The sequence below is a fragment of the Flavobacterium flavigenum genome (assembly GCF_027111255.2).
Taxonomy (GTDB): domain Bacteria; phylum Bacteroidota; class Bacteroidia; order Flavobacteriales; family Flavobacteriaceae; genus Flavobacterium; species Flavobacterium flavigenum.
The window spans coordinates 1,845,487-1,903,157 of sequence record NZ_CP114285.2; the positions used below are offsets into that span (position 1 = coordinate 1,845,487).

The window sequence follows — 57,671 nt, forward strand, 5'->3', positions numbered from 1 at the left end:
ATGAAAAAACATGGGCACACAGTTTATGTTCAGTCCACTGCAGGTTTAGGAAGTGGTTTCAGCGATGAAGAATATGCAAATGCGGGCGCAGTTGTTTTACCAACAATCGAAGACGTTTATGCTATTGCGGAAATGATTATAAAAGTTAAAGAACCAATTGCTTCTGAATATCCCTTAATTAAAAAAGATCAATTGCTTTTCACTTACTTTCACTTTGCTTCATCAGAAGAGTTAACTCACGCCATGCTCGAAAAAGGAGCTGTATGTTTAGCTTATGAAACCGTTGAAAAAGCAGACAGAAGTTTGCCTTTATTAGTACCAATGTCAGAAGTTGCGGGTCGTATGGCGATTCAGCAAGGTGCTAAATACCTTGAAAAACCGTTAAAAGGAAGAGGAATTCTTTTAGGAGGTGTTCCGGGTGTGCCACCTGCAAAAGTATTAGTTTTAGGAGGTGGAATCGTTGGAACACAGGCTGCAAAAATGGCTGCAGGCTTAGGAGCCCAGGTAACTATTATGGATTTAAGCTTACCACGTTTGCGCCAACTTGATGACATCATGCCTGCAAATGTAAATACAGAAATGTCAAATCATTACAATATTACAAAAGCAATTAAAGATGCCGATTTAATTGTGGGAGCAGTTTTAATTCCGGGAGCAAAAGCACCACACTTAATTACAAGAGACATGCTTAAATTAATGCGTCCTGGAACTGTTGTAGTTGACGTTGCTGTAGATCAAGGAGGATGTATTGAGACTTGTACTCCAACAACACATGAAAATCCAACTTTCATTATTGATGATATTGTTCACTATTGTGTCGCCAATATGCCTGGTGCAGTTCCTTATACATCTACTTTAGCTTTAACTAATGCTACTTTACCTTATGCAGTACAATTAGCGAACAAAGGATGGGAAAAAGCTTGTAATGAAAACGAAGAATTAAAAAAAGGATTGAATATTGCCAACGGAAAAATTCTTTACAAAGGAGTTGCCGAAGCATGGAATCTTCCTTACAATGAAGAATTAGCAACAACAAACGCATAGTTGTTAACATTAAATAAGTGCTTACTAAATCACTAAATGTAAAAAAGACCTTTCTATTAAAAAGGTCTTTTTTATTTCTAAAAACCTGTCTAAGTAAAACAGGTTTTTAAAATTTATATTGATTATTTATCATTTAAGACTTCTTGCAAAACTTTAGCCTCGGTACCGTTAGGAAAAGAAACTTTTATTTTTTGAGCAATGGTTGGAGCAATCTCAGTAATCGCCTTTTTATCATAAGATTCTCCTTTTTTAATATGCCACCCATAAAAAATTGCTGGTACATGAGTATCATAGGTATAAGCTGTTCCATGCGAAGTTCCAGTTGGTAAATATTCAATAATGCCCGGTTTACCAATTACAACCATATCACCATTCTGAGTTACATCATATCCTTTTGCAACAAAATTCAAATAGTAATCATTTCCTGAATTACTTAAAATTTCTTCTTCAGTATATACTTTTTTAACCTGCGGAAGCGAAATTAAAAACGCTTTAAACTCATGTTTTACTTTTACCAAGTCAAAGCCTTTTTCTTTAATGATTTGTTTATTAAAAAATATATTAAAATTAGAATAATTCAAAAGTAAATCTACACCAAATGTTTTCACTGAGAAATCCTGTAAATTCTTTTTAAAATCCTTTGAAGGATAATTATCTACATCATATTTACGGTCTTTCAAGTAAATAACATTTTCAGCGCCAGCATGATCAGCAGTTAAAAAAAGTAAATAATTATTTTTTCCTACTGTTTTATCCAGATAAGTTAAAAAATCGGCTATTGTCTGGTCCAATCTCAAATAAGTATCCTGGAGCTCCATGGAACGTGGTCCTAATAAGTGACCAACATAATCTGTAGAGGAGAAACTCACCGTAAGAAAGTCCGAAATATTATCTTTACCTAACTCTTCTTTTTCAATAGCCTTTTTGGCAAAATCTGCTAGCAAATCATTTCCAAAAGGAGTAGATCTCAATATTCCGGCATCATTTTTTTCATACATTGTTTTTAAATCATATGGAAAAACAGGTGCTGAACTGCCATATAATTTTCCTTCATAAGGATTATCGTCAGGAAGACTTTCATTATACGTTGAAGCTGGCTTATACAAATCCCAACCTTTATTAATGTATTTCAGGTAGTTTTTTTCATTGTTAAATTCTGATACCCAATCCGGTAGTTTATTTCCATAAAAAGTACTTGAAATAAAAGATCCTGTTTTACTATACCAAAAAGCCCAATTAGCAAAATGCCCTGCTGGCAAAATTGCGCCACGGTCTTTAAGGCTAATTCCAATCACTTTTCCTTCAAAATTTGTCGCCATTCTAACTTCATCTGTAATGGTAGTACTTTGTAGGTTTTTTGGAGACATTTCCCCTTCATCCACAGTTCCGTCACCAACTGTTTTTACAGAAGTGTCATCCGTACAATACATTTGCTTTCCTGAGCTTCTGTTAAACCACTCATTTCCTACAATTCCATGCGTTGCTGGCGTAGTTCCTGTATAAATTGATGCATGTCCCGGAGCTGTATAAGTCGGTACATAATTATAATGCATATTTTGAAAAACATATCCATTATTCATTAATCTTTTAAATCCGTTTGGAGAAAAATCCTCTGAAAATCGATATAAATATTCCATTTTCATTTGATCAATTACAATTCCTACAACTAGCTTGGGACGCTCTTGAGCTGCCAGGTTTGAAATAACAAACAGCATTAACAATACGAAACTTTTTTTCATGACATATAAAATTAAAAAACAAAAATACAGATTCGAGAGTAAAAAGGGTGACCAAACTCATATTTAAAATCAAAGTTGACCTTAATTTAACAGAAGTGTAAAAAGAATTATGGCGTTTCCCTATGGGCCGGACTGTACGCTGTATCTTTTGCTTTTTAAAGAAAAAAGCAAAAGGATGCCGTTCCATCCCTAACGCGGTATGGGATAAGCGAGAAGCTTTTAGTTTTTAAGACTGCAATTTCATAAAAAAACTCCAATGAGCCAGTTAGCCGATTGAAGTCTAGTTTGTACTCAGAGCGGGACTTGAACCCGCACGGACATTTCTGTCCACTGGATTTTAAGTCCAGCGTGTCTACCAATTTCACCATCCGAGCATTTTGTGGTACCTCCAGGGATCGAACCAGGGACACATGGATTTTCAGTCCATTGCTCTACCATCTGAGCTAAGGTACCTCATTTTAAACAAAAAACCCTATTCATTTTCAGAATAGGGTTCTTAAAGAAAGGCGACGACATACTCTCCCACAAAACTGCAGTACCATCTGCGCAGGCGGGCTTAACTTCTCTGTTCGGGATGGGAAGAGGTGAGCCCCGCCGCAATAACCACCTTAAGGTTTTTGGTTTGTAGTTTATTGTTTTTAGTTTTCACTTATAACACCTGACTTATAACCGCTCGCGTCGAGCAAATATCTTAACATACTGAGATAAAAAATATAAATAGTTTAGAAAGTTTCTCCCTCCCGTCTTTTGGACGGGAGGAAAAGGGTGTACATAAGCTTACGGATTATTAGTACTACTCGACTATGACATTACTGCCTTTACATCTATAGCCTATCAACGTGGTCATCTTCCACGATCCTTAAAAGAAATCTCATCTTGTGGTGGGTTTCGCGCTTATATGCTTTCAGCGCTTATCCCTTCCCAACGTAGCTACTCTGCGGTGCCCCTGGCGGGACAACAGATACACTAGAGGTTAGTCCAATTCGGTCCTCTCGTACTAGAATCAGATCCACTCAAATTTCTAACGCCCACAGTAGATAGAGACCGAACTGTCTCACGACGTTCTGAACCCAGCTCGCGTGCCACTTTAATGGGCGAACAGCCCAACCCTTGGGACCTTCTCCAGCCCCAGGATGTGACGAGCCGACATCGAGGTGCCAAACCCCCCCGTCGATATGAGCTCTTGGGGGAGATCAGCCTGTTATCCCCGGCGTACCTTTTATCCTTTGAGCGATGGCCCTTCCATGCGGAACCACCGGATCACTATGCTCTACTTTCGTACCTGATCGACCTGTATGTCTCTCAGTCAAGCTCCCTTATGCCATTGCACTCTACGCACGGTTACCAAGCGTACTGAGGGAACCTTTAGAAGCCTCCGTTACTCTTTTGGAGGCGACCACCCCAGTCAAACTACCCACCAAGCACTGTCCCCCGCAACACGGGGTTAGGCCTCAGATAAACAAAGGGTTGTATTTCAACAATGACTCCACAACGCCTGGCGACGCCGCTTCATAGTCTCCAACCTATCCTACACATCATTTATCCAAGGTCAATACTAAGCTATAGTAAAGGTGCACAGGGTCTTTTCGTCCCACTGCGGGTAAACGGCATCTTCACCGTTACTACAATTTCACCGAGCTCATGGCTGAGACAGTGTCCAGATCGTTACACCATTCGTGCAGGTCGGAACTTACCCGACAAGGAATTTCGCTACCTTAGGACCGTTATAGTTACGGCCGCCGTTTACTGGGGCTTCAATTCAATGCTTCTCCGAAGATAACATCTCCTCTTAACCTTCCAGCACCGGGCAGGTGTCAGGCCCTATACTTCATCTTACGATTTTGCAGAGCCCTGTGTTTTTGATAAACAGTCGCCTGGACCTCTTCACTGCGGCCCCGATTGCTCGGGGCGACCCTTCTCCCGAAGTTACGGGTCTATTTTGCCTAATTCCTTAGCCATGAATCTCTCGAGCACCTTAGGATTCTCTCCTCAACTACCTGTGTCGGTTTACGGTACTGGTACTAATTACCTGAAGTTTAGAGGTTTTTCTTGGAAGCCCTTAGGCGCACTATCTCTTTGTCCGAAGACTCCGAGTACTATCGTATTTCACCAAAATCTACGGATTTGCCTATAGATCTTATAGCTAGGTACTTTAACGAACTATTCCGTCAGTTCGCGGCGCTTTCATCACTCCGTCACCCCATCACAGTAATTAGTAGTACGGGAATATTAACCCGTTGGCCATCGACTGTCCCTTTCGGGTTCGCCTTAGGACCAGACTAACCCACAGCTGATTAGCATAGCTGTGGAAACCTTAGTTTTTCGGTGTGCGGGTTTCTCGCCCGCATTATCGTTACTTATGCCTACATTTTCTTTTCCAGCCAGTCCAGCATACCTTACGATACACCTTCAACCCTGCTGGAATGCTCCCCTACCACTTACAATTGCTTGTAAATCCATAGCTTCGGTAATATGCTTATGCCCGATTATTATCCATGCTCGTCCGCTCGACTAGTGAGCTGTTACGCACTCTTTAAATGAATGGCTGCTTCCAAGCCAACATCCTAGCTGTCTGGGCAGACAAACCTCGTTCTTTCAACTTAGCATATATTTGGGGACCTTAGCTGATGGTCTGGGTTCTTTCCCTCTCGGACTTGGACCTTAGCACCCAAGCCCTCACTGTTATCAATCATTATATAGCATTCGGAGTTTGTCAGGAATTGGTAGGCGGTGAAGCCCCCGCATCCAATCAGTAGCTCTACCTCTATATAACTAAAATAACGCTGCACCTAAATGCATTTCGGGGAGTACGAGCTATTTCCGAGTTTGATTGGCCTTTCACCCCTACCCACAGGTCATCCGAAGACTTTTCAACGTCAACCGGTTCGGTCCTCCACTGTGTGTTACCACAGCTTCAACCTGCCCATGGGTAGATCACACGGTTTCGCGTCTAACACTACTGACTAAAGCGCCCTATTCAGACTCGCTTTCGCTACGGATCCGTGGCTTAACCACTTAACCTTGCCAGCAACGTTAACTCGTAGGCTCATTATGCAAAAGGCACGCCGTCACCCCACGAAAGGGCTCCGACCGCTTGTAAGCGTATGGTTTCAGGATCTATTTCACTCCGTTATTCACGGTTCTTTTCACCTTTCCCTCACGGTACTGGTTCACTATCGGTCTCTCAGGAGTATTTAGCCTTAGCGGATGGTCCCGCCAAATTCAGACAGGGTTTCACGTGCCCCGCCCTACTCAGGATACCACTATCTATTATACTTGTTACCCATACGGGGCTATCACCCTCTATGGCCCGACTTTCCAGTCAGTTCCGGTTCCGTGTACATAAAATATCGTGGTCCTACAACCCCAATCATGCCGTAACAAAATTGGTTTGGGCTAATCCGCGTTCGCTCGCCACTACTTACGGAATCACTTTTGTTTTCTTCTCCTCCGCCTACTTAGATGTTTCAGTTCAGCGGGTTTGCCCACCTATCGGTGTACTATGTCTTCAACATAGTGGGTTGCCCCATTCGGGTATCTGCGGATCAAATGGTGTGTGCCCATACCCGCAGCTTTTCGCAGCTTATCACGCCCTTCATCGCCTCTGAGAGCCTAGGCATCCCCCATACGCCCTTATTTTGCTTATTGTACCAATCATTCAATTAAGAATGACCGTTTTTTTTTGTTTTTTGCTCTTTGTATTACTACAAAAACAAAAAACGCTTTCTACTTTTTAAATTTTTCTTATCTCAATATGTCAATGAACTTTAACTTACCATTTTCATGATAGTTTCGTGGAGAATAACGGAGTCGAACCGTTGACCTCCTGCGTGCAAGGCAGGCGCTCTAGCCAGCTGAGCTAATCCCCCATTTTCTTAGTGATGAGTTATTAGTTATGAGTTATGAATTATTGCTCATAAGGCCTCAACCTCTAAAATTTCCTTTTTTAAGTTAAAAGAGTAGTCCCGGGCAGACTCGAACTGCCGACCCCTACATTATCAGTGTAGTACTCTAACCAGCTGAGCTACGAGACTCTGTTTTTACTTAATTTTCATTATTTTTTTAAATTAACAGCAAGAGTAATCGAACCTTACGATTCAGAAACTTCAAAATATCCATCTTTTATCCCCAACGTGTGTTGCCACTAACATATGGGGCTCTAGAAAGGAGGTGTTCCAGCCGCACCTTCCGGTACGGCTACCTTGTTACGACTTAGCCCTAGTTACCAGTTTTACCCTAGGCAGCTCCTTGCGGTCACCGACTTCAGGCACCCCCAGCTTCCATGGCTTGACGGGCGGTGTGTACAAGGCCCGGGAACGTATTCACCGGATCATGGCTGATATCCGATTACTAGCGATTCCAGCTTCACGGAGTCGAGTTGCAGACTCCGATCCGAACTGTGACCGGCTTTGTAGATTCGCTCCTGGTCGCCCAGTGGCTGCTCTCTGTACCGGCCATTGTAGCACGTGTGTAGCCCAAGGCGTAAGGGCCGTGATGATTTGACGTCATCCCCACCTTCCTCACAGTTTGCACTGGCAGTCTTGTTAGAGTTCCCGACATGACTCGCTGGCAACTAACAACAGGGGTTGCGCTCGTTATAGGACTTAACCTGACACCTCACGGCACGAGCTGACGACAACCATGCAGCACCTTGTAATTTGTCTTGCGAAAGATCTGTTTCCAAACCGGTCAAACTACATTTAAGCCTTGGTAAGGTTCCTCGCGTATCATCGAATTAAACCACATGCTCCACCGCTTGTGCGGGCCCCCGTCAATTCCTTTGAGTTTCAAACTTGCGTTCGTACTCCCCAGGTGGGATACTTATCACTTTCGCTTAGCCACTGAAGTTGCCCCCAACAGCTAGTATCCATCGTTTACGGCGTGGACTACCAGGGTATCTAATCCTGTTCGCTACCCACGCTTTCGTCCATCAGCGTCAATCCATTAGTAGTAACCTGCCTTCGCAATTGGTATTCCATGTAATCTCTAAGCATTTCACCGCTACACTACATATTCTAGTTACTTCCTAATAATTCAAGTCCAGCAGTATCAATGGCCGTTCCACCGTTGAGCGATGGGCTTTCACCACTGACTTACTAGACCGCCTACGGACCCTTTAAACCCAATGATTCCGGATAACGCTTGGATCCTCCGTATTACCGCGGCTGCTGGCACGGAGTTAGCCGATCCTTATTCTTACGATACCGTCAAGCTGATTCACGAATCAGTGTTTCTTCTCGTATAAAAGCAGTTTACAATCCATAGGACCGTCATCCTGCACGCGGCATGGCTGGATCAGGCTTGCGCCCATTGTCCAATATTCCTCACTGCTGCCTCCCGTAGGAGTCTGGTCCGTGTCTCAGTACCAGTGTGGGGGATCTCCCTCTCAGGACCCCTACCCATCGTTGCCATGGTAAGCCGTTACCTTACCATCTAGCTAATGGGACGCATGCTCATCTTTTACCGTTGTGACTTTAATAGTAGGTTGATGCCAACTCACTATACCATGGGGTATTAATCCAAATTTCTCTGGGCTATCCCCCTGTAAAAGGTAGATTGCATACGCGTTACGCACCCGTGCGCCGGTCTCTAGCACCGAAGTGCTATACCCCTCGACTTGCATGTGTTAAGCCTGCCGCTAGCGTTCATCCTGAGCCAGGATCAAACTCTTCATCGTATATTTTAATATTATATCACGACGAATACCTATCGGTTCTTTTTCGAATCTCACGATTCCATTACTCTTATTCTTTTTGTCTTAACATTTCTGTTAAGACGGCTGTCAATTCAATATGTCTACGAACGTATCTTCTTTTTATTTTCACTTGTGTTTCAAAGCGGGTGCAAAAGTAGAAATTCTTTTTGTTTCCTGCAAGAAAAATTTAAAGTTTTTTTTGAAATTTTTTCAATCTCAATCTCTTCGTTTTTCCTACCAGTCTCTCAATGAACTTCCGTGTTTTGCGGGGTGCAAATGTAAAAAGCATTTTCAAATCTCACAAGCTTTTTTGAATCTTTTTTTTGTTTTATTTCTAAAACCTCGATTCCTTATTCTTGTCAGTATTTCGATGAACGCCTTCGCTGTTGCGGGTGCAAAAGTAGCACATCTATTTACATTTCCAACGCTTTTTTTTATATTTTTTCCATCTTTTTCAATCCTTTCTCTTAACTCACTGGGAACAGCTTCCTTACATTTTGAACTTTTTTATTGATCTGTAAGACTTTTCATTGTTTAAATATCGTTTTGACAATTTACATACGTTCTCAATTGTCGTTCTTATACATTTATTAACTTTTCAATCGCTTTTCTGAACTCTAATTATCTTTTGAAAACTGTTCCATAGCCCCGATAGAAGCGAAAATCCTTTTGTGAAGGCGTCCGGCTCGAAAAGATTGAAGCGGAGAGCGGGAAATAGCTACATATTATTATTCTACAGATTCAAAGGCTTCGACTCCTCTCATCCCGACAAACCCTACTTATATATTATAGTAAGCATACAAAACTAAAACCCAGCAGGCTTTAGTTAAGAAGACATTATACAATTATACATACTACAGCAAAAACTATACTTACAATAATAGAGTAAACTTGTACATATATATTGTATGTATTTTTGTAATCATGTATATTTGCATTCACAAAATTATAAACAATGATCAAGATTACTTTACCCGATGGGTCAATTAGAGAGTTCGCTTCGGGCGTAACTCCAATGGAGGTCGCTAAAAACATTAGCGAAGGTTTTGCTAGAAATGTGATTTCTGCATCTTTTAATGGTACAACTATTGAAACCGAGACTCCATTAACGACCGACGGTAATCTTATATTATATACCTGGAATGATGCCGAAGGTAAAAAAGCTTTCTGGCACTCGACTTCGCACGTAATGGCTCAAGCGCTTGATGAGCTTTATCCTGGAATCAAATTAACTCTTGGACCTGCAATCGCTAATGGATTTTATTATGATGTTGATTTTGAAGATCAGAAAATTACTGAAGCTGATTTTAAAAAGATCGAAGATCGCGTTTTAGAGATTTCGAGAGGCAAACATGAATTCAAAATGCGTCCTGTTAGTAAAGCAGATGCACTTGAAATGTACAAAGACAATGTTTACAAGACTGAATTGATTTCTAATCTTGAAGACGGCACTATTACTTTTTGCGATCACGCTACTTTTACTGATTTATGCCGTGGTGGACATATTCCGAATACTGGAATTATCAAAGCTGTGAAAATCATGAGCGTTGCGGGTGCTTACTGGAGAGGTGACGAGAAAAACAAACAGCTGACTCGTGTTTATGGAACTTCTTTCCCTAAACAAAAAGATTTAACTGAATATCTTGAACTTCTTGAAGAAGCAAAACGTCGTGATCACCGTAAATTAGGAAAAGAACTTGAATTGTTTGCGTTCTCTCAAAAAGTTGGTCAAGGTTTACCATTGTGGCTACCTAAAGGAGCCGCTTTGAGAGATCGTTTAGAACAATTCTTGAAAAGAGCTCAAAAGAAAGCCGGATATGAGCAGGTTGTAACTCCTCATATTGGTCAGAAAGAACTTTATGTTACTTCTGGTCACTATGCAAAATATGGAGCAGACAGCTTCCAGCCTATTCATACTCCTGCAGAAGGTGAAGAGTTTTTATTAAAACCAATGAACTGTCCTCACCACTGTGAAATTTACAATGTAAGACCTTGGTCTTATAAAGATTTACCAAAGCGTTATGCTGAATTTGGTACAGTATATAGATATGAGCAATCCGGGGAACTACATGGCTTAACTCGTGTTAGAGGCTTTACTCAGGATGATGCGCATATTTTCTGTACTCCGGAACAATTAGACGAAGAGTTCAAAAAAGTAATTGATCTTGTATTATATGTATTTGGTTCATTAGGTTTTGAAAACTTTACTGCTCAGATTTCATTAAGAGATCAGGAAGACAGAGAAAAGTATATTGGTACAGATGAAAATTGGGAGAAAGCAGAAAATGCAATCATTAATGCAGCCAGAGACAAAGGCCTTAATACAGTTGTAGAATACGGTGAAGCAGCTTTTTATGGTCCAAAACTTGATTTCATGGTTAAAGATGCATTAGGAAGACAATGGCAATTGGGTACAATTCAGGTTGATTATAACTTACCAGAACGTTTTGAATTAACTTACAAAGGTGCTGATAATGAATTGCATCGCCCTGTTATGATTCACAGAGCTCCTTTTGGATCTATGGAACGTTTTATAGCAATTTTACTAGAACATACAGCAGGAAATTTCCCACTTTGGCTTATGCCTGAGCAGGCTATTATCTTGTCTTTGAGCGAGAAATACGAAAATTATGCTAAAAAAGTTTTAGATTTGCTAGAAAATCACGAAATTCGCGCCCTAATTGATAACCGAAGCGAAACTATTGGTAAGAAAATTAGAGATGCAGAAATGCAGAAAATACCATTTATGCTGATTGTTGGTGAAGAAGAAGAGAAAAACGGAACGATTTCTATTCGCCGTCATGGACAGGAAGGAAAAGGGAACATTACAGTTACAATCGAGGAATTTGTCAGAATTGTAAACGAAGAAATAAATAAAACATTAAAAGTTTTTACAGTTTAACTTAAATTATAAAGTCATAGCAATAAGAAGCAACAGAGGTTTTCAACCTCGAGTAGAAAAAAAAGACGCACACAGAATAAATAACAACATTCGTGGGGTGCAAGAAGTGAGACTAGTGGGTGAAAACATCGAACCTGGTGTTTTTAAACTAGCAGAGGCTTTACGTTTAGCAGATCAATTTGAATTGGATTTAGTTGAGATTTCGCCAAACGCAGAACCGCCGGTTTGTAAAATCATGGATTACAAGAAATTTGTTTACGAGCAAAAGAAACGTGATAAGGTTTTAAAAGCTAAGTCGTCTCAGGTTGTCGTAAAAGAAATTAGATTTGGTCCTCAGACTGATGAGCATGATTACGAATTTAAAAGAAAGAATGCTGAAAAGTTCCTTAAAGAAGGTGCAAAATTAAAAGCTTTTGTATTCTTCAAAGGACGTTCCATCATCTATAAAGATCAAGGTCAAATTTTATTATTACGTTTGGCAACTGACTTAGAAGAGCATGGTAAAGTGGAAGCTATGCCTGTTTTAGAAGGAAAGAGAATGATTATGTTCATTGCTCCGAAGAAAAAGAAATAGTTTCGGTTTACAGTTTCAGTATTCAACTTTGAGCATGAAACATAAAACTTGAAACAAAAAGCATAAGTAAGTAAGAATAAATTAAAACACTAGGAAAAATGCCTAAAATGAAAACAAAATCTAGCGCCAAGAAACGTTTTAAAGTTACTGGTTCTGGAAAAATTAAAAGAAAGCATGCTTTTAAAAGTCACATCTTGACTAAAAAATCTAAAAAACGTAAATTAGCTTTGACTCACTCAGCGCTAGTTCACCAAACAGATATGAAAAGCATTAAACAACAATTAAGAATTATCTAATAATTCTTTAGGTTAAAAAATTATTTATATAACCTTGGAGTATGGCTTTTAAGTTCTCTTGATTTAATTCGGGACGCCTGCTACAAAAACACATTAAAATTATGCCAAGATCGGTAAATTCAGTTGCTAAAAGAGCAAGAAGAAAAAAGATAATGAAGCAAGCCAAAGGTTTCTTTGGAAGACGTAAAAACGTTTGGACAGTTGCTAAGAATGCAGTAGAGAAAGCAATGTGCTACGCTTACCGCGATAGAAAACAAAATAAAAGAAATTTCCGTGCTTTATGGATTCAACGTATCAACGCTGGTGCCAGATTAGAAGGAATGTCTTATTCTCAATTCATGGGTAAAGTTAAAGCTAACGGAATCGAATTGAACCGTAAAGTTCTTGCAGATTTAGCTATGAACCACCCAGAAGCTTTCAAAGCTATTCTTAATAAAGTAAAATAAACGTTTTATAAACTCAATTTAAGATTACTTACTTATCATAAAAAAGCCATTTGTTTTACAAATGGCTTTTTGCTTTAACAGCTTTTGTTTATAACAACCAAGCAAAACATATTTTTTTAATGAGAAGACTTTTTATATTTTTATTTTTGTTACAGTTATTTTATTCCAGATCACAAGAAAAAAAATCTGATAAAAATTCCATCAATACAATAATTGGCATACTTGACAAACGTGATTCTAAATGTCTTTCTGAAATTGAAAAAGCAAAAACAGATTTTAAAACTCAGGAAATCCTTTATGAAATCATTCCAGAAGGTTATCTGGATGCGAGCTATGGCAGGTATCATATAATTTTAGGGGAGCTACTCAAAAAAAAAGGGAATTCAATTTTTAAGATCAGAAGAACCCGAATCCGATTTATTCTGGACAGAAACTGATGAAGAAAATTATCAATCAAAAACCAATTGTTATTGTAAATCATTTAATGCGTTACTCAATTTAAAGTATGGTCACGACTTCACAGAAAACATTAAACATACAGCAGACAGTTTATATGTTATGAACAGAATAGACGTACCTTTCGAATATCCAAATGGCGTCGATAGCTATTGCATGATATATCCAAGTGCGAAAGAATTCTTAGATCAAAAAGTGCAAATCCAAAAAGACTTTTTTTCAAATTTTAAGTTTCCAAAGGAATTTATCTCCACAGAAGAAAAAAGAGATTTTATGGCAAAAACTAAATTTATAATTTCGAAGGAAAATACAGTTTCTGGGATTGATATTAAAATCGAATTTAAAAACCCTGCTAACCAAAAGTTTCAATATTATTTCATTAACAAAATTACCAATTTTATTGAAAATGCAAATTGGAGCGCAGCTGTCTCCTGTGGAATCAAAGTAAATAGCATCTTTAATATCAATTTCTACAATTAAACATATAACAGTTATCTATAAATAGCGAAGCTTAAATTTATGTACAAATCACTTTTTACTCATATTGAAAAATTTATCTCTTTAGAATCTTCAGACATTGATAAATTAGAATCTTATTTAAAACTTTCAAAATTAAAGAAGAAAGAGCATGTATTAAAGGAGGGAGAAATTTGCAGCACTTTTTATTTTGTTTCAAAAGGCTGTATGCGCCAATATATTATAAATCCTAAAGGAACTGAACAGACCCTGCAATTTGCAATTGAAAACTGGTGGATAACTGATTATTTAAGTTATCATAATAATAGTCCTTCACATTTTTATATACAAACTGTTGAAAACTGCGAAATTATAGCATTAGAAAAAAATATATTAGAATCCCTTATAATTCAAATTCCCAAACTGGAAAGATATTTTAGAATAGTTTCCCAAAAATCTTTTGGAGCCGCTCAAATGCGCATTAAATTTTTATTTACAATGTCGGCTGAAGAGAGATACAACCATTTCAAAAAACAACAACCAGATTTTGTACAGCGGGTTCCTCAATATATGCTTGCCTCGTATTTAGATTTTTCTGCAGAATTTATGAGTAAAATCAGATCCGGCAAAATCTGACCTGAATTTCTTGAAGCAGTTCAAGTTTTTTAAAGTATACATCACTGACCTTTGTAATGGAACTTTAAAACATATAAAATGAATTCAAGAATAGTTATTCCGCAAGTTGCCCCAGAGGCCTATCAAGCCTTAATGAATTTAGAAAAATACATTTCTACAACTTCACTAACACCAACTCATAAAGAGCTAATTAAAATTCGTGCTTCACAAATAAATGGATGTGCTTTTTGCATCAATATGCATACAGCTGATGCCCGAAAATTAGGCGAAACTGAACAGCGTATTTACCTTACCAGTGCTTGGCGAGAAGCTGATGTTTTTACAGAAGAAGAAAAAGCAATTCTAGCTTTAACAGAGCAAGTAACATTAATCAGTAATCATGTTTCTGATGAAGTTTATGAAAACGCAGCTCGCCTTTTTGACAAAAAATATCTGGCCGAAATCATTCTTACAATTATTACGATAAACTCATGGAACAGATTTGCCATCACGGCAGGATTAAGAGCTGTCTAGTTCTTAATTAAAACCAAAAAAAAGGCTTTTTCAAATTTCATGAAAAAGCCTTTATATTTTCTTAACTGCATATCCAGAGCATGATTACGTTTTTAACTTTTTCTTTTTTGCAGCAGGAAACAAAACGTTATTTAAAATCAATCGATAGCCCGGAGAATTTGGATGCAAATCCAAAACTGTTGGTGGATCACCTACCTGATGTTGATAATCTTCAGGATCATGTCCTCCGAAAAAAGTAAACATTCCTTTGCCTTTTTCTCCATGAATATAGCGTGCTTCGCCATTAAATTCACATGTTCCCATAATTAAAACATTAGATTTTATTAATGCTGAATCAAATGAAGTCGTCTGTCCCATGAATCCTTTCACCAATTGTGTATGATTTTGACACAACATGCTTGGTATCGGATCCCATTTTGCAGAGTATTCCATTAAAGTAAAATAATCTTTATCAGGTGTGATTCTACGTTTTGTGGTCATATCAATATCTGAGAACTCGTATTGTTCCGGTCTCCTTTCAAGTGTAAAACCTTTAAATGCAAAAGAATTTCCATAGTTCAGTTTTGACTGATAATTTGGTTCACTTGCATCTCCGTCAAACATTGCTTCGCAAATATCCACTCCATCTGCTGTCAAAGAAATATCAAAGCTATCCGTTGCAGAACACATAGCAAACATAAAACCTCCTCCAATAACAAAATCCCTTATTTTTTTAGCAACAGCTCCTTTTTCCTGTGAAACTTTAGAATAGCCGAGTTTGGTGGCCAATGCTTCTGAATCCTTTTTTTGTTCAATATACCAGGGTGTATTTTTGTATGCCGCATAAAATTTACCATATTGCCCGGTAAAATCCTCATGATGTAAATGAAGCCAGTCATAAAGCAATAACTGATCGCTTAAAACCTCTTCATCATAAATTGGCGTAAAAGGAATTTCGGCATATGTCAAAACCAGAGTTACAGCATCATCCCAGGGTTGTTTTCCTTTTGGTGTATAAACAGCAATTTTAGGAGCCTTTTCTAAAATGACTGATTCCATGTTTTGTGAAGGGCTTGAAATTTCATCCAAAATTGCAATTTGTTCGCTATCCGAAAGAACCTCAAAACTTACGCCACGAATTTTACATTCTTTACGAATTTCATCAGCATCAGGCAATAAAAATGATCCGCCTCGATAATTTAAAAGCCAGCTGGCTTTATAATCCTTATTCAGACACCAATAGGTTATCCCATACGCCTTCAGGTGATTTTGTTGTGTAGTTTCATCCATAGGGAGAAGTATAAAAGATGCTTTTGCCGATATAGACATTAAGAACACTACTATATATATTAAGCTTTGTTTCATTTGGGTAAACTATTTTCTGTAAAGGTATAAAGGAAGTATTAAAAACTATATTGGAAACGTTATTTATTGATATAAATCACCACATTTTTTTTGGATTAATTAAGTAAAAACAGGTATAAATACCTACAATCAAAAAAGATATTCTGATTAAATTTGAACATTCAATAAACAATAAAAAATTACGATAAATGAAAATTAATGAAACTGATAAGGACTCGAAACAATTAAATATACTACAAAAAATAGCACTTTGTATATTAGCAATAACTGTTATATCCTATTATGTTCTTTCTATTCAATTTTTAACCAGTTAACTTAAGGAGTTAAAACTGCAATTTCATTTTGAATCGCATATACAACCAATCCAGCAATATTTCTAGACTCCGTTTTAAGTAATAAATTATTTCTGTGGCCTTCTACCGTTCTGGGGCTCAAGAAAAGTTCTTCGGCAATTTCAGCCGTGGTTTTTTGATTGCAAATAAGCTGAAGTACTTCGATTTCCCTTGGTGATAAAAAACCGGATTCTAAATTGATTCTAGAATTTTTTGAAGTCAGCATAGTATCTTGTATGGTCTTTAAAATCTTTTCATTATAAAAAAATCCTTTTTTTGCAACTTCATTGATTGTATTTATTAAATCTGCCGGAGTTGTATTTTTTACCAAATAAGCGACTGCCCCTACCTGAATCATATTTATCACGAATGATTTAGTATCATAACTCGTCAATGCAATAATTTTAATATCTGGAAAAAATTTTCTAATAACTTTAGTAGCCTCAACACCATTTAGAACAGGCATTTTCAGATCCATAATAATAATATCAGGACTAGTATCGCTATTATTCAAATTTGAAATCAATTCTTCTCCATTTGATGCTTCAAAAAGAACTTCAATATTTTCTTCTCTTTGGAGTAAAAAAGATATTCCTTTACGAAATAAGATTTCATCATCAACTAAAGCTATTTTGATAGTAAAATTATTCATTTTTCCTGAGTTTAAATCTTCTTAGAATTTCCAAATTACAAATTATATCACATAAAAAAACCAATCAGTAACATTAATAGTAATTTAAGCAAAGCAACTAATTAAGTTAAAATGTAAAAAAAACTTCAATCCCCTTATTGATTTCAGATTTTATATCAATGCTTCCATTTAAGAAAGATATCCTGCTATCTATATTCTTCATTCCTAATCCTTTCTGATTTTCAGAATTTTTAGAATCAAAACCTATTCCGTTGTCCTTATAAAAACAGCTATTGCTACCATTAACTTTATCTAAATGTATAGAGATTTCTGAAGCCTTTCCATGTCGTAAAGAATTATTCATCAACTCCTGTAAAATCCTAAAAACGTGCAAATGTCTATTTTTTTCACTTTCATCAAACTCAATTTTGTTTTGATATGACACTTTAACAGATTTACTACTCTCAAATTCTTCACATAGTTCTTCAATTCCGGCATGGAGTCCGAATTTATCAAAAACAGGCGGCAATAAATTATGGGCAATTTTTCTTGAATTATCTAATGCCCTTGCCGTTATATTAATAATATTTGCAGTAATTTCTTTTGTTTCAGTTTCTGTTAAATTTGCTGAAGTTAGTAAATAACTATTCAATGAAACTACATTTAATTTTGAGCTAATGTCATCGTGCAAATCCTGTGCTATTCTTTTCCTTTCTTCCTCCTGTGTAATAATAACAGCATGCAATTGCTCTTTTTGATGTGCCAATACTAAATCTCTTTTTTCTAATTCTTTTTGAATAATCTTTTTTCTGGAAAAATAGAAAAAGACAATCAAAGCAACTGCTACAATCATAAAAAAAAGTGAGATGTACAAAATAATTGCGACAACTTCTTTTTCAGGAATGGAATTTACATTCATATAAATCGTGGTATTTTTTATTATCGAATATAATCGTATTCAAATATATTGATTTATTTTATCAATGAAGTGCCATCCGGTTAATTGTAAACAATAAAATCTCCGTCAAAAAAATTGATAGAGACTTTTTGTACTTTTTCTTATCTAAATACTATTGTATTGGATTTTCTTCTTCAATACAAGGTGGACAGGGGCGCGTACCATCGTATATATCTTCCGTTTCTTCAGATGTGACTGACATCTTTTTTACTTGATTATTTTTATCAAGCCCAATTAAAATTGTAGTGACTTTTCCTTTAGGATTAATGCCTAAAAACACCCCTATGTTTGAATTTTTCTTGTTTAGCATAGCTTTAACAACTTCGGCTTCTAAACTAAAATAACGAAAACGATTACCTTTATATGAAGTTACTTCCTCAAGTTCAGAAATATTGGTAAGCTTTTTTTGCCATTCATTTATCCAGATAAAAGCGTCACCAGGCGACAATAAATGTGAATTTAATAATTCTGTTCTCTTTTTAGTTGTGCTTACAGATAATTTTTTAAGATTCGCTAATTCATTTTTAAAAATGGATTCTTTTAATATTGATGATTTAACTATTCCTAACTCATGATCAGATTCATCAACACCAGCTACTTGCATCTGTATTTTATTGTCAATAAATCCTAATTTGAAATGCATCTGAGTTATCTTTGGTCTTTCCATTAATGACTTCATTTCGCTGATTGGAAATAAATAAGCTGCGACCTCTTTTTGCGAACTTGCAAATTTAGCATCCAGCTTAGCAGATAACCAATTCTCATTTTGTAAAACTAATGCCGGAGCGACATCTTCCTGATTATTTTCTTTTTGACATGAAAACACAAAAACAATCAATACATAAAAACCGATTTTTTTTATTTTTTTCATAACTAAAAACTTATTTAATTAAATAACACTATTCAACCTGAATAAAAGTTTTTTGGGAAAAGCTTACTTTCCATTCATATAAAATAAACAATTGATAAACCAGAAATAAAAAGGCATTTAATTTCCATGACAGATATTTTAAATCATCACTCAAACTTAAAGTCAGATTTCCTACTAAATACAAAATCGTAGAACCTAACATAAAAAAAATCACAGCTATAGTAATGTAATAGTATGATTTATGTTCAGTAAGCATATTATAAAAATGTAATAACGCAACTGCTACTATTAACAAAGAGGCAATAGTTATTGCAAACAAGTTAAATTTCAAGAATTGCCTGTAATCAATAAAAAACTGAATGCTCAAAATGAATAAAGCACCATACAAACTACGCTTTACTATTCGTTTTTGAGATTCTAATTTTACAATGGATGCATAAAATAAACTTAACAAAATCATCTGCCCAACAACAAATATATTGATTACGAACAAATTATCAAATCTAAAATGATACATAAATTCCATCGTAATCTGCATTATAAAAGAAAAAAGCAAATAACATACAAAAAAAACATTAGCTTTTTCCTTACAAAAAAAGCTATAAGTGTATAAAATCAGATTAATTAGTAATAAAAAATAACCTGAATATATTAAAAAATCTATCATTAATATTGAATTCTGTATTTTTAAAAAGGAGGAGAAGGGCGTGTTCCATCATAAACAACCTCTTCAGCAGCTTTAGCACTACCCTGGTTTTCAGGAGGTCCATATACATCTATATATTTACCTGTTTCTTTGTCCAAATTTGCCCCAACAAAAAGTAATGTTTTTTCATTTTGATCATTAATACCTATATAAGCACGAACAGCATCAGTATTAAGCTGCAATACAATTTCTAAACTTTCCCTCGGTATCAAATAAGATTTTATCTTGCTGTTACTATCTTCAAGTGTAGTATCATTCTCGTATCTCTTTTCCCATTCTTTCGCAACTGCTAATGGAATCTGAATTGTTCCCGGAAATTTTTCTTCTGCCATAATTAATTTGTTTTTTGGTTAAGAGTTAATAATTATTAGCTAAGCTAATGAATTATTTTAAAAAATTAACATTCAAAAATAAAAAAGCCAACATCTAAACAGCAAAAAAACACTGTATAACAAACACTTACACCTAAGAAACACAAAAAACAGGTATAAATACGCATCTCTATTTTTTTATTATAATTTAATTTTGTTAAGAAACCATTTATAAAAATAAATTAACAATAGCCATTTAGAGATCTATTGACTTACATTATTAAAGAATGAAAAATGCAAGAAGACACAAAAGCACCTTTTGTAACATAAAAAGTAGCTTTCATGACATTTAATTACAAAAAAAATCTCTAACAAAATATTTTTGAATAGTTGGAAGACTTAATTCCATCAATGACTTACATCAAAAGGTCAAGATAAAAAGGGCAAAATAGATGTAATTTATTTTTAACTATATAACTAAAAACTATGTCAACAGAACCATTTATCGGAGAAATTAAAATTTTCGGATTCAACTTTGCACCTCGAGGTTATGCAACCTGTCAAGGTCAACTATTATCAATTGCTCAAAACTCTGCTCTTTTTTCTTTACTCGGAACTTATTATGGCGGAAACGGGCAAACCACATTCGCTTTGCCTGATTTACAAGGGCGTGTACCTATTGGACAAGGACAGGGACCTGGTCTTCCTTTGTATGATATTGGCCAAAAAGCAGGTACACCTACTGTCACATTATTAACATCTAATATTCCTGCACATGTTCACACATTAAATGCAGCTGTAGTTAAACTACAAGCCTCTTCAGGCAATGCTGACGAATCTGTACCAGAAGGTAATTTCCCTGCAACGACCACAACTCCTTGTTATTCTGGTAATGGAGCTACTCCAAATGTTTTTACAGGAGGTACAACTGTTTCCGGAACTACAGATATTACAGGAGGAAATATCCCCATATCAATTATGAGCCCTTATCTAGTTATAAATTATTCAATAGCTCTTCAAGGAATTTTTCCAAGTAGAAATTAAATTAACCCTTAAATAAACATCATATGTCTTACGAACCATTTATCGGAGAAATAAAAATATTTGGATTTAATTTTTTCCCTGTAGGTCATCAAACATGTCAGGGACAAATTATGAGTATTTCCCAAAACACTGCATTATTTGCACTCCTTGGAACAATTTATGGAGGAAACGGTCAGAATACATTTGCACTACCTGACTTACGAGGACGTGTTCCTATTGGTCAGGGACAAGGTGGCGGCCTTCCAAATTATATAATTGGGGAAGCAGCAGGTACGCCTACTGCTACTTTAGTTTTATCAAATTTACCACAACATATCCATACATTAAGTAATGTTAATGTAAAAATAAAAGCTTCATCAGAAAACGGTGATGAAAGTGTGCCAGAAGGCAATTTTCCTGCAACGACAACGACACCGACTTATTCTGGTAATGGAGCAACCCCAAATGTTTTTACAGGAGGAACAATAGTTAGTGGTTCAACAGATGTAACGGGGTCTAATATTCCTTTTAGTATAATGAATCCTTATCTGACTATTAACTATTGCATCGCAACAGAAGGAATTTTTCCAAGCAGAAATTAATTAAATTCTTAAAAGGAAATTTTCAATATGAAAATTTCCTTTTTTATTATTCAAAACTATATGCAAACAATAGGAATTTTATTAGCCAGATCAACTTATTATCAAACTATTAGTTTTGATCTTTATGAAGGATTGCGCTCAGGTTTGGAACAATTAGGAAGAAATGACATTCGGATCATTACTGAAAACATAGGTTTTGGTGCAGACAAACAACAATGCTATCGCAGTGCCGAAAAACTTTTACTTGAAGAAAATGCTTCTGTAGTTATCGCTTACATTGGACATCGGATGGCTCAATTACTGCGTCCTCTTTTTCTTGCCGCAAATAAAATATTAATAGTTTTAGATGCTGGAGCAAATCTACCTCATGAATGGCCAGCTTGCCCTAATATTTTTTATCATTCACTTCATAATGCCTTGGGAGCTTCTCTTGCTGCAAAAAAAGCTATAAATGATGGTTACAAATCTGCAGGCATGATCACTGGATATTATGATGGCGGTTATTTACATACCTATAGTATATCAAAAAGTTTTGAAGAAAATGGCGGAAAAATTTTTTTCAATCATGCAACAGGCTATAAGACTGAAGATTTTACGATAGAGCCCCTTAAGTATCATTTGAAACAATTTCCCGATTGTGCATTATTGAGTTTATTCAGTGGAGATTATGTACAATGGTATTTTGAAGGCATAAAAAAATCATTCACCGAACAAAATCTTCCTGTTTATTTACCTCCATTCGGTTTTGAAGAAATGACGCTGGCAGATGCTGAATATCCTGGTGACAATATAAAGGGTATTGCAGCATGGTCAAAAAATATAAAATCTGAGGAAAACAAAATATTCACAGATGCTATTACTTCTGCAGGAAGAACACCTAATTTGTTTTCATTATTAAGCTGGGAAAGTGCTGTTATTGCAGTAAAAATTTCAGATTTAATACAAGAAAGAAATACTATACAAAAAATAGCTGCTGAATTACATTCATTTACATTCGAAAGTCCAAGAGGAAGGATTTATTTTGACTCAAAAACCAATACTTCTATTTCTCCTCTATATAATGCAGTCCTAATTTCTAATGATAAAGGAAAATGTGAAATAAAATTAGAAAGTGCTGCAAATGATATATTTGAACATTTTGAAAAATTAACCAATCAAGATCTTAATAATTCAACATCTGCATGGTATAATAGCTATGCCTGTATTTAATTATGGAAGCGCAAAAAAGAATATTGGTACTATGTGGCGGTAAATTTGCTTTTAAAGCCCTCCAATTATTAGCATATGAAAAATTTATATGTGCTATAGGTATTGGCAAAGGAAACCAAACAATTATAGATGCTCTCGAAAAAGAATCAGAAGAAAATAATTTTGGTTTTAAATCTTTCCCTAATAAGCATAGTATTTCTGAAATGAAAAACTGGCTTGACAGTATAAAACCTGACTACATCTTTTCTATTTCATTTCCATTTTTGCTTACAAAAAACATTTTATCCTACGGGCAAAATAAATTTATCAATTTTCATCCGGGTCCTTTACCACAATATCGTGGACCTATGCCAATTTTCGAGGTCCTTAAAAACCAGGAAACAGAGACTGCTATTTGTGCCCATTTTATGAATAATAAATTTGATGAAGGAAATATCATCTTTAATGATCCTATTACCATTGAAACAGGTGATACTTATGGAAAACTAACCGTAAAATTAAGTGAGCATATGGCTAGAGTTACAATGAATATGGCAAATATGCTACAATTTGCTAATGATATTCCCAACGAGCCACAAAATGAAACACAGTCGCATTATTATGAAAAACCGGTTTTGTCAGATACTTATATTAATTGGAAACGAATGACAGCACATGAAATAATTTCATTGATAAATGCCTGCAATCCCTGGAATAATGGTGCAGATGCAACAATTATGGGAGAACAGATTAAAATAATTTCTGCTTATTTATTAAATGAACCTCATGAAAATCAGCCAGGAACAATAGTTTCTTTTACTGATACTTTGAATATAGCTTGTGAAGACAACAAACAAATTGCGATTGAAATACTTAGAACAGATCATGGTATAATAACAGCTTCACAATTCATGACACTAAACCCTCTCATGACAGGAATTCTTAATTAATTTTTACAAATAATATCTAATTAAAACTATGTAATCATGAAAAAAAACTTTACTTTAATTTTTATATTTCTCCTCTCTCTCTTTTGGATAGAAGGAAGTGCTCAGACACAAATTTGGAGTGATACTTTTGAAGATACGGGAGCTCCAAGCTCAGGAGTTCGAACTTCATCATACAATACAGGAGGACCATCAAGCCCCTATTCTTATTATTTTTTAAGAACAGATGGTACTAATATACAATTACAAGCTGCATCGGCTCCTGAAACAACTAATTCATATCAAAATAAAGAAGGCACAAAGTTTTGGGCTGGAGAAGATATAGACAAAGTTGGTACCGGAGTTAATAATGCAGCTGATAAAGTTCAAAATATTACCTGGACTGGAATCAATATAGCTGGAAAAACAGGATTGTCATTTAAAGGTTTATTTGCTGCAAATAGTGGACATGACTGGCAAAATATAACAGATTTTCCTACTTCATATGACTTTTTAGAAATTGAATATAGGATTGATGGCGGTTCATGGACATTATTAGGAGGAATATATCCTGAACAAGCCCCTACTAACGGATTTACACAAAAACGACTAAGAGTAGACACAGATGGAAATAAATTAGGGGATGGTGCAGTTTTGTCAAGAACTTTTCAAGATATTGAATGGAACATTACTGGAGCTGGAGCTTTATTAGATCTTCGTTTCCGCGTAAGTGCTGATGCCACTGGAACTCAAGAATTTGCTATAGACAATTTTCGCATTATAGAAGCACCTACAGTCGTACTGCCAACAGTGACTACAACTGCAGCGATTGGAATAGGGGCTTTAAAAGCAACATTGGGAGGAAATGTTAGTGCTGATGGAGGTGCTCCTGTAACAGAAAGAGGAATTGTTTGGGCAACAACCAGCAATCCTACAACTTCAAATAACAAAATTATAAACGGAACTGGAACAGGAATTTTTAGTGCAGTTATTCCTTCATTGCCTCCAGGAACACTTGTACATTTTAGAGCATATGCCATTAATTCCGCAGGAACAAATTATGGTTCAGATTTAACATTTACTACGAATGGCGCTTTATCAGCGACTACAGCTCAAACAAATATTGCCTGTAATGGAGGGGCTACTGGAGTCGCAAGCGTAACAGCCTCTAGTGGAGTGGCACCTTATACCTATTCCTGGTCACCTTCAGGAGGAACAGCTGCTACAGCAACTGGTCTTATTGCAGGAAACTATACTATAACAATAACAGATGGCGAATTAACACAAATTACAAAGAACTTTACCATTACACAACCAACAGCAATAACCACATCAGGGTCACAAATCAATGTATCATGCAACGGAGGAACTAACGGAACTGCTTCTGTAATTGCTTCAGGTGGTGCTGGTGGATATACCTATTCATGGTCACCTTCAGGTGGAACAGCTGCTACAGCAACCGGACTTGCACCAGGAAACTATACCGTAACCATAACGGATGCTAATGCATGTACGGCAACACGCAACTTTACAATTACACAACCAACGGCAATCACTACAACTGGGTCTCAGACCAATGTATCATGCAACGGAGGAACTAACGGAACTGCTTCTGTAATTGCTTCAGGTGGAGCTGGTGCATATACCTATTCATGGTCACCTTCAGGTGGAACAGCTGCTACAGCAACCGGACTTGCACCAGGAAACTATACCGTAACCATAACGGATGCTAATGCATGTACGGCAACACGCAACTTTACAATTACACAACCAACGGCAATCACTACAACTGGGTCTCAGACCAATGTATCATGCAACGGAGGAACTAACGGAACTGCTTCTGTAATTGCTTCAGGTGGAGCTGGTGCATATACCTATTCATGGTCACCTTCAGGTGGAACAGCTGCTACAGCAACCGGACTTGCACCAGGAAACTATACCGTAACAATAACGGATGCTAATGCATGTACTGCAACACGCAACTTTACAATTACACAGCCAACGGCAATCACTACAACTGGGTCTCAGACCAATGTATCATGTAACGGAGGAACTAACGGAACTGCTTCTGTAACTGCTTCAGGTGGAGCTGGTGCATATACCTATTCATGGTCACCTTCAGGTGGAACAGCTTCTACAGCAACCGGACTTGCACCAGGAAACTATACCGTAACCATAACGGATGCTAATGCATGTACGGCAACACGCAACTTTACAATTACACAACCAACGGCAATCACTACAACTGGGTCTCAGACCAATGTATCATGTAACGGAGGAACTAACGGAACTGCTTCTGTAACTGCTTCAGGTGGAGCTGGTGCATATACCTATTCATGGTCACCTTCAGGAGGAACAGCTGCTACAGCAACCGGACTTGCACCAGGAAACTATACCGTAACAATAACGGATGCTAATGCATGTACGGCAACACGCAACTTTACAATTACACAACCAACGGCAATCACTACAACTGGGTCTCAGACCAATGTATCATGTAACGGAGGAACTAACGGAACTGCTTCTGTAATTGCTTCAGGTGGTGCTGGTGCATATACCTATTCATGGTCACCTTCAGGTGGAACAGCTGCTACAGCAACCGGACTTGCACCAGGAAACTATACCGTAACAATAACGGATGCTAATGCATGTACTGCAACACGCAACTTTACAATTACACAGCCAACGGCAATCACTACAACTGGGTCTCAGACCAATGTATCATGCAACGGAGGAACTAACGGAACTGCTTCTGTAATTGCTTCAGGTGGTGCTGGTGCATATACCTATTCCTGGTCACCTTCAGGTGGAACAGCTGCTACAGCAACTGGACTTGCACCAGGAAACTATACCGTAACAATAACGGATGCTAATGCATGTACTGCAACACGCAACTTTACAATTACACAGCCAACGGCAATCACTACAACTGGGTCTCAGACCAATGTATCATGTAACGGAGGAACTAACGGAACTGCTTCTGTAACTGCTTCAGGTGGAGCTGGTGCATATACCTATTCATGGTCACCTTCAGGTGGAACAGCTGCTACAGCAACCGGACTTGCACCAGGAAACTATACCGTAACAATAACGGATGCTAATGCATGTACTGCAACACGCAACTTTACAATTACACAGCCAACGGCAATCACTACAACTGGGTCTCAGACCAATGTATCATGCAACGGAGGAACTAACGGAACTGCTTCTGTAACTGCTTCAGGTGGAGCTGGTGCATATACCTATTCATGGTCACCTTTAGGAGGAACAGCTGCTACAGCAACCGGACTTGCACCAGGAAACTATACCGTAACCATAACGGATGCTAATGCATGTACGGCAACACGCAACTTTACAATTACACAACCAACGGCAATCACTACAACTGGGTCTCAGACCAATGTATCATGCAACGGAGGAACTAACGGAACTGCTTCTGTAATTGCTTCAGGTGGTGCTGGTGGATATACCTATTCATGGTCACCTTCAGGAGGAACAGCTGCTACAGCAACCGGACTTGCACCAGGAAACTATACCGTAACAATAACGGATGCTAATGCATGTACTGCAACACGCAACTTTACAATTACACAGCCAACGGCAATCACTACAACTGGGTCTCAGACCAATGTATCATGTAACGGAGGAACTAACGGAACTGCTTCTGTAATTGCTTCAGGTGGTGCTGGTGGATATACCTATTCCTGGTCACCTTCAGGTGGAACAGCTGCTACAGCAACCGGACTTGCACCAGGAAACTATACCGTAACCATAACGGATGCTAATGCATGTACGGCAACACGCAACTTTACAATTACACATCCTACAGCTATTACAGCAACTACTTCACAAACCAATGTGTCATGTAATGGTGGATCGAACGGTTCGGCTTCTGTAACTGCTTCAGGTGGTACTGGTACATATACCTATTCATGGTCTCCTTTAGGAGGAACAGCTGCTACAGCAACCGGACTTGCCCCAGGAAACTATACCGTAACCATAACAGATGCTAATGCATGTACGGCAACACGAAATTTTACAATTACACAGCCGGCAGCTTTAGATTCTACAACTACACTTGTTGGAGCAACTATAACTGCTAATCAGTCAGCTGCCACATACCAGTGGATTCAATGTCCTGCTACAGTATTAGTTGGTGAGAATGGACAATCATTCACTCCAACTGCCATAGGTTCATATGCAGTTGTTGTAACTATAGGAACTTGCAGTGTTACATCAGCATGTGTACTTGTAAGCAGTTTATCTAATCCTAATGTTGAAGAAAAATCTAAATTTGTAATATATCCAAATCCAAACAATGGTATTGTAAACATACAAACTGATCACGATGCTGATTTAAATATTACAGATCAATTAGGACAAACTATTAAAACAGCAAAAGTTACATCTGATACAATTAACACCATTAACCTTGAAAATCAATCTGATGGAGTTTATTTTATTACAGAAAAGAAAGGCAGTAAATTAATTACTCATAAATTGATTCTGAAAAAATAATTCAAAAAGGTTTTATAAATTCTTTAAAATCAGAAAGGGAAAAATCAAATGATTTTTCCCTTTCTTTATATATAGTAGATTATTTAAACTTTAATTCAATCTTAAAACGGCACATCACTATCATCATCATCTTCATTCAGATTACTTCCAAAAGCTTCATTTGCAGACGGCAGATTTTTAGTGATATACTGATTATCATCATGATTCATTTTTGATGGCAGATCATCGTAACTCCCTGAAAAATCATCCAGGTTATCAAATTTACCAAGATGTCCTAAAAATTTTAATCGAATGTTTTCAATACCTCCATTACGGTGCTTAGCGATCATAATTTCTGCCTGGCCAGCTGTTGGCGATGCTTCATCATCATCCCATTCATCAATTTTGTAATATTCTGGTCGATATAAAAACGAAACAATATCGGCATCCTGCTCAATAGCTCCAGATTCACGAAGATCCGATAACAAAGGTCGTTTACTTGATCCACGCGTTTCTACAGCACGCGATAGCTGAGAAAGTGCAATTACAGGTACATTAAGTTCTTTTGCTAAAGCTTTTAAGTTTCGGGAAATTGTAGAAATTTCCTGCTCACGATTTCCTCCTCCTTTATTATTTCCTCCAGCAGTCATCAACTGCAAATAATCGATAATAATGATTTTAATACCGTGTTGCGAAGCTAAACGACGGCATTTTGCTCTTAAATCAAAAATAGAAAGCGATGGGGTATCATCTATGAACAAAGGCGCTTTTTCTAAATCTTTTACTTTGGTACTCAACATGGTCCACTCATGAGGTTCCAGTTTTCCAGTACGCAATTTCTCTGATGACAATCCTGTTTCAGAAGAAATCAACCTGGTAATCAACTGAACTGATGCCATCTCAAGAGAGAACAAAGCTACCCCGTGTCCGTATTGTATCGCAATATTTCTGGCCATAGAAAGTACAAATGCTGTTTTTCCCATTGCTGGTCTGGCCGCAATGATAATTAAATCACTAGGCTGCCATCCTGAAGTCAGCTTATCTAAATTCGTAAAACCAGTTTCAACACCACTTAATCCCTCCTTTTTAGAAATCTCTTCAATTTTCTTTTTAGCTTGTAAAACTAAACTCTGTGCTGTTTCAGAACTACGTTTGATATTTCCCTGAGTTACTTCATATAGTTTTGATTCGGCCTGGTCTAATAAATCAAAAACGTCTGTAGTTTCATCATACGATGCTTCGATAATTTCAGATGAAATACGAATTAAACTTCGTTGAATAAACTTCTGAAGAATGATACGGGAGTGAAATTCGATATGTGCAGAAGAAGCAATTTTTTGTGTCAGCTGAATCAAATAAAAGTCACCTCCGGCTAACTCTAATTTTCCATTCTTTTTTAATTGGCTGGAAACGGTAAGCAGGTCAATAGGCTGCGTTTCTGTGAAAAGCTGAATAATAGCTTCAAAAATATATTTATGTGCGTCTTTATAAAATGCATCAGGCTGTAAAATATCAATTACATCATCTACCCCTTTTTTATCAATCATCATTGCGCCAAGGACAGCCTCCTCTAAATCAAGCGCTTGTGGTGGTAGTTTTCCTTTTTCTAAATTAATTATGGTGGTTTTATCTACCTTTACAGGGTTTATATTTTTGAAATTTTCCATTTAGCGAAATTAGCGAAATTTAAAAAAACATTACTATCTAGTTATAAGTAATATTTGTTTATAAGTAAGTCTTTTTTGTTCATAACCAAAAAAAAATCCGAAACTGTAAGGCTTCGGATTTAATATCATTTAATATGAATTTATTCTTTATACTCGCCCATATTACTGTATTTGTCCATTCTCTGGGCAATTAAATCGGCTGTTGATAAATCTTTCAGTTCATTATATCCTTTTGTAATATATTCTGCTACAGTTTTAAAAGTAGTTTCCCTGTCGTAATGTGCCCCGCCAAGTGGTTCCGGAATAACATCATCCACTAATTTTTGCTTTTTCATATCAGATGAAGTTAACTTCAAAGCTTCTGCCGCACGCTCTTTATACTCCCAGCTTTTCCATAAAATTGAAGAACATGATTCAGGAGAAATCACAGAATACCAAGTATTCTCTAACATATAAACCCTGTCTCCAACACCTATTCCTAAAGCTCCTCCGGAAGCACCCTCTCCAACAATAATTGTAATAATTGGCACTTTCAGACGAACCATTTCAAAAATATTTCTGGCTATAGCTTCTCCCTGTCCTCTTTCTTCTGCTTCAAGTCCAGGATATGCGCCCGGGGTGTCAACCAAAGTTAAAACCGGAATTCCAAATTTCTCTGCCATTTTCATCAAACGTAAAGCCTTGCGGTATCCTTCGGGATTTGCCATACCAAAATTACGGTACTGACGCGTTTTTGTATTAAAACCTTTTTGCTGGCCCACAATCATAAACGACTGACCGTTTATTTTTCCTAATCCGCCAACCATTGCTTTATCATCTTTAAACCCACGATCTCCGTGAAGTTCTAAGAATGTATCTCCGCAGATTGCTCTGATATAATCTAAAGTATAAGGTCTGTTTGGATGCCTTGACAATTGTACACGCTGCCAGGCGGTAAGATTTTTATATATTTCTTTTTTAGTTTGCTCTAATTTTTTGTTGATTTCCTTACAGGTAGGTGTTACATCAACATCAGATTCTTTTCCAATTATAACACACTTTTCCAGCTGTTCTTCAAGTTCTTTGATTGGAAGCTCAAAATCTAAATATTCCATGGATTTTTGAATTTTGTTTTTAAATCGAACCGCAAATATAAAAATATTATATCATTGGTGTAAATAATTCACACTAAAGTATTAATACGTAATTTATAAATAAGTAAAAGATTACTTTTTTTTCTTGTTTTGAGAATGTTTGAAAACACCATTTAAAATAACCGTAATTACAATAATCAGCGCTCCAATATAAAATTCAACACTCATTTTTTCTTTTCCGCCAAGTATAAAATAAGCCAGTATAATTCCGTAAACAGGCTCTAAATTAGTAGTTAACATAACGGTATAAGGCGTTAAGCGCTGCATTACTTTTACAGAAGCTGTAAACGCATAAGCCGTACAAACCGAAGCTAAAATGAGCAATAAAGCCCAATTATTTAACGAGATCGTAAAAAAATCTACGCTAAATTTTCCCTGTATTAAAAAATAAAGAGAGATAAAGAAAACGCCAGCACCAAATTCATAAAATGTTATAAGCGAAGGCTCATGATCTGAGATTAATTTACCATTTAGTAAAGTAAATACAACTCCTAATATGATAGATGCCAATGCATAATAAACTCCTGTAAGATATTTTATTTCTACCTGTAGTATCAAAGCTAATCCAGCTATAATGATTAGTCCAAAAAAAACTTCGTACCACAATATTTTTCTTCCGTAGAAAAGCGGCTCTAACAATGAAGCAAAAAAAGCGCCTAATGAAAATATGGAAAGCGTAATCGAAACGTTTGAAACGTGAATAGCTTTAAAAAAGAATATCCAATGCAGAGCAATTAACAAGCCTACAAAAACCAACTTAAAAAGTTCCTTTACCGGAACGTGAAAAGATTGTTTTTTGTAAATAATAAAAGCACCTAAAAAAATTAAAGCCAACAACATTCTGTACCAAACCAGATTATCGGCATCAATAGTAATCAAAGCCCCAAGAATAGCCGTAAATCCCCATATAAAAACTATTAAATGAAGATTTAAATAGCTTTTTAAATTATCGTTTCGCATTGCGTAGTAAGTAAATTGCCAGAGCCCCGAAAACAATATTCGGAAACCACACAGCTAAAAAAGGTGAGAAAGTTGATTTTTCGGCAAGAGTACCAAATATTTTATCAAAAAATACGAATGAAAAAGCAATTGCAATTCCTATGGCCAGATTAATTCCCATTCCGCCACGACGCTTCATAGACGAAACCGCCACTGCAATAATAGTTAGAATGAAAGCAGAAACCGGCACACTGTATTTCTTATATAATACGACCAAATAAGTATTTATATTTGCTGAACCTCTTTTGCGTTCCTTATCAATAAAATCAATTAAATCGCCTAGAGAAAGCGTTTCTGCGATATAAACAACCGGTGTTAAATCAGCCAGCTCAAACTTGAACTTTACCGGTTTTTCAGGGTTTTTCTCGATTACATCGTTGAGTTCCCCGACCGTTCTTTTGGTATAATCATACAAAACATAAGTCTTCTTTTTAGGATCCCAGGTAATTCGGCTGGCAGTAATTTTATAAGTAAGTTTATCTTTTTCAAAATGCTCCAATGAAAAATTAAAAGCTGTTTTAGTTTCTTCATTAAAACTATTTACAAAAATAAAATCGTTATCATTAATCTGCCTGTAAACATTGGTATTTTCACCACGCATTAACTGTTTGCCATTTCCCTTTAAGTACGTATACCTAAAATTATTAAAACCTTCACTGGCAGCAGGGACTATAAAAAATCCCATTAAAAGTACAAAAACCGAAACGATAGAAGCACCAATAATATAAGGACGCAAAAAACGCGTAAATGAAATTCCCGAACTTAAAATAGCAATAATCTCCGTATTATTTGCAAGTTTTGAAGTAAACCAGATTACCGATAAAAATAAAAATATAGGAAACAGCGAATTCGCAAAATAAACAGTAAAGTTATAATAGTAAATGGCAATTTGCGTAAAAGGAATTTTGTTTTCCAGCATTTTATTCACCTTTTCAGAAACATCAATTACAATTCCGATGGGAATAAATAAAAGAATCATCACCGAAAAAGTGGCTAAATATCTTTTTAAAATATACTTATCTATTATTGTCAGCATATGTTTTTGTTTTTTTGTTTCAAGTTTCAGGTTTCACGTTTCAAGTTGCCATAGAGAAGCATGAAACATAAAACCTGAAACAAAAAAAACTTTTTTATAGTCTTTGACTCATATTTTTAACCATCATTTCTTTCCATGGCCTGAAGTCACCTGCCAGGATATGTTTTCTGGCTTCACGAACCAACCACATATAAAAACCAAGATTATGGATCGTAGCAATTTGCTTTCCTAAATATTCATTAGCAGCAAACAGGTGGCGCAAATAAGCTTTTGAATATTCTGTATCTACAAAAGTATGCCCCATTTCATCAATTGGCGAAAAATCAGCTTCCCACTTTTTGTTTTTGATATTAATAGTACCGTTCGCCGTAAACAACATTCCGTTTCTTGCGTTACGGGTTGGCATTACGCAGTCAAACATATCAATTCCTAACGCAATATTTTCTAATATATTAATAGGAGTTCCGACTCCCATCAAATAGCGGGGTTTATCTTCCGGTAAAATCTCACAAACAACTTCTGTCATGGCATACATTTCTTCAGCAGGCTCCCCTACTGACAATCCGCCAATAGCATTTCCTTGTTGTCCGGAATTCGCAATGTATTCAGCCGACTGGCGGCGCAAATCTTTATACGTACTCCCCTGAACAATAGGAAAAAACGTTTGCTCATAACCGTATTTATAAGGCACTTTTTCCAGATGATTAATACAACGATCTAACCAACGATGTGTCATGTGCATCGAACGCTGTGCATATCTGTAATCACAAGGATAAGGCGTACATTCATCAAAAGCCATGATAATATCAGCTCCAATCGTACGCTGAATTTCCATTACATTTTCAGGCGTAAAAAAGTGGTATGAACCGTCAATATGTGACTTAAACTTCACCCCTTCTTCTTTGATTTTTCTGTTCGAAGAAAGAGAATAAACCTGATATCCACCAGAATCTGTCAAAATATTACGATCCCAATTCATGAATTTATGCAATCCGCCTGCCTTTTCAAGAATCTCAGTTTGCGGACGCAGGTATAAATGATAGGTGTTTCCAAGGATAATATCCGGATTAATATCGTCTTTCAGCTCACGCTGATGCACCCCTTTTACCGAAGCCACCGTTCCAACAGGCATAAAAATAGGCGTTTCAATTACACCATGATCGGTTGTTATACTTCCTGCTCTCGCTTTTGATTGCGGATCTTTTTGTAATAAATCAAACTTCATCTGTTTCTTTTTTCAGAGCGCAAAGATAGGTTAATTTCGAGAATTAGATAATTTGACAATTAGAAAATTAGATAATGATTAACAAACCTGGAATTTGGGGAATTACTCATTGGACAATTAGAAAATTAGATAATGATTTTACAAACTTGGAATTTGAATTTTCTCCAATTGAAATTTCATTTTTTATTTGGGCGTTCCCCAAGGGTCGGGCTATCCGCTATATTCCCGATTAACAAAAACTACGGCTAAAAAAAGCCTTGTTTTTCTAAATCGGGAGATGCCACTATTATCCCTAACGCAAACGGCCTTTCTAAAAGTTTATTGGCAAACGAATGTAAAAACTGCAACAATCAGATTATTAAAGTATAACAGTTTCAGCAATTCCTTTTGTAATTTTAATATTCAACTAAAAAATTTAATAGTCATGATAAACGCAGATGAAAAATTAGATCAAATCAAGGATGACCAAATCGAAAGAAACCTTGAAAACATGAATTATGATGCAAACGAAGACATTTACAATCAAGAAGAAAGATTAGAAGACATTGACCCTCAGAACATTTCTGGAGAAAGAATAATCAATAACGACAATCACGAGTGGAAACAAAACAGTGACAAATTGGGAAACGACTTAGATATTCCGGGCTCAGAACTTGATGACCAACAGGAAGATATTGGTTCTGAAGACGAAGAGAACAATTACTACAGCGAAGGTGATACAGAATAAAAAACACAAACTCACTTCAAATTAAAGTCCCATTGGGGCTTTTTTTATTTTTAAATTTCATCAAAAAACAACAAAACAAAAACATCTCTTTTCGAAAATTCAAATCATTTCAGTTATTTTTTTAAGATTAATAAAAAAAGCACCGGAATTTCACAATTGCGGCAAACTAAAGCAGAAAATCATTTGTCAGCCCGCAAAATAAAAATTACTTTTGCACCAGTTTAACTTTTACATATAAAATGAAGCCTAACACACAACAATTAAGCGATTTAACGATCCAGGTAAGAAGAGATATTCTTAGAATGGTACATGCTGTCAACTCAGGTCACCCAGGTGGTTCATTAGGTTGTACTGAATTTTTGGTAGCACTTTACCAAAACATTATGGAACGTAAAGAAGGTTTTGATATGGACGGAATAGGAGAAGATCTTTTCTTCCTTTCAAATGGCCATATCTCACCTGTTTTTTATAGCGTTTTAGCGAGAAGCGGTTATTTTCCTGTTTCAGAGCTTGCTACTTTCCGATTATTAAACTCTCGTTTACAAGGACACCCAACAACTCACGAAGGATTACCTGGAGTTCGTATGGCTTCCGGATCATTAGGACAAGGTTTGTCTGTCGCTCTTGGTGCTGCACAGGCAAAAAAATTAAATGGTGATAATCATTTGATTTATACTTTACACGGAGATGGTGAATTACAGGAAGGTCAAAACTGGGAAGCTATCATGTATGCTTCTGCAAAAAAAGTAGATAACCTTATCGCAACTGTTGACCTTAACGGAAAACAAATCGACGGAACAACTGACGAAGTCCTAGCAATGGGAAGCCTGCGTGCCAAATTTGAAGCTTTTGACTGGGATGTTATTGAAATCACTAAAGGAAACGACCTCGAAGCAATCATTAACGGAATGAACGAAGCAAAAGCAAGAACAGGAAAAGGAAAACCGGTTTGCGTATTACTTCATACTGAAATGGGTAACGGTGTAGATTATATGATGTACAGTCATGCTTGGCATGGTAAAGCACCAAATGATGCACAGCTTGCAACTGCTTTAGAACAAAATTATAACACTGGAGGAAATTCAGATTATTAAAAAAAGCTTTATGCTTTAAGCGCTAAACTTGGTTTCTCGCCTAATGCATAACGCATACAGCAAAAAAACAAAAATGAAAAAATATACAAATACAGGAAGTAAAGATACCCGTTCAGGCTTTGGAGCGGGAATGACTGAATTAGGTCAGAAAAACGAAAAAGTTGTTGCATTATGCGCTGACTTGATTGGATCATTGAAATTTGATGAATTCAAAAAAAATCATCCTGAGCGTTTTTTCCAAATCGGGATTGCAGAAGCTAACATGATTGGAATCGCTGCAGGTTTAACAATTGGAGGAAAAATTCCATTTACAGGAACTTTCGCTAACTTTTCTACAGGAAGAGTTTACGACCAAATTCGTCAGTCTGTTGCTTACTCTGATAAAAATGTAAAAATCTGTGCTTCTCATGCTGGTTTAACTTTAGGAGAAGACGGAGCAACACACCAAATCCTTGAAGATATTGGTTTAATGAAAATGTTACCGGGAATGACTGTAATCAATACTTGCGATTACAATCAGACCAAAGCTGCAACATTAGCTTTAGCTGAACACCATGGACCTGCATACTTACGTTTTGGACGTCCGGTTGTACCTAACTTCACGCCTGCTGACGAACCATTCGTAATTGGAAAAGCAATTTTATTAAACGAAGGAACTGACGTAACCATTGTAGCAACAGGACACTTAGTTTGGGAAGCTCTTATTGCTGCAGAAGCTTTAGAAGCAAAAGGAATTTCTGCTGAAGTAATCAACATTCACACTATCAAACCTCTTGATGAAGAAGCGATCCTTAAATCATTATCAAAAACAGGATGTGTAGTAACTGCAGAAGAACACAACATTCTTGGAGGTCTTGGAGAAAGCGTTTCGAGAGTATTAGCTTTAAACACTCCTGCTCCACAGGAATTTGTTGCCGTTAAAGATAGTTTTGGTGAATCTGGAACTCCAGAACAATTAATGGAGAAATACAAACTAAACAATCAGGCGATTGTTGAAGCTGTAGAAAGAGTTATTAAAAGAAAATAAATTTTCAGTTTTTCTTTACAATAAAAAGAGGCTGTCCGAAATTTTGGACAGCCTCTTTTTTTAACAATTTTTATAAGATTTAATACCACGATATCTCTTGCGGATATGTAGTTGATGAGGAGGCATATTTCCATTGAATATTCCCAGAAACGTTAAAATTAACATACTGAGGAAGAGCAGGAGCTCTAAATCCCCAAGTTGCCAATAAAAAAGTCTTCTGTCCATACATCAGAGTATTTGTATCAAGACTGCTAAAAAACCATGGACCATATTCACCACCAACTGTACTTGTCAAACTATATAAATAAATATGCCAGGGTGTTGTTGTATCCTGTTTCCATGTACACCTCCAAAATGAACAAGATTTATATTGCAAAGTATATCGCACATACATTTTACTAGTAGATATTTGACCATTTATTACGATTGTTTCATTAAATAAATCTAAAACATATCTATTGTTATTTGGCAAACCTACAACGTATGTTTTACTTCTGTTTTCATTTGGTATAACATCCCTTCCAGTTAAACTTGTGCGACTTTTAGAATCCGAATAATTCAATAATTTACCATAAACTTCTAAATTGTCTTTTAAAGAAATAAGTTCTTGAGTACTTTTATCAACATCCTTATTTTCTAGTATATAAAAAGCACGCTCATTAAGCCATAAAACCTTGTTTCCTATTTTAAGTTTTGAATCAGCATTTAAGATAGCTTTCAAACCATCTGAATAAATTATTCGTGAATCAGACAAAATATCTTCTTCCATTTCAACAGAATTATCAGCCGCATTATTCAACAATGACTCAAGTCCTTTCTTTGAAATCCAGTTCTGAACTTCTTTAGAGGATTTCATTTCCGATACTTCAGAATATTCTTTAATAAAAGATTCTTCATTTTTAAAAGACAGCATTTTTCCATCTAATACTGAGGAAGACAAATTTGATACTGGAGTGCTATTAGACTCCATCTGATCTTCATTGCTACATGAAATTGTAATTAACAAAACAAACAACCCGATTAATTTTTTCATTTTTTATAAGTTTAATATTACAAAACAAATATAATCTTTTTCTTAAATTAAACACATAAAAATAATAAAAAAATAAGTTTTAACTTATATAAACATAAAAAAACCTCGAAATTAACATTTCGAGGTTTTTTATTTTCCAATCTCAATATTTTATTTTTTTGCTGTTACCGTAGTAACTTTAATCGTATTATAATCTTTATCAAGATGAATCTTTTTTCTGCCTGATGTAGTATAATCATATTCATTCCTTGTTACACCATTTTCTGTTATAGTTTTCAAAAACGAAGGAATCCCTCTTGGCTCACTATTCAACGCTTCATTTATATTAGGTGTTGTCGGATCATCTTCTACAGCAAAAGCTTCAAATGGAAAGTACTTACTTGGCCCGTAATTTACCTCTACACCATTTTCCATAACCCTGCCCACTTTTCCGGCTGGCTTTGTAATTTCTAAAAGAGTTGTATACCCATCTCCATCATCATCAATATCCATAAAATCAGCAATACCATCACCATCTGTATCATCAATTAAATTAGCAGGTGGATTAGGATACTTTACCTTGTCTCTAAAATCATAAACATACCCATCCCCATTAATATCTTCATTAAAATCCAAAACTCCATCTCTATCGTGATCTAACCTTTGTATAGCATATAATTTAACACTAAAAACAATAGGAGTATATGCTTTAATCAAACCCGAACCTGTTTCATAATAAGCCAACCCAGAAGGCAAAAACATTACGCCTGCACCAAAATCAGTATAAGTAATTGTACCATCAGCATTTACAGGTTTAGCCTTCCCTGCTTTAAACTTAGGCATAATCTCCTTCCAACCATCTCTAAGTAATGGATCATCTAAATAAAAAACTCTTCCTAAGTTATTAGATGTGTCAAAAACTGTCCCATCCAACAAATTACCAACATAAGATGCATTAATTCCATCAACATTACATGGTGCCTCTCCAATTCCTTCATTGAGTACTAAATAATAAACTTTATAGGTAATATCATCATTATAAACATCTCTGGACTGCAAAGGGTAAACAGTCTGGTCCCATATAGAAGTTTGTGTTCCCCCTTCAGGAATCTTACTTATCTTTATATCAAAATCTGCTGTAACCTCTTCAATATAATTGTTTTTTAGATATTTTTCAATCGAATCATTATCAGCCTTAAATTGTTCTGTATAATCCTTCAAAGGAACGGTTACAACATCATCATCATCATCATTTTTATTACAGGAGACCAAAGCAGCACCAGCAGTTAGTAAAATAAAAAAATATTTAAATTTATTCATTATTGTTAATTTTTTAGGTGCGCAAGATACAATATTGATTTATTTTTGTAAAGAATTTAACTCCGATTTTAGAAAAATTATGAGAATAGATAAATACCTCTGGTGCGTGCGATATTACAAGACACGAAATATGGTTACTGAGGCCTGTAAAAAGAACCATGTCACCGTAAATGGTCAGGTAGCAAAACCTTCTAAAGAAGTTTTTCCTACAGACAGAATCACATTTAGAAAAGATCAGATTACACAAATTATAACTGTACTGGATATCCCCGAAAGTCGTGTCGGAGCAAAACTTGTCGACATATATCGTAAAAACGAAACACCGCCGGAAGCTTATGCACATTTAGAATTATTAAAACTATCCAAAGAACATTACCGTAAAAGCGGAACAGGACGACCAACTAAAAAAGACCGAAGGGATATTGACGAGTATGGTAATGAAATTTTTGATGATGAAGAGGAAAATTAAATTCCGATTTTTAAATCTCAAATTACAAAATTACAACTATAAAATTCCCTTCCTTACATTGGAATTTGGAATTTAAAGGTTTGAAATTTCTTTATAAAATTGGAATTTGGAACTTTTATATTGGAATTTTTAAATTTGTACATTAGCAAAAAAATAAATTATGAGCCAGAACATCATCTTAACCAATCAGGAAATTGAACATAAAATAAAACGTATCGCCTATCAGATTTATGAGACTTTTGTTGATGAAGATGAAGTTGTGATAGCCGGAATTGCGACCAACGGATGTATTTTTGCAGAAAAAATTGCCTTAGCCTTAAGCAACATATCTACTCTTAAAATTTCTTTATGTGAAGTTATCATAGACAAACAAAATCCTCAGTTACCCATACAAACTTCTTTGGCTATATCTGAATACGAAAACAAAGGTCTGGTACTTGTTGATGACGTCTTAAATTCAGGAACTACTTTAATATACGCTGTTCGCCATTTTCTCGACGTTCCATTGAAAAAATTTAAAACAGCAGTACTTGTTGACCGAAATCACAAAAAATATCCTGTAAAAGCCGATTTCAAAGGAATTTCGCTCTCTACATCTTTATTAGAACACGTAAAAGTTGTTTTTGATGAAAACGGAGGTAATTACGCTTCTTTAAGCTAATATCTCAAGAATATCCTGAACTGTTTCCTCAACGGTTTTATCATCGACAGAAACTTTATGTTGCGCATGGTTGTAATAAAAGCTTCTGTCGAACAAATGTTTCGCGATAAACTCTCTCATTTCCTCCTCATCCATATTCGCAATTAGCGGACGCTTACTTTTATTATATACTAGTCTATTATATAAAGTATCTATTGAAGCTTTTAAATAAATTGAGATAACATCATCTCTCTTTAATAACTCATGATTATTAGCGTAACATGGTGTTCCGCCACCCAAACCTATTATGCTGTTTTCTGAAGATTGAAGTAATTCCACAAACATTTCATGCTCTAATTTTCGAAAATAGATTTCCCCATGCTGCTCAAAAATCTCTTTTATAGACAAATTTGCTTTTTTTTCGATGCAATTATCTAAATCCAGAAACGGAATATTGGTGGTTTTTGATAAATTTTGGGCAATTGTTGACTTTCCGCAACCCATATAACCTAATAATATGATTTTTTTCATTTTAATAAAACCTTATAAACTAAGACATTGTGAAATTTGGTTAAAAAAAGACAAATTTATAATAATTTTGCTTGGAAATAATAAAATAAACTCCTTATATTTGCACCCGCGTTCAAGACACATAATGACTCGATAGCTCAGTCGGTAGAGCACATCACTTTTAATGATGGGGTCCTGGGTTCGAGCCCCAGTCGGGTCACAAATTTTGTGATTAACAAATTAAGTTTCTTGAAGCAATGACTCGATAGCTCAGTCGGTAGAGCACATCACTTTTAATGATGGGGTCCTGGGTTCGAGCCCCAGTCGGGTCACAAAAGGTCGAGTATTCATTTACTTGACCTTTTTTCTTTTTCGGCCATGTGGAGAAACGGTAGACTCGCCATCTTGAGGGGGTGGTGCTCGCAAGGGCGTGAGGGTTCAAATCCCTCCATGGTCACAAAAAAGGTAAAATACTTTAAAAAGTATTTTACCTTTTTTTTATTATTAAATCGAATAATCCAAAAGCCGCAAGCTGCGTATTTTTTGTATTTTTATACCTAAATAAATCCTTTAAATGCGATTCTACTTCAACACTGAACATTTAAAAAATGAAATTGAATATCCCCGGCGATACCAATCTCAAAATTTACCAAAAAGTTCGGTTGCCGTTTTTCTTATCATCCTACTATTTCTATTAGCATTCAAACCATTTGGAGTTTATGATCCTGAGCTCAGGATGCATTATTTTTTTATTTGCTTTTTACATGCTTTAGCACCAGCTCTCATTTTGTTTATTTATTTTAGAGCATTGAATTATGTCAGAAAAGTCAAAAATAAAACCCAGTGGAATTTACTTAGAGAATATATCTATATTGGAATTTTATTTGTTCTTATTGGCATTACCAGTTTTTTAATGCGTGATTTACTTTACACTAATTCTAACAACTGGTCGTTGAAATATCTTTTTGAAGAAATTAGAAATTGTCTTGTTGCTGGTGTGTTTTTTTATTTTTTTCTAAGATTATCTAGTTATTATTTGGAGTCCAAAAAAGGTTCACCATTCATACTTCAATTTATTCCACTTCAAATTGAAGCCGAAAAAGCAGCTTTACTATCAAATATTTTTATTAGCACTCAAGTAAAACAAGATGATTTTAACCTGAATATAGATCAGTTGCTTTTTGTAAAAGCTGATGGAAACTATATCGAGTTGACAAAATCAATTGGCAGCCAAACAACCACAGAAGTAAAAAGAATTTCTTTAACTCAATTTGAAAGTCAAATAACAGATTATCCACACTTTTTTAGATGCCACAGAACCTATTTGATCAATATGTTTAAGATTGAAAAAGTATCCGGAAACTCACAAGGATATTTTCTTTCATTCAATGAAACTGATATTAAGATTCCAGTTTCAAGAAAGCAGGTTGAGAGCTTCAACACATACTATCAGGAGCTTCGAAGCCAATGCATTACTTAGCTTGTTATTCATCACAAAACCTAGTTATCAGTAACAAGCCTCAGATTACTATATTTTCTTACTGTATGTTTGCCATCAATAACACAAAACAAAAATTATTATGACAACTGCAACAGCATACATGAATGATGATTCCGGGTCTTCGAAAAAACTTCTTTATATTGACAACATCAAAGCTCTTCTTACCATACTAGTGGTACTTCATCACACTTTTATTGCTTATAGTTCTTCTGAAGGCTGGTACTATAATGAAGAAACTAGTTTTTTAGGAATGCGTATTTTTACAACAGCATGCATTAGTATCAATCAATCTTTCTTTATGGGCTATTTCTTTCTATTGGCAGCCTATTTTACCAGCTCTTCCTATTCTAAAAAAGGAATCTCTAAATTCATTAAAGAAAGGCTAATTCGACTTGGAACCCCAATATTATTCTACTGTTTCATTCTTACCCCATTTATGTGTTACTTGGTTTACTATTTTGGGAGGGAGCATCATATTACTTTTTTCGAATATTTAAGTGGCTACAACAACTGGATTGACTTAGGTGTGACATGGTTCATAGCTGCTTTATTGCTATTCACGTTACTTTATGCAACAGCAAAAAAGATGTTCAAAATTACTTTCGACAAACTTATAACTGTACCTAATTCCCGCTCTATACTATTATTCTCAATAGCTCTGGGTATTATTAGTTTTTTGGTTAGAATTATATTTCCTGTTGGATGGATTCTTAAACCAATAGGATTTAAGCCAGGACATTTCCCACAATATATTGCACTGTTTAGTATCGGTTTACTGGCTTCAAAAAACAATTGGTTTGATCAACTTTCAGGAGAAACAGCTAAGCAACTCAAAAAAGTAGTATGGTTTTGTCTATTATTTTTTCCGGTATTTTTTATTGTGAAATTTAAACTCAATGCACCTTCTTCCTGGTTTTCGGGAGGTTTTCATTGGCAGGCATTGTTATATGCAGTATGGGAACAAATGATTGGTATTTCGATTATGATAACGCTTTTAATTAAGGGAAAAAGAAACTGGAATAAAACGTCAAAACTGCTAAATAAAGCCTCACGCAGCAGTTTTGCGGTATACATTTTTCATCCGTTAATTATAGTCGTTTTTATATTATGTGTGAGAAATTGGGATATTGAACCTGCAGTAAAAATTTTGGTCATGACTCCCTTGATAATAATAAGCAGTTTCATATTTGGTTCACTTGTTTTATTGATTCCGGGAGTAAAGAAAATTATTTAATATCCTATTTAAGTAGATCACAATTTCAAAGCGCATACCTTATAATAACAAAGGGTGCGCTTTTTTTTATTATCCAATTATACTATTTCTTTCCAACAATAAGGGATCAAACTGGGTTCCTATTGTTGATGAATGCATGCGATGGTTAGTTCAGACAGTTTACATCAACTTTAGAATACGGGCGATGTTAGTTTCCTTTTTTCACATTCAATTTGTGGCAGGACTGGAAGGAATTGTATTTTCTGGCAAGACAGTTTTTAGATTACGAACCCGAAATTCATTATCCGCAGATTCAGCTGTAAGCGGGTACAAATAAAGCCTAAATGCTGTTTGTTGTAGTCAAATTGCTTTTATTGTTTTGCATATTCTCTTAACCAGGCAAAGAACAGGATAAAGCAAACTGAAATATAAAAACGCTAAGTGATTAATCTAACATTCGCAATAATTAGTGTGTTTTCTCAAAATTTTATAGGATTTTATAAAACCACATTACGATTGGTTACAAATTACTTTAGCGGCAGACTTGGCTAATTTGATTGGTAACGAACTTTTAGTCCCTTTGCTTCGCAGAATTGCGCCTTCAAATAACATGATCACCTGGGTAGCCAGCGATTCACTTTCCTTAATTTTTGCCTTTAACAGATACTGTTCAATGAGCGCCTTTAGTGCATTGGTATGGGCATCGCAGGCTGATTCTATTTCTACGGCCTTATGGGCATACTCTGTTTTTGCATTCATTGCAAAGCAACCGTCAAGATTGCCAGCATCCACTAGTTCTACAAGAAAGTCAAAAATCATTAAAGCCTTATCAACTGGGTTGCCTAATGTAGATTTTTCTATAAAATCAATTATTGCTCTATATGTGATTTGGTGGTAATAATTAACAGTAGCAATAATTAGTCCCTCTTTTGATGTGAAGTGTTTGTAAAGTGTTCGTTTGGATATTCCAGTATTATCAACGATGGCATCTACACCGGTGGCATGAAAACCATTCTTGTAAAAAATGGCATAAGCGATTTTAATCATTTCATCCCTTTTGGGGGACTTTGAAGCTTGATTTGTTTTTTTTTCCATGACTAAAAGAATTTTATTGCAAATGTAAACTAAACGGTTTACATTTGCAATAAGTAAACAGATCTGTTTACACTCTGTAAACATAAATGTAAAAAACATACATAATTTAAATATTTTCAAAATGAAAGAAAGAAATAAAATGGGAACTGCGGTAGTAACTGGTGCATCGTCAGGTTTAGGTGAGGTATTTGCCGAAAAATTGGCAAAACGTGGTTATGATTTAAAATTAGTAGCACGCCGTAAAGATAGATTGGATTCAATCGCCCAAAAATTAGAAAGCAAATATGGAATTAAGGCAACCAACTTAGTGGCGGATTTAGGTCTAGATACAGATTTAGAAAAAGTGGCTGAAGAGTTAAGAAATGACAAGAGTATAACATTGCTTATTAACAATGCAGGTACTTCTACACTTGCATCAGTTACCAACACTAGCGTGATCAAACAAAAGGAAATGGTCAATGTAAATATAACTGCGGTAATGCTATTATCGAATGCTATTTTACCATCTTTTTTAGAGAAAAATGAAGGAACCTTAATTAATATAGCTTCAGTACTTGGATTTTATTCCCTGCCAATAAGTGCTGTCTACAGCGGTACAAAAGGTTTTGTAGTTCAGTACACCAAAGGGCTGCAGGAAGAAGTAAAAGGGACAAATATCCGTGTTCAGCTGGTAAATCCTGCTACTACTGCAACAGAATTATGGGAAGTTGGTGGCGTTCCACTATCTGCATTGGAACAGTCAACAATAATGACAGCTGAAAATTGTGTTGATGCCATTCTTTCTGGACTGGATCAAGGCGAATTACTGACACATCCGTCTGTAAACGATCAAAATCTAATTGATGCTTATGAAGATGCCCGTATAAAATTAATGCAAGGTTCACAAAGCGGTCAACCTGCGGAACGATATAACAAAATCTAGAAATTTAGACCTACAGCATTTTGCTTATAGAGTTCTGGAAAAATGTTCTTAAAGAATTAAACAAATTTTAAATAAAAATGAAAACAATAATTTTAAACCAAACAGGCATTGTTGATAATCTGCAATATATAGAAAGTGCAAAACCAACTATTAATAGTAATGAAGTTTTGGTAAAAACAATTTCATTAAGTGTAAACGTAATTGATTATAAAGTAAGATCAAATGATGGAGCGCTTAATTGGATTCTTGGTACAGACAGACCCGCAATTATTGGTTGGGATTTGTCAGGAACCGTAGTTGAAGTTGGTGATGATGTGACCGATTTCAAAATTGGTGATGACGTTTTCGGAATGGCGAATTTCCCTGGAAAAGGGAACGCTTATGCCGAATTTGTTGCAGTTCCATCTGCACATTTAACCTTAAAACCCGCAACTATTTCCCATCAGGAAGCGGCATCAGCTACACTTGCTGCGCTTACCGCTTGGCAAGCTTTGGCAGAAAAAGGTAATGTAAACAAAGGAAATAAGGTCTTAATTCACGCGGCATCGGGCGGTGTAGGACATTATGCTACACAAATTGCCAAACATTTTGGGGCTTATGTAATAGGAACATCATCGGCGAAAAACAAAGAATTTGTTTTACAAAATGGCGCGGACAAACATATAGATTATACAACAGAAAATTTTCAGGAAATAGTTTCAGATGTTGATTTTGTTCTTGATACCGTTGGAGGTGATACGATTTTAAAATCTTTAGAGGTAATAAAAGAAGGTGGTACGATTATTACCATTACAACCAGCAGTTTGTCCGACGAAATACTTGAAAAAGCAAAATCAAAACAGGTGAATTTATCATTTTTGCTTGTACAGTCATCTGGTGAAAATATGCTGCAGCTTGCACAGCTATTGGAAAATGGCACCATTAAATCGCACGTATCCAAAATATTTACTTTTGACCAAATGGGAGATGCACATTTACATTTAGAAAAAGGTAGAACTGTGGGTAAAATTGTAGTTAACCTTTAAAGAGCATAAACAAAATAAATAATTATAATACTTTTTCGCATATATCTTTACAATGGTTTTTAATATAAATAATAGAAACCAAAACCTAGATATATGCGAAATTTTTAAAATGAAAAATGAAAAAACTAATCAATATTTTAGTAGTGCTTGCAATTATCCCTTTATTGGTTTTAGGTACAGTAAATGTATTTGCTCCTTTAAATACTTTTGAATTGTATGGCATTAAACCATTAGGCATAATGACTTACAGTACCTTTAGAGGAGCCATCGGCGGTATGCTTATAGGAGGCGGGCTAATAATGCTTATGGGCTTAATTACCAAAAACAAAACTTGGTATCAAGCATCTTTATTACTAATAGCTGTAATATTCATTTGCAGAATTATTAGTGTAGTATTTGATGGTTATACAAATGATTTATTACCGGCAGGTATAACCGAATTGTATATTATTGTTGTAATGTATTTTGCATCAAAACAACTAGATCATTCTAAAAAGTAAGCTAAAAAGGATTGAGATATTATTGCAAAAGCTACGAAATAAATAGCAGCTAAAAATAGGTATTTATCTAAAAATTTAAGGTCATTATCACAAAATTGATAACTTAAGTAACCTAGAATAATATAAAAGCAGAGGTGAAATAAATTTTTAATATTGTAGAAACAAAAAGAGCATGCAAAATAGTATTGCACGCTCTTTAATTTTTATATCAAATACTTTAGAAAAAAACCAGTTTTAAAAACAATATTTCCCTACATTATATGCAACAAAACTAAATATTAAAGTTTACCGCAGCTTAACCGTTATCAAACTACCTGACCTTAACAACAACTTTCCCTTTTGACCTTCCAGTTTCAATGTAAGACAATGCTTCATTAGCTTGCTCAAAGGGAAACACTTTATCAATGACCGGTTTAATAATTCCTGCTTCTATTAGTTTGGTTATTTCTCCCAATTGTTTTCCTTCTGGTTTCATAAACAGGAATTTAAAAGATACATTCTGTTTCTTTACTTTTTTTCTTACACTAAAACTTAAAAGTTTAATTACCAATTTCAAAGGCCAAGACAAACCAAGTGCATCGGCAAATTCAGGCGTTGGTGGTCCGACCAGAGAAATTAATTGTCCGCCAGATTTTAGAATTCGAAGTGATTTTTCAAGAATTTTTGAATCTTTATTGCTGTGCAATACCAAATCGTAGTCTTTCAATTTAGTTTCAAAATCTTCTGTTTTGTAGTCAATAATTAAATCAGCACCGAGACTTTTTACTAAGTATGTATTTTTTGAGCTTGTAGTTGTTGCTACAAAAGCACCTAAATGTTTTGCTAATTGAATAGCGAATGCACCCACGCCACCTGAACCTGCCTGAATAAAGACTTTTTGACCTTTTTTAATTTTTCCTATTTCTACAAGTGCCTGCCAAGAAGTTAAACCAACTAACGGAATGGAAGCAGCTTCTTCCATTGAAAGATTTTTGGGCTTGAATGCTACATCATTTTCAGCAATAGAAATGTATTCAGCATAAGTACCTAGATGATGATCGCCTGAACTAGAGTAAACTTCATCTCCAACTTTGAACTTAGTAACTTTTGCACCTGTTTTTATGACTATGCCTGCCACGTCACGTCCCAATAGAAAAGGCGGTTTCATAGGTAGAAAAAGTTTGAAATCCCCATTTCGTATGAGTATATCTATCACATTAACACCTGCCGAATGTACTTGTACCAATACATCATTTTCATTTACAGTAGGTTCAGCCCAATCCGTTAAATGTAATTTTTCTTTCTTGCTGTATTTTTTTACTATGAATGCTTTCATCAGTTCTATTTTTTACTTTGATTATTGAATTTGTTTACCTTCTTTTACAAAAGTGATTGTTTCAAAAACATCATAAGCATCAATTGCTGAACAGTAGATAGCAATTCTGTCAGAAAGTTTTTTAATTACTTCGCTTTTAAAGAATTTTTCCATTTCGCTTTTATTTGCAAAACCAAGCATAATAGAAGCTTGAAACTGATCTGCCTTATCATTGTCATGGGCTACATTTGGCGTGTTCCATTGTTTTTCTTTCCAGGGATTATAAACTTTATTTCTCAATTCTTTAAGTATTCCAGTATTGGCAAGTATAGGCGTAAGTTCATCATTTATAAACTTTTTAAAATCGGTATCGCTTACACTGTCCTTTTTTCTAAAAAAAACCATTGCATTTGCTCCAATTTTAGTATCACCATCTGCTACTTTGTACCAATAAGAATGAGGATAGGCGGCATAAAGAATGGTTCGTTTAAACAGATTTACTTCATCGGCATAAGCCAATTTATTTTGTTTTTTACCTCTAAATATTGAAAATAGATTTTTTAATGTAACATCAGCTACACCATCAATTTTACGATTTTGAGGAATATTCGTTTCGACCCCAATGATTGCTGGCCATAAACCTGTATTGTTTTCTGCAAAATGTATTTGGCGGTATTCCAAAAGTCCTTTATTTGCAGAAATTATCTTTGAATGTGGCCCTTTCCAACGGTCCATTCCATCCTGACGCAATTTATCTGTTCGCATCCATAATAATATCGACGAAGATATATGTTTTTCTGATTTTACATTTGTTGCAACCTTTAGAGGTTCTGCCCTTTGAGCATTAACATCAAATAATGTAACTATACTCAGGATAATTCCTAATGATATATTTTTCATTTTATTTAGTTAAAAATGGTATAGCTTTTTCAAGAAATTCTTCATGATATTGAAAAATACCACCATGTCCTGAATTTGGATAAATTATTACTTTTTCAGCATTAGGAAACCGAATTGCTAAATCATACGAATTAGGCGTTGGCACCATTCTGTCATTATCGCCATTTACTACTAATACGGGATGTTTGAAAACACTTAAATCAGCGGGCTTGTCATGTCCCCATGTTTCGATGGCTTTAAGCTGATTTTTCAACACACTGAGTTTTACTTTCTCATCACGGTTTTCAGTTCTTTCTTTTAGACGTTTTAGAAAATCACGAGCTGCTTCTTTACCTACTTTGTTTTGAGTAAAAAACAGATAAAATTTAGGATCCCTGAATGTAAACAGACCTTTGAAAATATCCTTATACGTTAAACCAACCACATCGCTAACCCCTTTTCCACCTCTTGATCCGGTTCCCGCAAGAATAATTTTACGAGCTAAAGTCGGTTCTTGCAAAAGTAATTCTTGCGTAATAAAACCACCCATAGAAAATGCCACAATATCCACTTGTTTGTATCCCAACGCATGAATAAAAGCAATAGCATCTTTAGACATATCAGCAATACTTGTTCCTTGCTCACCTGTTGTAGCACCAACGCCACGATAATCAAAAGAAATAATTTGACGGTGTTTGGCAATAGAATCCATAATTCTTGGATCGCAATTATCAAGGTTTGCTGTTAGGTGATTAAAATATATGACCGGTATATCTCCTTCTTTTCCATAAGATCGGTAAGCAAATTTTATTCCGTTAGCTTCAATAAACTGAGTGGGTACAGTAGCATAAGTGTATTCTACACTTTGTGAATTTGATGTAGTCATAATTTCATAATTATTTGATTGTGAAATATTTGATTGTGAAAATAGATTACTAATATAACCTATTAACAGAAAAACTGCAATTAAATACTTTTTCATTTTATTTAGTAATAGTATTATTAATGAAAGTATTAATATAAGTAGTTGTCAATTCCGGATATTGATAATGCGGTGCATGACCTGCAGCATGAAAAATAATATGTTGTAAAGTTGGTGCTTTTTTCAATAATGGAAACCAGTTTTCTACTGCAAATGAAATGTCATTGTCGCCTGAAATTACCAATACAGGAGTTTGCAATGTTTTGTAGCCTTCTCTAAAATTATCTTTGTCTTCTGTCAATTGTGGTGTGGCTGCAAAATAGCGTTGGAGTATTTCAGGCTTAACCGGTACCTTTGATTCGTCATATCTTTGAGCAATACGCTGTAAAGATGCGATTCCGGCTGCACTACTTTTTTCTGATGTTGGCTCGAAAAACAAGGTAATAATATCTTCCGGAGTATAGGTAGGCTGCAATGCTTTTTCTAAAAATAATGGAGAAAGAGGAGCATCGTTTTTACCCATTGGATTGCTGCCAATTACAATGGTACCTAACACTCTTGTTGGATAAAGGAAAGTAGCGTATTGAGCTATCAAACCACCATAAGACCAGCCTCCAACAAAATATTTATCGAAATTTAGGTGGTCTGCCATTTTTGTTACCTCAGATGCAACTTCGTGCAAATCAACTGGTAATTCCCCTTCCGAATATCCAATACCTGAATAGTCAAAAGTAACTACTGTGTTATTTTTTGCTAATAAATCAAGAAAAAGGGGATCCCAAGTATCTAAAGTCCCTCTAAAACGATTTGCCAAAATTAGCGGTGTACCGTTACCTATTTTACGGTAAGCAATTTGTTTGTTGTCAATATTTGCATATTGTGTTTCTGTTGTTAATTCATTGTTTCCCATTTTTTTTTATTTTAATTTTAACTTTTTGATTTATTTGTTTAATTGCTTAAGAACATTTTTTTCCAGGACCCCATAAGCAAAATGCTGCAAATTAATCAAGACAGAAGTACCTTTACCTACAATATTTCTAAATTTCGGCTTAGCTGTTTGAACTACTTTCAGTACTTTTTCTGCAACCATTGCAGGATCTTCGGCTTTATCTACCAAATCATTTGTAAATTTTTCAATTTTATTTCTCAATGAATTGTAGTCTTCAATTTTGTTCGTTGGTGATGACGAATTATCTAGAATACTGGTTTTGAAAGCAGCTGGCTCAATCATTGCAACGTTAATATTAAAGCCATCTAATTCGTATCGCAAAGCCTTAAAGTATCCTTCAAGTGCATGTTTAGAAGCTGCATAATAAGCTGCATTTGGAAATGCTACCAAACCAATAATAGACCCGACAGTTATTATTTTGCCAGATTTTTGTTTTCTAAAATGAGGTAACATTGCGTTGGTAACTTTGATTGTACCCCAAAAGTTCGTTTCCAATTGTTTTCTTCCCAATTCAATCGGCGTTTCTTCCGCAATTCCAGAAACCAAAAATCCAGCATTGTTGATAAGAATGTCCAATTTGTTTACTTCCGTAAAAACTCTATTTGGCAAACTGTTTATTGATTCTTCTGAATCTAAATCTAAAGAAATTAGTTTGAAAGGTAATTTTGATGCGTACTTTTCTGGATTACGACTTGTACCAATTACATTATAACCCTTTCTGTGAAGCTCGTTTGCGATAAGCAAACCAAATCCGGAAGAAGCCCCTGTTATTAAAATATTCTTACTCATTTTATTTGTTTTAAAATTTATGTTGTAATTTTACTTGCAAATTGCAAGTGTAAATATACAAACAACTTTCAAAATGCAAGTTAAATTTTGAAGTATTTTTAATTTATTTTATGGAAACAAGTAAAAAAAGGTCAGAATGCCCATTGAGCTGCTCATTGGATGTGTTTGGAGACAAATGGTCCTTACTAATCATCAGGGATCTAATATTTTATAAAAAAGGCACCTACAATGACTTTTTAAAATCGGAGGAAGGCATTGCTACCAATATTTTGGCATCAAGACTAAAGGCATTGGAAGAAAACGGCATTGTTGAGAAATCAGCACACCCAGACAGTAAAGCGAAAAATTTGTACAAACTGACAACAAAAGGAATAGATTTATTGCCTATAATTATGGAAGTTTATATTTGGTCGGATAAATATTTTACAATGCCATCAGAGATAAAGGAGATAATTAAAGAAGCCAAAAAAGACAAAGATAAATTTGTAAAACAGATAACAAAAGAGCTGAAATCAAAATAACTAAAAGAATCTTCAAACAACGGACAGAAAAACTATAAACTGCAATCGCAGTTATGCTTAATTATTTTATAGTTGTCACATTCTAAATCCTCTTTTTTGAGAAGAAAATTTTTGTTGAAAAAATAAGGAAACCTGTGCAATTGCTTCCTTTAATGTCGGAATTGAATTTATTGAAAGGTTTTTTAGTTCCGGCTTCTGTAAATTGTTTACATGTATTGTTATCAGTATCTGCAAATTTTATAATTGTTGTTTTGTCGCTTCTATATCATTTACATTATACTCTGCGTTACAACTGTAACCAATAACTTCTTCACCTCCCTCAAATATCTTAATCAAATGCCAATTTCCAACAATATCCTCCGAAGCCAATCTTTTGGTTTCATTATCACTCGAACATGATAATATTCCTAAAAAGGAAATACTAAGTAATACTTTTTTCATAATTATATTTAGTTATAATTAATTTTTTTTAACCTAATAACCCAAACAACAATAGCAAATGCTCTAATTGAATCTTTAGAAACCTGAGAGGCAGATATTTAACCTAAAGATTTTAAAACCGGTTGGTTTATTTTACTTCGATCCTAAATTTCACCAGTATACACACAACAAATGTACTAATCGAAATATAAAACCTAGGAATTTACAATACCATCTAAACTCCCTTCCAACATTACAGATGACGAAGAGGATTGGATTAAATTATTTTTAACAAGAATAAAACTACTATAAAATTATTATATGTTATTTTTTCTAAAAACACATTCTTAAAATTTTACATTTTTCCTTACTTATTCCTAACTGACGTCATATGTTTTTAAAAATAACTACTAAAACGTTTTATTATATAAGGATTATTAATTTTACACAATTAATTATGTTTTAAAATAAAAATATAACTCTTTTTTTATTATTATTGTAAAGTATTGATAATTAAATTATCCTTAGTATTTACACAGTATTTTTAATATTTTGCAATGGAAAGAAGAGACGCACTAAAAAAGATGGCTTATTTGATGGGTGGAGCAATCTCTGCTACAACAATGGGTGTTTTATTTGAAAGTTTTACTGTATATAATCCCGAACAGAATTATGCCTATTCGTTTTTAGCTACAGATGAAGAAATTCTTGCCGAATTTGCCGAAATTATTTTACCTACAACAACAAATTCTCCCGGCGCAAAAGCTGCTGGTCTTGGTACTTTAATACCATTAATCATAAAAGACTGCTACCCTCCCAATCTTCAACAAGTCTTTAAGAGAGGCTATGAAGATATGCTGGCTTTCAGCAAAACGAAATTCAACAAAGAATTCCTAAGTCTTAATACTGAAGAAAAGAAACTTCTTATGAATGAATTAAAACAACAGACTATAGACAACAACAGAGAACCATCATTCTTTTTAATCGCCAGAGATTTAACTCTTTTAGGATACTTCTCTTCAGAAATTGGCTGTACAATCGCACGAGAATATTTGCCTATACCAGGCAAATACGATGGAAATGCAGACTACAAACCCGGACAAAAAGCCTGGGCAATATAGAGCCATAGCTTCCGAATCATTTTACTAATTTATTAAAAAGACATCGTGAATATCAATACCGATTTAAAAAAACAAAATACTTATGACGCCATTGTTATAGGTTCAGGAATAAGTGGAGGCTGGGCTGCTAAAGAATTAACACAAAAAGGCTTAAAAGTCCTGATATTAGAGCGCGGTAAAAACATAGAACACATTAAAGACTATGATTCCGCAATGAAAGCGCCTTGGGAAATAGCCTATTGCGGACAATTAACCCAGGAACAAAAAAGAACACATCCAGTACAAACCAGGGATTACCCATATCAACAAGCGAATGAAAGCTGGTGGGTGAATGATTTGGAATGTCCTTACACAGAAGACAAACGTTTTGATTGGTACAGAGGTTTTCATGTTGGCGGAAAGTCCTTAATGTGGGGGCGTCAAAGTTATCGTTTCAGCGATCTCAATTTCGAAGACAATAAAAAAGATGGCCACGGAAATGACTGGCCAATCCGATACAAAGATATTGCTCCATGGTACGATTATGTAGAAAAATTTGCCGGTATAAGTGGTCAAAATGAAGGCTGGCCTTTACTGCCTGATGGTCAGTTTTTACCTCCCATGGAAATGAACTGCGTCGAAAAATCCGTAAAAGAAAGAATCGAAAAACATTATAACAAATCCAGAATATTAACTATTGGCCGTAGTGCAAACCTTACTGTACCTCATCAGGGAAGGGGCAACTGTCAATATCGAAATTTATGCAGCAGAGGTTGTCCTTTTGGGGCTTATTTCAGCACACAGTCCTCTACCTTACCAGCTGCAATGGCTACAAAAAAATTAACGGTTCGCCCCTATTCGATTGTCAATCACATCATTTATGATAAGGAGACCAAAAAAGCTAAAGGCGTAATGGTTATCGATAGCGAAACTAATGAAAGTATGGAATTCTATGCCAAAATTGTTTTCGTTAATGGATCAACTTTAGGTTCCACTTTTATTTTACTGAACTCAACTTCTGAAGCCCACCCAAATGGTTTGGGTAATGGCAGCGGACAGCTTGGACACAATTTAATGGATCACCATTTCAGATGTGGTGCCGAAGGAACTGTTGAAGGTTTTGAGGATAAATACACTTATGGGCGAAGAGCCAACGGTATTTACATTCCAAGATACCAAAATTTTAAGGATGACAAAAGAGATTATTTACGAGGTTTTGGATATCAGGGTGCAGCAAGCAGAGGCCATTGGCACAAAGAAGTAGCCGAATTAGACTTTGGCGGTGATTTCAAAGAAATTTTATCAAGACCCGCAGAATCATGGACAATGGGATTAGGCGGTTTCGGAGAAATGCTGCCTTATTACGAAAACAAAGTGTACATCGACCATTCTAAAAAAGACAAATGGGGACAGCCTGTATTAGCAATTGACTGTGAATACAAAGAAAATGAAGCTAAAATGCGTGAGGATATGATGTATGACGCTGCAGAAATGCTTGAAGCTGCAGGTGCCAAAAACGTAAAAGCTTACGATAATGGCTGTTATCCTGGAATGACTATTCACGAAATGGGGACAGCCCGTATGGGAAATGCCCCTAAAGAATCTGTGCTAAACAAATGGAATCAGATGCACGAAGTAAGCAATGTATTTGTTACTGATGGTTCCTGCATGCCTTCAAGTGCCTGTCAAAATCCTTCATTAACCTACATGGCTTTGACTGCAAGGGCATGTGATTATGCTGTAAAAGAATTAAAGAAAAAAAACATCTAAATAAGGATTATCCAAATTATGAGAAAATTAAAAATGGGAATGATTGGCGGAGGCAAAAATGCTTTTATTGGAGCAGTACATCGCATTGCAGCCAACATGGATGGATTAATTGAACTGCATTGCGGTGCTTTTAGTTCTAATCCTGAAGTATCCCTTGAATCCGGTAAAGAATTAGGTTTGTCTCAGGATAAATGTTATCAATCCTACACCCAAATGATTGAAACCGAAGCAAAATTACCTTTCGAAGAAAGAATGGATTTTGTTTCGATAGTAACCCCAAATCATGCCCACTTTGCTCCTGCTATGCTGGCATTAGAAAATGGTTTCCACGTTGTTCTGGATAAACCCATAACTTTGAGCCTGGAAGAAGCAAAATTATTGGAACAAAAAGTAAAAGAAACGGGACTTTATTTATGTTTAACACATACTTACGCGGGCTATCCGATGGTAAAACAGGCACGCGAAATGGTCGCTAAAAATGATTTTGGAGCCATCAGAAAAATAATGGTGGAATATCCACAAGGCTGGTTGAGCACTGACTTTGAAAATGCCGGAAACAAACAGGCAGCCTGGAGAACAGATCCGTCAAAAAGCGGAATCAGCGGTTGTATGGGCGACATCGGAACTCATGCAGCACATTTAGCAGAATATATTTCAGGATTGAAAATTACTCAGATTTGTGCCGATATTAATACAGTTGTTGCCAACAGAAGACTGGATGACGACGGAAATGTATTGCTCAAATTTGACAATGGTGCCAATGGCATTTTGGTAGCCAGCCAAATTGCCGCCGGAGAAGAAAACAGCTTAAAAATTAAAGTATACGGAGAAAAAGGCGGTCTGGAATGGCACCAAATGGAACCGAATACTTTAATTGTAAAATGGCAGGACGCTCCTGCTCAGTTGTATCGTACCGGAAACGGGTATCTATCCCCAATTGCAGCTTTTAATACCCGAATTCCAAGCGGGCATCCGGAAGGGTATCTGGAAGCTTTTGGGAATTTATACAAAAATTTCGCATTGACTTTACAGGCAAAATTAGCAGGCAAGGAACCATCTGCAGAAATGCTTGATTTTCCAACAGTAAAAGATGGCGTTCGCGGAATGGCTTTTATAGAAAATGTAATCGCTTCCGGAAAATCAACTCAAAAATGGACTGAATTTATAATTTAAATCACAACAAATGACCACAATGCAAGGACCTGCGGTTTTTTTAGCCCAGTTTATATCTGATGAAGCTCCTTTTAATTCTTTAGAAGGAATTTGCCAATGGGCTGCCAATCTGGATTTTAAAGGAATACAAATTCCGACCTTAGATTCTCGTTTTATTGATTTGCAAAAAGCTGCAGAAAGCAAAACCTATGCTGATGAACTTACCGGAATTGTTGGTTCATACGGATTACAAATATCTGAACTTTCCACTCATTTACAGGGTCAGCTGGTTGCCGTTCATCCGGCTTACGATGATTTCTTTGATGGATTTGCACCACAGGCATTGCGCAGAAATCCAAAAGCCAGACAGGAATGGGCAGTACAGCAATTGCACTATGCCGCAAAAGCTTCCCTAAATTTAGGACTAAATGCGCATGCTACCTTTAGCGGTTCCTTATTGTGGCAGTATTTTCATCCCTGGCCCCAACGACCGCCCGGTTTAATAGAAGACGGATTCAAAGAACTGGCAAATCGCTGGCTTCCAATTCTCAATGAATTCGATAAAAATGGCGTAGATGTTTGTTATGAAATTCATCCGGGAGAAGATTTATTTG

51 protein-coding genes, 7 tRNA genes, 3 rRNA genes and 1 pseudogene (2 of these 62 only partly in view) are annotated in these 57,671 nt (G+C 35.6%); 33 read left to right on the forward strand and 29 right to left on the reverse strand.

Annotation, left to right across the window (positions count from 1 at the left end):
- Nucleotides 1–1,044, forward strand: partial view of an alanine dehydrogenase gene (gene ald, locus OZP09_RS07205; protein WP_281310531.1) — the 3' portion only. 75 nt of this gene lie to the left of the window's left edge; 1,044 of the gene's 1,119 nt are visible here — the last part of the coding sequence; the start codon falls outside the window, past its left edge; it ends in the stop codon at nt 1,042–1,044.
- A gap of 122 nt (nt 1,045–1,166) precedes the next feature.
- On the opposite strand, the gene pafA is transcribed toward ald, so the two are convergent.
- The 8 genes from pafA to OZP09_RS07245 all read right to left on the reverse strand — a co-directional run bounded on the left by pafA (nt 1,167) and on the right by OZP09_RS07245 (nt 8,460).
- Nucleotides 1,167–2,783 (reverse strand): alkaline phosphatase PafA, encoded by a 1,617-nt coding sequence (gene pafA, locus OZP09_RS07210; protein WP_269237196.1) that lies wholly within the window; start codon nt 2,781–2,783, stop codon nt 1,167–1,169.
- Between the two features lie 288 nt (nt 2,784–3,071).
- A tRNA-Leu gene (locus OZP09_RS07215) sits at nt 3,072–3,157 on the reverse strand.
- Between the two features lie 6 nt (nt 3,158–3,163).
- Nucleotides 3,164–3,236: transfer RNA gene (locus tag OZP09_RS07220), tRNA-Phe, on the reverse strand.
- Between the two features lie 48 nt (nt 3,237–3,284).
- Nucleotides 3,285–3,394: ribosomal RNA gene (gene rrf, locus OZP09_RS07225) — 5S ribosomal RNA — on the reverse strand.
- A 156-nt stretch (nt 3,395–3,550) separates the two neighbouring features.
- Nucleotides 3,551–6,431: ribosomal RNA gene (locus tag OZP09_RS07230) — 23S ribosomal RNA — on the reverse strand.
- A 147-nt stretch (nt 6,432–6,578) separates the two neighbouring features.
- A tRNA-Ala gene (locus tag OZP09_RS07235) sits at nt 6,579–6,652 on the reverse strand.
- A gap of 91 nt (nt 6,653–6,743) precedes the next feature.
- Nucleotides 6,744–6,817: transfer RNA gene (locus OZP09_RS07240), tRNA-Ile, on the reverse strand.
- A 129-nt stretch (nt 6,818–6,946) separates the two neighbouring features.
- Nucleotides 6,947–8,460 (reverse strand): 16S ribosomal RNA (locus OZP09_RS07245).
- The 16S, 23S and 5S rRNA genes sit together here with 4 tRNA genes alongside, the layout of an rRNA operon.
- Nucleotides 8,461–9,433: 973 nt before the next feature.
- Between OZP09_RS07245 and thrS the strand changes: the two genes are divergently transcribed.
- The 8 genes from thrS (at nt 9,434) to OZP09_RS07285 (ending at nt 14,757) form a co-directional block, all read left to right on the forward strand.
- Nucleotides 9,434–11,380, forward strand: a complete 1,947-nt coding sequence (gene thrS, locus OZP09_RS07250) for a threonine--tRNA ligase (RefSeq protein WP_281310532.1) — start codon at nt 9,434–9,436, stop codon at nt 11,378–11,380.
- 22 nt (nt 11,381–11,402) lie between these two features.
- A complete protein-coding gene (gene infC / locus OZP09_RS07255) occupies nt 11,403–11,954 on the forward strand; it encodes a translation initiation factor IF-3 (RefSeq protein ID WP_078226030.1) in 552 nt (183 codons plus the stop codon).
- 98 nt (nt 11,955–12,052) lie between these two features.
- Nucleotides 12,053–12,250 carry a 50S ribosomal protein L35 gene (gene rpmI, locus OZP09_RS07260; RefSeq protein WP_026727505.1) on the forward strand — a complete coding sequence of 66 codons (198 nt, stop codon included), beginning with the start codon at nt 12,053–12,055 and terminating at the stop codon, nt 12,248–12,250.
- Nucleotides 12,251–12,351: 101 nt separating this feature from the next.
- Nucleotides 12,352–12,696 (forward strand): 50S ribosomal protein L20, encoded by a 345-nt coding sequence (gene rplT / locus OZP09_RS07265; protein WP_007810721.1) that lies wholly within the window; start codon nt 12,352–12,354, stop codon nt 12,694–12,696.
- Nucleotides 12,697–12,815: 119 nt separating this feature from the next.
- Nucleotides 12,816–13,133 (forward strand): hypothetical protein, encoded by a 318-nt coding sequence (locus tag OZP09_RS07270; RefSeq protein ID WP_281310533.1) that lies wholly within the window; start codon nt 12,816–12,818, stop codon nt 13,131–13,133.
- Nucleotides 13,134–13,254: 121 nt separating this feature from the next.
- Nucleotides 13,255–13,632 (forward strand): hypothetical protein, encoded by a 378-nt coding sequence (locus tag OZP09_RS07275; RefSeq protein WP_281310534.1) that lies wholly within the window; start codon nt 13,255–13,257, stop codon nt 13,630–13,632.
- A 39-nt stretch (nt 13,633–13,671) separates the two neighbouring features.
- Nucleotides 13,672–14,244 (forward strand): Crp/Fnr family transcriptional regulator, encoded by a 573-nt coding sequence (locus tag OZP09_RS07280; protein WP_269237199.1) that lies wholly within the window; start codon nt 13,672–13,674, stop codon nt 14,242–14,244.
- Between the two features lie 78 nt (nt 14,245–14,322).
- The gene (locus OZP09_RS07285) at nt 14,323–14,757 is read left to right on the forward strand and encodes a carboxymuconolactone decarboxylase family protein (protein WP_269237200.1); all 435 of its coding nucleotides are present in this window, start codon (nt 14,323–14,325) and stop codon (nt 14,755–14,757) included.
- 84 nt (nt 14,758–14,841) lie between these two features.
- On the opposite strand, the gene OZP09_RS07290 is transcribed toward OZP09_RS07285, so the two are convergent.
- The 6 genes from OZP09_RS07290 to OZP09_RS07315 all read right to left on the reverse strand — a co-directional run bounded on the left by OZP09_RS07290 (nt 14,842) and on the right by OZP09_RS07315 (nt 19,931).
- A complete protein-coding gene (locus tag OZP09_RS07290) occupies nt 14,842–16,101 on the reverse strand; it encodes an asparagine synthetase B (RefSeq protein ID WP_281310535.1) in 1,260 nt (419 codons plus the stop codon).
- 315 nt (nt 16,102–16,416) lie between these two features.
- Entirely contained in the window at nt 16,417–17,085 is a 669-nt protein-coding gene (locus tag OZP09_RS07295) for a response regulator transcription factor (protein ID WP_269237202.1), read from the reverse strand.
- Nucleotides 17,086–17,191: 106 nt separating this feature from the next.
- Nucleotides 17,192–17,983 (reverse strand): sensor histidine kinase, encoded by a 792-nt coding sequence (locus OZP09_RS07300; RefSeq protein ID WP_281310536.1) that lies wholly within the window; start codon nt 17,981–17,983, stop codon nt 17,192–17,194.
- A gap of 151 nt (nt 17,984–18,134) precedes the next feature.
- The gene (locus tag OZP09_RS07305; RefSeq protein ID WP_269237204.1) at nt 18,135–18,893 is read right to left on the reverse strand and encodes a hypothetical protein; all 759 of its coding nucleotides are present in this window, start codon (nt 18,891–18,893) and stop codon (nt 18,135–18,137) included.
- Nucleotides 18,894–18,921: 28 nt separating this feature from the next.
- On the reverse strand, nt 18,922–19,410 hold the full coding sequence (locus OZP09_RS07310) for a hypothetical protein (RefSeq protein WP_281310537.1): 489 nt from the start codon (nt 19,408–19,410) through the stop codon (nt 18,922–18,924).
- A 170-nt stretch (nt 19,411–19,580) separates the two neighbouring features.
- Nucleotides 19,581–19,931 (reverse strand): hypothetical protein, encoded by a 351-nt coding sequence (locus tag OZP09_RS07315; RefSeq protein WP_281310538.1) that lies wholly within the window; start codon nt 19,929–19,931, stop codon nt 19,581–19,583.
- 465 nt (nt 19,932–20,396) lie between these two features.
- Here OZP09_RS07315 and OZP09_RS07320 point away from each other — a divergent pair, with 465 nt between their 5' ends.
- From OZP09_RS07320 to OZP09_RS07340, 5 genes are read left to right on the forward strand one after another with little or no spacing between them, the layout of a single operon-like run.
- Entirely contained in the window at nt 20,397–20,954 is a 558-nt protein-coding gene (locus tag OZP09_RS07320) for a phage tail protein (protein WP_269237207.1), read from the forward strand.
- Between the two features lie 23 nt (nt 20,955–20,977).
- Nucleotides 20,978–21,535: a phage tail protein gene (locus tag OZP09_RS07325; protein WP_269237208.1), complete on the forward strand. Its 558-nt coding sequence runs from the start codon at nt 20,978–20,980 to the stop codon at nt 21,533–21,535.
- A 60-nt stretch (nt 21,536–21,595) separates the two neighbouring features.
- Nucleotides 21,596–22,744 carry an ABC transporter substrate-binding protein gene (locus OZP09_RS07330; protein ID WP_269237209.1) on the forward strand — a complete coding sequence of 383 codons (1,149 nt, stop codon included), beginning with the start codon at nt 21,596–21,598 and terminating at the stop codon, nt 22,742–22,744.
- Nucleotides 22,745–22,746: 2 nt separating this feature from the next.
- Entirely contained in the window at nt 22,747–23,673 is a 927-nt protein-coding gene (locus tag OZP09_RS07335) for a methionyl-tRNA formyltransferase (RefSeq protein WP_269237210.1), read from the forward strand.
- 36 nt (nt 23,674–23,709) lie between these two features.
- Nucleotides 23,710–28,167, forward strand: coding sequence for a beta strand repeat-containing protein (locus OZP09_RS07340; protein WP_269237212.1), 4,458 nt, complete (start codon nt 23,710–23,712; stop codon nt 28,165–28,167).
- Nucleotides 28,168–28,268: 101 nt separating this feature from the next.
- Here the strand turns inward: OZP09_RS07340 and dnaB are convergent, their stop codons facing one another.
- From dnaB to tgt, 5 genes are all read right to left on the reverse strand, one after another.
- Nucleotides 28,269–29,813, reverse strand: coding sequence for a replicative DNA helicase (gene dnaB, locus OZP09_RS07345; protein ID WP_223682038.1), 1,545 nt, complete (start codon nt 29,811–29,813; stop codon nt 28,269–28,271).
- Between the two features lie 140 nt (nt 29,814–29,953).
- Nucleotides 29,954–30,907 carry an acetyl-CoA carboxylase carboxyltransferase subunit alpha gene (locus OZP09_RS07350; RefSeq protein ID WP_223682037.1) on the reverse strand — a complete coding sequence of 318 codons (954 nt, stop codon included), beginning with the start codon at nt 30,905–30,907 and terminating at the stop codon, nt 29,954–29,956.
- 111 nt (nt 30,908–31,018) lie between these two features.
- Nucleotides 31,019–31,906 (reverse strand): DMT family transporter, encoded by an 888-nt coding sequence (locus OZP09_RS07355; RefSeq protein ID WP_281310539.1) that lies wholly within the window; start codon nt 31,904–31,906, stop codon nt 31,019–31,021.
- Nucleotides 31,893–32,981, reverse strand: a complete 1,089-nt coding sequence (locus tag OZP09_RS07360) for an LptF/LptG family permease (protein ID WP_223682035.1) — start codon at nt 32,979–32,981, stop codon at nt 31,893–31,895. The genes OZP09_RS07355 and OZP09_RS07360 overlap by 14 nt, the downstream gene beginning before the upstream one ends.
- Nucleotides 32,982–33,075: 94 nt before the next feature.
- Nucleotides 33,076–34,206 (reverse strand): tRNA guanosine(34) transglycosylase Tgt, encoded by a 1,131-nt coding sequence (tgt, locus tag OZP09_RS07365; protein ID WP_269237213.1) that lies wholly within the window; start codon nt 34,204–34,206, stop codon nt 33,076–33,078.
- Between the two features lie 424 nt (nt 34,207–34,630).
- On the opposite strand from tgt, the gene OZP09_RS07370 reads away from it, so the two are divergent.
- The 3 genes from OZP09_RS07370 to OZP09_RS07380 all read left to right on the forward strand — a co-directional run bounded on the left by OZP09_RS07370 (nt 34,631) and on the right by OZP09_RS07380 (nt 37,054).
- On the forward strand, nt 34,631–34,933 hold the full coding sequence (locus OZP09_RS07370) for a hypothetical protein (protein ID WP_269237214.1): 303 nt from the start codon (nt 34,631–34,633) through the stop codon (nt 34,931–34,933).
- A 239-nt stretch (nt 34,934–35,172) separates the two neighbouring features.
- Nucleotides 35,173–36,027 (forward strand): transketolase, encoded by an 855-nt coding sequence (locus OZP09_RS07375; protein ID WP_269237215.1) that lies wholly within the window; start codon nt 35,173–35,175, stop codon nt 36,025–36,027.
- Between the two features lie 73 nt (nt 36,028–36,100).
- Nucleotides 36,101–37,054: a transketolase family protein gene (locus OZP09_RS07380; RefSeq protein WP_281310540.1), complete on the forward strand. Its 954-nt coding sequence runs from the start codon at nt 36,101–36,103 to the stop codon at nt 37,052–37,054.
- Between the two features lie 79 nt (nt 37,055–37,133).
- Here the strand turns inward: OZP09_RS07380 and OZP09_RS07385 are convergent, their stop codons facing one another.
- Entirely contained in the window at nt 37,134–38,087 is a 954-nt protein-coding gene (locus OZP09_RS07385) for a hypothetical protein (RefSeq protein WP_281310541.1), read from the reverse strand.
- A gap of 150 nt (nt 38,088–38,237) precedes the next feature.
- Nucleotides 38,238–39,386 carry a BamM family beta-barrel-assembly machinery protein gene (gene bamM / locus OZP09_RS07390; protein ID WP_269237217.1) on the reverse strand — a complete coding sequence of 383 codons (1,149 nt, stop codon included), beginning with the start codon at nt 39,384–39,386 and terminating at the stop codon, nt 38,238–38,240.
- Nucleotides 39,387–39,465: 79 nt separating this feature from the next.
- Between bamM and OZP09_RS07395 the strand changes: the two genes are divergently transcribed.
- Nucleotides 39,466–39,855 (forward strand): RNA-binding S4 domain-containing protein, encoded by a 390-nt coding sequence (locus OZP09_RS07395; protein WP_269237218.1) that lies wholly within the window; start codon nt 39,466–39,468, stop codon nt 39,853–39,855.
- A 160-nt stretch (nt 39,856–40,015) separates the two neighbouring features.
- Nucleotides 40,016–40,516 (forward strand): phosphoribosyltransferase domain-containing protein, encoded by a 501-nt coding sequence (locus tag OZP09_RS07400; RefSeq protein WP_269237219.1) that lies wholly within the window; start codon nt 40,016–40,018, stop codon nt 40,514–40,516.
- Here OZP09_RS07400 and OZP09_RS07405 read toward each other — a convergent pair.
- On the reverse strand, nt 40,508–41,026 hold the full coding sequence (locus tag OZP09_RS07405; RefSeq protein WP_281310542.1) for a shikimate kinase: 519 nt from the start codon (nt 41,024–41,026) through the stop codon (nt 40,508–40,510). The two genes, OZP09_RS07400 and OZP09_RS07405, sit on opposite strands and share 9 nt — an antisense overlap.
- A gap of 126 nt (nt 41,027–41,152) precedes the next feature.
- On the opposite strand from OZP09_RS07405, the gene OZP09_RS07410 reads away from it, so the two are divergent.
- The 6 genes and pseudogenes from OZP09_RS07410 to OZP09_RS07435 all read left to right on the forward strand — a co-directional run.
- Nucleotides 41,153–41,225, forward strand: a tRNA-Lys gene (locus OZP09_RS07410).
- A gap of 39 nt (nt 41,226–41,264) precedes the next feature.
- Nucleotides 41,265–41,337 (forward strand) — tRNA-Lys (locus tag OZP09_RS07415).
- Nucleotides 41,338–41,379: 42 nt separating this feature from the next.
- A tRNA-Leu gene (locus tag OZP09_RS07420) sits at nt 41,380–41,462 on the forward strand.
- Between the two features lie 117 nt (nt 41,463–41,579).
- A complete protein-coding gene (locus tag OZP09_RS07425; RefSeq protein WP_281310543.1) occupies nt 41,580–42,485 on the forward strand; it encodes a LytTR family transcriptional regulator DNA-binding domain-containing protein in 906 nt (301 codons plus the stop codon).
- 100 nt (nt 42,486–42,585) lie between these two features.
- The gene (locus tag OZP09_RS07430; RefSeq protein WP_269237221.1) at nt 42,586–43,740 is read left to right on the forward strand and encodes an acyltransferase family protein; all 1,155 of its coding nucleotides are present in this window, start codon (nt 42,586–42,588) and stop codon (nt 43,738–43,740) included.
- Nucleotides 43,741–43,840: 100 nt separating this feature from the next.
- Nucleotides 43,841–44,039: pseudogene (locus OZP09_RS07435) on the forward strand (FAD-binding domain-containing protein); the annotation flags it as partial.
- 190 nt (nt 44,040–44,229) lie between these two features.
- On the opposite strand, the gene OZP09_RS07440 reads toward OZP09_RS07435, so the two are convergent.
- Nucleotides 44,230–44,814, reverse strand: a complete 585-nt coding sequence (locus OZP09_RS07440; RefSeq protein ID WP_281310544.1) for a TetR/AcrR family transcriptional regulator — start codon at nt 44,812–44,814, stop codon at nt 44,230–44,232.
- A 121-nt stretch (nt 44,815–44,935) separates the two neighbouring features.
- On the opposite strand from OZP09_RS07440, the gene OZP09_RS07445 reads away from it, so the two are divergent.
- The 3 genes from OZP09_RS07445 to OZP09_RS07455 all read left to right on the forward strand — a co-directional run bounded on the left by OZP09_RS07445 (nt 44,936) and on the right by OZP09_RS07455 (nt 47,261).
- Nucleotides 44,936–45,736 (forward strand): SDR family NAD(P)-dependent oxidoreductase, encoded by an 801-nt coding sequence (locus OZP09_RS07445; protein WP_269237223.1) that lies wholly within the window; start codon nt 44,936–44,938, stop codon nt 45,734–45,736.
- 77 nt (nt 45,737–45,813) lie between these two features.
- Nucleotides 45,814–46,761, forward strand: coding sequence for an NADP-dependent oxidoreductase (locus tag OZP09_RS07450; protein WP_281310545.1), 948 nt, complete (start codon nt 45,814–45,816; stop codon nt 46,759–46,761).
- 116 nt (nt 46,762–46,877) lie between these two features.
- The gene (locus OZP09_RS07455) at nt 46,878–47,261 is read left to right on the forward strand and encodes a DUF4345 family protein (protein ID WP_269237224.1); all 384 of its coding nucleotides are present in this window, start codon (nt 46,878–46,880) and stop codon (nt 47,259–47,261) included.
- Nucleotides 47,262–47,571: 310 nt separating this feature from the next.
- Here OZP09_RS07455 and OZP09_RS07460 read toward each other — a convergent pair whose 3' ends face one another.
- The 5 genes from OZP09_RS07460 to OZP09_RS07480 are packed head-to-tail and all read right to left on the reverse strand — an operon-like array spanning nt 47,572 to nt 52,094.
- Nucleotides 47,572–48,576, reverse strand: coding sequence for an NADP-dependent oxidoreductase (locus OZP09_RS07460; RefSeq protein WP_269237225.1), 1,005 nt, complete (start codon nt 48,574–48,576; stop codon nt 47,572–47,574).
- 21 nt (nt 48,577–48,597) lie between these two features.
- Entirely contained in the window at nt 48,598–49,455 is an 858-nt protein-coding gene (locus OZP09_RS07465) for a hypothetical protein (protein ID WP_281310546.1), read from the reverse strand.
- Between the two features lies 1 nt (nt 49,456).
- A complete protein-coding gene (locus OZP09_RS07470; protein WP_269237228.1) occupies nt 49,457–50,416 on the reverse strand; it encodes an alpha/beta fold hydrolase in 960 nt (319 codons plus the stop codon).
- Between the two features lies 1 nt (nt 50,417).
- Entirely contained in the window at nt 50,418–51,266 is an 849-nt protein-coding gene (locus OZP09_RS07475) for an alpha/beta fold hydrolase (RefSeq protein ID WP_269237229.1), read from the reverse strand.
- 30 nt (nt 51,267–51,296) lie between these two features.
- On the reverse strand, nt 51,297–52,094 hold the full coding sequence (locus OZP09_RS07480; protein WP_269237230.1) for an SDR family oxidoreductase: 798 nt from the start codon (nt 52,092–52,094) through the stop codon (nt 51,297–51,299).
- 110 nt (nt 52,095–52,204) lie between these two features.
- Here OZP09_RS07480 and OZP09_RS07485 point away from each other — a divergent pair, with 110 nt between their 5' ends.
- Nucleotides 52,205–52,615 (forward strand): winged helix-turn-helix transcriptional regulator, encoded by a 411-nt coding sequence (locus tag OZP09_RS07485; protein WP_269237231.1) that lies wholly within the window; start codon nt 52,205–52,207, stop codon nt 52,613–52,615.
- A gap of 237 nt (nt 52,616–52,852) precedes the next feature.
- On the opposite strand, the gene OZP09_RS07490 is transcribed toward OZP09_RS07485, so the two are convergent.
- The gene (locus OZP09_RS07490; protein WP_269237232.1) at nt 52,853–53,056 is read right to left on the reverse strand and encodes a hypothetical protein; all 204 of its coding nucleotides are present in this window, start codon (nt 53,054–53,056) and stop codon (nt 52,853–52,855) included.
- A 536-nt stretch (nt 53,057–53,592) separates the two neighbouring features.
- On the opposite strand from OZP09_RS07490, the gene OZP09_RS07495 reads away from it, so the two are divergent.
- The 4 genes in view from OZP09_RS07495 to OZP09_RS07510 are tightly spaced (at most 42 nt apart) and all read left to right on the forward strand, a layout consistent with a single transcriptional unit that may run on beyond the window.
- The gene (locus OZP09_RS07495; protein WP_269237233.1) at nt 53,593–54,156 is read left to right on the forward strand and encodes a gluconate 2-dehydrogenase subunit 3 family protein; all 564 of its coding nucleotides are present in this window, start codon (nt 53,593–53,595) and stop codon (nt 54,154–54,156) included.
- Between the two features lie 42 nt (nt 54,157–54,198).
- Nucleotides 54,199–55,905: a GMC oxidoreductase gene (locus OZP09_RS07500; RefSeq protein WP_432419451.1), complete on the forward strand. Its 1,707-nt coding sequence runs from the start codon at nt 54,199–54,201 to the stop codon at nt 55,903–55,905.
- An 18-nt stretch (nt 55,906–55,923) separates the two neighbouring features.
- A complete protein-coding gene (locus tag OZP09_RS07505; protein WP_269237235.1) occupies nt 55,924–57,078 on the forward strand; it encodes a Gfo/Idh/MocA family protein in 1,155 nt (384 codons plus the stop codon).
- A 10-nt stretch (nt 57,079–57,088) separates the two neighbouring features.
- Nucleotides 57,089–57,671, forward strand: the 5' portion of a protein-coding gene (locus OZP09_RS07510) for a sugar phosphate isomerase/epimerase family protein (protein WP_269237236.1). 470 nt of this gene lie beyond the right edge of the window; the window shows 583 of its 1,053 coding nt (coding positions 1–583); it begins with the start codon at nt 57,089–57,091; its stop codon lies off the right edge, out of view.

Excerpts from the sequence above, each read along its gene's own strand:
- pafA (WP_269237196.1), bottom strand. The coding sequence starts at position 2,783 with ATGAAAAAAAGTTTCGTATTGTTAATGCTGTTTGTTATTTCAAACCTG.
- thrS (WP_281310532.1), top strand. The coding sequence starts at position 9,434 with ATGATCAAGATTACTTTACCCGATGGGTCAATTAGAGAGTTCGCTTCG.
- rpmI (WP_026727505.1), top strand. The coding sequence starts at position 12,053 with ATGCCTAAAATGAAAACAAAATCTAGCGCCAAGAAACGTTTTAAAGTT.
- rplT (WP_007810721.1), top strand. The coding sequence starts at position 12,352 with ATGCCAAGATCGGTAAATTCAGTTGCTAAAAGAGCAAGAAGAAAAAAG.
- OZP09_RS07270 (WP_281310533.1), top strand. The coding sequence starts at position 12,816 with ATGAGAAGACTTTTTATATTTTTATTTTTGTTACAGTTATTTTATTCC.
- OZP09_RS07275 (WP_281310534.1), top strand. The coding sequence starts at position 13,255 with ATGAACAGAATAGACGTACCTTTCGAATATCCAAATGGCGTCGATAGC.
- OZP09_RS07280 (WP_269237199.1), top strand. The coding sequence starts at position 13,672 with ATGTACAAATCACTTTTTACTCATATTGAAAAATTTATCTCTTTAGAA.
- OZP09_RS07285 (WP_269237200.1), top strand. The coding sequence starts at position 14,323 with ATGAATTCAAGAATAGTTATTCCGCAAGTTGCCCCAGAGGCCTATCAA.
- OZP09_RS07290 (WP_281310535.1), bottom strand. The coding sequence starts at position 16,101 with ATGAAACAAAGCTTAATATATATAGTAGTGTTCTTAATGTCTATATCG.
- OZP09_RS07295 (WP_269237202.1), bottom strand. The coding sequence starts at position 17,085 with ATGAATAATTTTACTATCAAAATAGCTTTAGTTGATGATGAAATCTTA.
- OZP09_RS07300 (WP_281310536.1), bottom strand. The coding sequence starts at position 17,983 with ATGAATGTAAATTCCATTCCTGAAAAAGAAGTTGTCGCAATTATTTTG.
- OZP09_RS07305 (WP_269237204.1), bottom strand. The coding sequence starts at position 18,893 with ATGAAAAAAATAAAAAAAATCGGTTTTTATGTATTGATTGTTTTTGTG.
- OZP09_RS07310 (WP_281310537.1), bottom strand. The coding sequence starts at position 19,410 with ATGTATCATTTTAGATTTGATAATTTGTTCGTAATCAATATATTTGTT.
- OZP09_RS07315 (WP_281310538.1), bottom strand. The coding sequence starts at position 19,931 with ATGGCAGAAGAAAAATTTCCGGGAACAATTCAGATTCCATTAGCAGTT.
- OZP09_RS07320 (WP_269237207.1), top strand. The coding sequence starts at position 20,397 with ATGTCAACAGAACCATTTATCGGAGAAATTAAAATTTTCGGATTCAAC.
- OZP09_RS07325 (WP_269237208.1), top strand. The coding sequence starts at position 20,978 with ATGTCTTACGAACCATTTATCGGAGAAATAAAAATATTTGGATTTAAT.
- OZP09_RS07330 (WP_269237209.1), top strand. The coding sequence starts at position 21,596 with ATGCAAACAATAGGAATTTTATTAGCCAGATCAACTTATTATCAAACT.
- OZP09_RS07335 (WP_269237210.1), top strand. The coding sequence starts at position 22,747 with ATGGAAGCGCAAAAAAGAATATTGGTACTATGTGGCGGTAAATTTGCT.
- OZP09_RS07340 (WP_269237212.1), top strand. The coding sequence starts at position 23,710 with ATGAAAAAAAACTTTACTTTAATTTTTATATTTCTCCTCTCTCTCTTT.
- dnaB (WP_223682038.1), bottom strand. The coding sequence starts at position 29,813 with ATGGAAAATTTCAAAAATATAAACCCTGTAAAGGTAGATAAAACCACC.
- OZP09_RS07350 (WP_223682037.1), bottom strand. The coding sequence starts at position 30,907 with ATGGAATATTTAGATTTTGAGCTTCCAATCAAAGAACTTGAAGAACAG.
- OZP09_RS07355 (WP_281310539.1), bottom strand. The coding sequence starts at position 31,906 with ATGCGAAACGATAATTTAAAAAGCTATTTAAATCTTCATTTAATAGTT.
- OZP09_RS07360 (WP_223682035.1), bottom strand. The coding sequence starts at position 32,981 with ATGCTGACAATAATAGATAAGTATATTTTAAAAAGATATTTAGCCACT.
- tgt (WP_269237213.1), bottom strand. The coding sequence starts at position 34,206 with ATGAAGTTTGATTTATTACAAAAAGATCCGCAATCAAAAGCGAGAGCA.
- OZP09_RS07370 (WP_269237214.1), top strand. The coding sequence starts at position 34,631 with ATGATAAACGCAGATGAAAAATTAGATCAAATCAAGGATGACCAAATC.
- OZP09_RS07375 (WP_269237215.1), top strand. The coding sequence starts at position 35,173 with ATGAAGCCTAACACACAACAATTAAGCGATTTAACGATCCAGGTAAGA.
- OZP09_RS07380 (WP_281310540.1), top strand. The coding sequence starts at position 36,101 with ATGAAAAAATATACAAATACAGGAAGTAAAGATACCCGTTCAGGCTTT.
- OZP09_RS07385 (WP_281310541.1), bottom strand. The coding sequence starts at position 38,087 with ATGAAAAAATTAATCGGGTTGTTTGTTTTGTTAATTACAATTTCATGT.
- bamM (WP_269237217.1), bottom strand. The coding sequence starts at position 39,386 with ATGAATAAATTTAAATATTTTTTTATTTTACTAACTGCTGGTGCTGCT.
- OZP09_RS07395 (WP_269237218.1), top strand. The coding sequence starts at position 39,466 with ATGAGAATAGATAAATACCTCTGGTGCGTGCGATATTACAAGACACGA.
- OZP09_RS07400 (WP_269237219.1), top strand. The coding sequence starts at position 40,016 with ATGAGCCAGAACATCATCTTAACCAATCAGGAAATTGAACATAAAATA.
- OZP09_RS07405 (WP_281310542.1), bottom strand. The coding sequence starts at position 41,026 with ATGAAAAAAATCATATTATTAGGTTATATGGGTTGCGGAAAGTCAACA.
- OZP09_RS07425 (WP_281310543.1), top strand. The coding sequence starts at position 41,580 with ATGCGATTCTACTTCAACACTGAACATTTAAAAAATGAAATTGAATAT.
- OZP09_RS07430 (WP_269237221.1), top strand. The coding sequence starts at position 42,586 with ATGACAACTGCAACAGCATACATGAATGATGATTCCGGGTCTTCGAAA.
- OZP09_RS07440 (WP_281310544.1), bottom strand. The coding sequence starts at position 44,814 with ATGGAAAAAAAAACAAATCAAGCTTCAAAGTCCCCCAAAAGGGATGAA.
- OZP09_RS07445 (WP_269237223.1), top strand. The coding sequence starts at position 44,936 with ATGAAAGAAAGAAATAAAATGGGAACTGCGGTAGTAACTGGTGCATCG.
- OZP09_RS07450 (WP_281310545.1), top strand. The coding sequence starts at position 45,814 with ATGAAAACAATAATTTTAAACCAAACAGGCATTGTTGATAATCTGCAA.
- OZP09_RS07455 (WP_269237224.1), top strand. The coding sequence starts at position 46,878 with ATGAAAAAACTAATCAATATTTTAGTAGTGCTTGCAATTATCCCTTTA.
- OZP09_RS07460 (WP_269237225.1), bottom strand. The coding sequence starts at position 48,576 with ATGAAAGCATTCATAGTAAAAAAATACAGCAAGAAAGAAAAATTACAT.
- OZP09_RS07465 (WP_281310546.1), bottom strand. The coding sequence starts at position 49,455 with ATGAAAAATATATCATTAGGAATTATCCTGAGTATAGTTACATTATTT.
- OZP09_RS07470 (WP_269237228.1), bottom strand. The coding sequence starts at position 50,416 with ATGAAAAAGTATTTAATTGCAGTTTTTCTGTTAATAGGTTATATTAGT.
- OZP09_RS07475 (WP_269237229.1), bottom strand. The coding sequence starts at position 51,266 with ATGGGAAACAATGAATTAACAACAGAAACACAATATGCAAATATTGAC.
- OZP09_RS07480 (WP_269237230.1), bottom strand. The coding sequence starts at position 52,094 with ATGAGTAAGAATATTTTAATAACAGGGGCTTCTTCCGGATTTGGTTTG.
- OZP09_RS07485 (WP_269237231.1), top strand. The coding sequence starts at position 52,205 with ATGGAAACAAGTAAAAAAAGGTCAGAATGCCCATTGAGCTGCTCATTG.
- OZP09_RS07490 (WP_269237232.1), bottom strand. The coding sequence starts at position 53,056 with ATGAAAAAAGTATTACTTAGTATTTCCTTTTTAGGAATATTATCATGT.
- OZP09_RS07495 (WP_269237233.1), top strand. The coding sequence starts at position 53,593 with ATGGAAAGAAGAGACGCACTAAAAAAGATGGCTTATTTGATGGGTGGA.
- OZP09_RS07505 (WP_269237235.1), top strand. The coding sequence starts at position 55,924 with ATGAGAAAATTAAAAATGGGAATGATTGGCGGAGGCAAAAATGCTTTT.